This window comes from Pseudomonas sp. R2-7-07, from assembly GCF_003852355.1.
GTDB lineage: Bacteria > Pseudomonadota > Gammaproteobacteria > Pseudomonadales > Pseudomonadaceae > Aquipseudomonas.
In genome coordinates this window covers 1,331,951-1,389,621 of record NZ_CP027759.1, presented here as the reverse complement: position 1 = coordinate 1,389,621, position 57,671 = coordinate 1,331,951, and the positions used below count along the sequence as shown (strand labels likewise).

At 60.3% G+C, this 57,671-nt stretch carries 44 protein-coding genes (1 of these 44 cut by a window edge); 19 read left to right on the top strand and 25 right to left on the bottom strand.

Features of this window, described 5'->3' with window-relative positions:
• Positions 1 to 146: 146 nt before the first annotated feature.
• The 6 genes from C4J86_RS06125 (at position 147) to C4J86_RS06100 (ending at position 6,038) form a co-directional block, all read left to right on the top strand.
• Positions 147 to 893, top strand: coding sequence for an amino acid ABC transporter permease (locus C4J86_RS06125; protein ID WP_024073702.1), 747 nt, complete (start codon positions 147 to 149; stop codon positions 891 to 893).
• Positions 893 to 1,564, top strand: a complete 672-nt coding sequence (locus C4J86_RS06120; protein WP_046071144.1) for an amino acid ABC transporter permease — start codon at positions 893 to 895, stop codon at positions 1,562 to 1,564. The genes C4J86_RS06125 and C4J86_RS06120 overlap by 1 nt, the downstream gene beginning before the upstream one ends.
• Positions 1,561 to 2,295, top strand: coding sequence for an amino acid ABC transporter ATP-binding protein (locus tag C4J86_RS06115; protein ID WP_124361503.1), 735 nt, complete (start codon positions 1,561 to 1,563; stop codon positions 2,293 to 2,295). The genes C4J86_RS06120 and C4J86_RS06115 overlap by 4 nt, the downstream gene beginning before the upstream one ends.
• A 169-nt stretch (positions 2,296 to 2,464) precedes the next feature.
• Positions 2,465 to 4,366: a sensor histidine kinase gene (locus C4J86_RS06110; RefSeq protein ID WP_124369808.1), complete on the top strand. Its 1,902-nt coding sequence runs from the start codon at positions 2,465 to 2,467 to the stop codon at positions 4,364 to 4,366.
• Positions 4,363 to 5,700, top strand: a complete 1,338-nt coding sequence (locus C4J86_RS06105) for a sigma-54 dependent transcriptional regulator (RefSeq protein ID WP_124369807.1) — start codon at positions 4,363 to 4,365, stop codon at positions 5,698 to 5,700. The genes C4J86_RS06110 and C4J86_RS06105 overlap by 4 nt, the downstream gene beginning before the upstream one ends.
• The gene (locus tag C4J86_RS06100; RefSeq protein WP_124361500.1) at positions 5,700 to 6,038 is read left to right on the top strand and encodes a GlpM family protein; all 339 of its coding nucleotides are present in this window, start codon (positions 5,700 to 5,702) and stop codon (positions 6,036 to 6,038) included. The genes C4J86_RS06105 and C4J86_RS06100 overlap by 1 nt, the downstream gene beginning before the upstream one ends.
• A gap of 122 nt (positions 6,039 to 6,160) precedes the next feature.
• Here the strand turns inward: C4J86_RS06100 and C4J86_RS06095 are convergent, their stop codons facing one another.
• The 6 genes from C4J86_RS06095 to C4J86_RS06070 all read right to left on the bottom strand — a co-directional run bounded on the left by C4J86_RS06095 (position 6,161) and on the right by C4J86_RS06070 (position 13,523).
• The gene (locus C4J86_RS06095; protein ID WP_124369806.1) at positions 6,161 to 7,558 is read right to left on the bottom strand and encodes a sigma-54 dependent transcriptional regulator; all 1,398 of its coding nucleotides are present in this window, start codon (positions 7,556 to 7,558) and stop codon (positions 6,161 to 6,163) included.
• Entirely contained in the window at positions 7,548 to 9,326 is a 1,779-nt protein-coding gene (locus tag C4J86_RS06090; RefSeq protein WP_124361498.1) for a HAMP domain-containing sensor histidine kinase, read from the bottom strand. The genes C4J86_RS06095 and C4J86_RS06090 overlap by 11 nt, the downstream gene beginning before the upstream one ends.
• Positions 9,326 to 10,450: a GNAT family N-acetyltransferase gene (locus tag C4J86_RS06085; protein ID WP_124369805.1), complete on the bottom strand. Its 1,125-nt coding sequence runs from the start codon at positions 10,448 to 10,450 to the stop codon at positions 9,326 to 9,328. The genes C4J86_RS06090 and C4J86_RS06085 overlap by 1 nt, the downstream gene beginning before the upstream one ends.
• Positions 10,451 to 10,529: 79 nt before the next feature.
• Entirely contained in the window at positions 10,530 to 11,441 is a 912-nt protein-coding gene (locus C4J86_RS06080; RefSeq protein ID WP_124369804.1) for a carboxylesterase, read from the bottom strand.
• Positions 11,438 to 12,832: an aspartate aminotransferase family protein gene (locus C4J86_RS06075; RefSeq protein ID WP_124361495.1), complete on the bottom strand. Its 1,395-nt coding sequence runs from the start codon at positions 12,830 to 12,832 to the stop codon at positions 11,438 to 11,440. The genes C4J86_RS06080 and C4J86_RS06075 overlap by 4 nt, the downstream gene beginning before the upstream one ends.
• Positions 12,825 to 13,523, bottom strand: coding sequence for an MtnX-like HAD-IB family phosphatase (locus tag C4J86_RS06070; RefSeq protein ID WP_124369803.1), 699 nt, complete (start codon positions 13,521 to 13,523; stop codon positions 12,825 to 12,827). Before C4J86_RS06070 ends, C4J86_RS06075 begins: the two co-directional genes overlap by 8 nt.
• Positions 13,524 to 13,754: 231 nt before the next feature.
• Between C4J86_RS06070 and C4J86_RS06065 the strand changes: the two genes are divergently transcribed.
• Positions 13,755 to 14,510 carry a MipA/OmpV family protein gene (locus C4J86_RS06065; protein ID WP_124369802.1) on the top strand — a complete coding sequence of 252 codons (756 nt, stop codon included), beginning with the start codon at positions 13,755 to 13,757 and terminating at the stop codon, positions 14,508 to 14,510.
• A 131-nt stretch (positions 14,511 to 14,641) separates the two neighbouring features.
• Here the strand turns inward: C4J86_RS06065 and C4J86_RS06060 are convergent, their stop codons facing one another.
• The 5 genes from C4J86_RS06060 to C4J86_RS06040 form a co-directional block, all read right to left on the bottom strand.
• Positions 14,642 to 15,046 carry a transporter gene (locus tag C4J86_RS06060; protein WP_124369801.1) on the bottom strand — a complete coding sequence of 135 codons (405 nt, stop codon included), beginning with the start codon at positions 15,044 to 15,046 and terminating at the stop codon, positions 14,642 to 14,644.
• Complete coding sequence (locus C4J86_RS06055) at positions 15,043 to 15,423, bottom strand: EamA family transporter (protein WP_124369800.1); 381 nt, start codon at positions 15,421 to 15,423, stop codon at positions 15,043 to 15,045. Before C4J86_RS06055 ends, C4J86_RS06060 begins: the two co-directional genes overlap by 4 nt.
• Positions 15,420 to 16,340: an arginase gene (locus C4J86_RS06050; RefSeq protein WP_124369799.1), complete on the bottom strand. Its 921-nt coding sequence runs from the start codon at positions 16,338 to 16,340 to the stop codon at positions 15,420 to 15,422. The genes C4J86_RS06055 and C4J86_RS06050 overlap by 4 nt, the downstream gene beginning before the upstream one ends.
• Positions 16,341 to 16,542: 202 nt before the next feature.
• Positions 16,543 to 17,196, bottom strand: a complete 654-nt coding sequence (locus C4J86_RS06045) for a DsbA family oxidoreductase (RefSeq protein WP_124369798.1) — start codon at positions 17,194 to 17,196, stop codon at positions 16,543 to 16,545.
• A gap of 56 nt (positions 17,197 to 17,252) precedes the next feature.
• Positions 17,253 to 18,272 carry an alpha/beta fold hydrolase gene (locus tag C4J86_RS06040; RefSeq protein WP_124361488.1) on the bottom strand — a complete coding sequence of 340 codons (1,020 nt, stop codon included), beginning with the start codon at positions 18,270 to 18,272 and terminating at the stop codon, positions 17,253 to 17,255.
• 182 nt (positions 18,273 to 18,454) lie between these two features.
• On the opposite strand from C4J86_RS06040, the gene metR reads away from it, so the two are divergent.
• The 4 genes from metR (at position 18,455) to C4J86_RS06020 (ending at position 25,451) form a co-directional block, all read left to right on the top strand.
• The gene (metR, locus tag C4J86_RS06035; RefSeq protein ID WP_124365990.1) at positions 18,455 to 19,372 is read left to right on the top strand and encodes a transcriptional regulator MetR; all 918 of its coding nucleotides are present in this window, start codon (positions 18,455 to 18,457) and stop codon (positions 19,370 to 19,372) included.
• A gap of 315 nt (positions 19,373 to 19,687) precedes the next feature.
• Entirely contained in the window at positions 19,688 to 20,812 is a 1,125-nt protein-coding gene (locus tag C4J86_RS06030) for an IS481 family transposase (protein ID WP_124369797.1), read from the top strand.
• Positions 20,813 to 21,363: 551 nt separating this feature from the next.
• Positions 21,364 to 22,089: a hypothetical protein gene (locus tag C4J86_RS06025; protein ID WP_124369796.1), complete on the top strand. Its 726-nt coding sequence runs from the start codon at positions 21,364 to 21,366 to the stop codon at positions 22,087 to 22,089.
• Positions 22,089 to 25,451 carry a dermonecrotic toxin domain-containing protein gene (locus tag C4J86_RS06020; RefSeq protein WP_124369795.1) on the top strand — a complete coding sequence of 1,121 codons (3,363 nt, stop codon included), beginning with the start codon at positions 22,089 to 22,091 and terminating at the stop codon, positions 25,449 to 25,451. The genes C4J86_RS06025 and C4J86_RS06020 overlap by 1 nt, the downstream gene beginning before the upstream one ends.
• A gap of 7 nt (positions 25,452 to 25,458) precedes the next feature.
• On the opposite strand, the gene C4J86_RS06015 is transcribed toward C4J86_RS06020, so the two are convergent.
• Genes C4J86_RS06015 through C4J86_RS06005 form a run of 3 tightly spaced genes read right to left on the bottom strand, consistent with a single transcriptional unit; the run spans position 25,459 to position 27,688 of the window.
• Complete coding sequence (locus C4J86_RS06015) at positions 25,459 to 25,968, bottom strand: GNAT family N-acetyltransferase (protein ID WP_124369794.1); 510 nt, start codon at positions 25,966 to 25,968, stop codon at positions 25,459 to 25,461.
• Positions 25,965 to 26,378 (bottom strand): NUDIX domain-containing protein, encoded by a 414-nt coding sequence (locus C4J86_RS06010; RefSeq protein WP_124365987.1) that lies wholly within the window; start codon positions 26,376 to 26,378, stop codon positions 25,965 to 25,967. The genes C4J86_RS06015 and C4J86_RS06010 overlap by 4 nt, the downstream gene beginning before the upstream one ends.
• Complete coding sequence (locus C4J86_RS06005; RefSeq protein WP_124369793.1) at positions 26,375 to 27,688, bottom strand: HD domain-containing phosphohydrolase; 1,314 nt, start codon at positions 27,686 to 27,688, stop codon at positions 26,375 to 26,377. The genes C4J86_RS06010 and C4J86_RS06005 overlap by 4 nt, the downstream gene beginning before the upstream one ends.
• 221 nt (positions 27,689 to 27,909) lie before the next feature.
• Here C4J86_RS06005 and C4J86_RS06000 point away from each other — a divergent pair, with 221 nt between their 5' ends.
• From C4J86_RS06000 to C4J86_RS05985, 4 genes are read left to right on the top strand one after another with little or no spacing between them, the layout of a single operon-like run.
• A complete protein-coding gene (locus C4J86_RS06000) occupies positions 27,910 to 29,784 on the top strand; it encodes a bifunctional diguanylate cyclase/phosphodiesterase (protein WP_124369792.1) in 1,875 nt (624 codons plus the stop codon).
• Between the two features lie 24 nt (positions 29,785 to 29,808).
• Positions 29,809 to 30,777 carry a cytochrome-c peroxidase gene (locus C4J86_RS05995; protein WP_124369791.1) on the top strand — a complete coding sequence of 323 codons (969 nt, stop codon included), beginning with the start codon at positions 29,809 to 29,811 and terminating at the stop codon, positions 30,775 to 30,777.
• On the top strand, positions 30,774 to 32,600 hold the full coding sequence (locus tag C4J86_RS05990) for a DAHL domain-containing protein (RefSeq protein ID WP_124369790.1): 1,827 nt from the start codon (positions 30,774 to 30,776) through the stop codon (positions 32,598 to 32,600). Before C4J86_RS05995 ends, C4J86_RS05990 begins: the two co-directional genes overlap by 4 nt.
• Positions 32,597 to 33,976: an ATP-binding protein gene (locus C4J86_RS05985; RefSeq protein WP_124369789.1), complete on the top strand. Its 1,380-nt coding sequence runs from the start codon at positions 32,597 to 32,599 to the stop codon at positions 33,974 to 33,976. The genes C4J86_RS05990 and C4J86_RS05985 overlap by 4 nt, the downstream gene beginning before the upstream one ends.
• 30 nt (positions 33,977 to 34,006) lie before the next feature.
• Here the strand turns inward: C4J86_RS05985 and C4J86_RS05980 are convergent, their stop codons facing one another.
• Positions 34,007 to 34,522 (bottom strand): hypothetical protein, encoded by a 516-nt coding sequence (locus C4J86_RS05980; protein WP_124406387.1) that lies wholly within the window; start codon positions 34,520 to 34,522, stop codon positions 34,007 to 34,009.
• A gap of 141 nt (positions 34,523 to 34,663) precedes the next feature.
• Here C4J86_RS05980 and C4J86_RS05975 point away from each other — a divergent pair, with 141 nt between their 5' ends.
• Positions 34,664 to 36,283 carry an FMN-binding glutamate synthase family protein gene (locus tag C4J86_RS05975; RefSeq protein WP_124369787.1) on the top strand — a complete coding sequence of 540 codons (1,620 nt, stop codon included), beginning with the start codon at positions 34,664 to 34,666 and terminating at the stop codon, positions 36,281 to 36,283.
• A gap of 9 nt (positions 36,284 to 36,292) precedes the next feature.
• Here C4J86_RS05975 and C4J86_RS05970 read toward each other — a convergent pair whose 3' ends face one another.
• The 3 genes from C4J86_RS05970 to C4J86_RS05960 are packed head-to-tail and all read right to left on the bottom strand — an operon-like array spanning position 36,293 to position 39,184.
• Entirely contained in the window at positions 36,293 to 37,867 is a 1,575-nt protein-coding gene (locus C4J86_RS05970) for a glycosyltransferase family 39 protein (protein ID WP_124369786.1), read from the bottom strand.
• A 7-nt stretch (positions 37,868 to 37,874) separates the two neighbouring features.
• A complete protein-coding gene (locus tag C4J86_RS05965) occupies positions 37,875 to 38,813 on the bottom strand; it encodes a glycosyltransferase family 2 protein (RefSeq protein WP_124369785.1) in 939 nt (312 codons plus the stop codon).
• Positions 38,810 to 39,184, bottom strand: coding sequence for a GtrA family protein (locus C4J86_RS05960; RefSeq protein WP_124369784.1), 375 nt, complete (start codon positions 39,182 to 39,184; stop codon positions 38,810 to 38,812). The genes C4J86_RS05965 and C4J86_RS05960 overlap by 4 nt, the downstream gene beginning before the upstream one ends.
• A 223-nt stretch (positions 39,185 to 39,407) precedes the next feature.
• Here C4J86_RS05960 and C4J86_RS05955 point away from each other — a divergent pair, with 223 nt between their 5' ends.
• Positions 39,408 to 40,532, top strand: coding sequence for an OpgC family protein (locus C4J86_RS05955; RefSeq protein ID WP_124369783.1), 1,125 nt, complete (start codon positions 39,408 to 39,410; stop codon positions 40,530 to 40,532).
• Positions 40,533 to 41,033: 501 nt separating this feature from the next.
• Here C4J86_RS05955 and C4J86_RS05950 read toward each other — a convergent pair.
• Positions 41,034 to 42,446 carry an amino acid permease gene (locus C4J86_RS05950; protein ID WP_124369782.1) on the bottom strand — a complete coding sequence of 471 codons (1,413 nt, stop codon included), beginning with the start codon at positions 42,444 to 42,446 and terminating at the stop codon, positions 41,034 to 41,036.
• A 377-nt stretch (positions 42,447 to 42,823) separates the two neighbouring features.
• On the opposite strand from C4J86_RS05950, the gene C4J86_RS05945 reads away from it, so the two are divergent.
• Positions 42,824 to 45,994, top strand: a complete 3,171-nt coding sequence (locus tag C4J86_RS05945; protein WP_124369781.1) for a transglycosylase domain-containing protein — start codon at positions 42,824 to 42,826, stop codon at positions 45,992 to 45,994.
• A 62-nt stretch (positions 45,995 to 46,056) separates the two neighbouring features.
• Positions 46,057 to 51,150, top strand: a complete 5,094-nt coding sequence (locus C4J86_RS05940) for an NEL-type E3 ubiquitin ligase domain-containing protein (RefSeq protein ID WP_124369780.1) — start codon at positions 46,057 to 46,059, stop codon at positions 51,148 to 51,150.
• A gap of 48 nt (positions 51,151 to 51,198) precedes the next feature.
• Here the strand turns inward: C4J86_RS05940 and C4J86_RS05935 are convergent, their stop codons facing one another.
• From C4J86_RS05935 to C4J86_RS05910, 6 genes are all read right to left on the bottom strand, one after another.
• Positions 51,199 to 52,425 carry a hypothetical protein gene (locus C4J86_RS05935; RefSeq protein WP_372239266.1) on the bottom strand — a complete coding sequence of 409 codons (1,227 nt, stop codon included), beginning with the start codon at positions 52,423 to 52,425 and terminating at the stop codon, positions 51,199 to 51,201.
• A 65-nt stretch (positions 52,426 to 52,490) separates the two neighbouring features.
• Positions 52,491 to 53,216: a molecular chaperone gene (locus tag C4J86_RS05930; RefSeq protein WP_124369779.1), complete on the bottom strand. Its 726-nt coding sequence runs from the start codon at positions 53,214 to 53,216 to the stop codon at positions 52,491 to 52,493.
• A gap of 25 nt (positions 53,217 to 53,241) precedes the next feature.
• On the bottom strand, positions 53,242 to 53,751 hold the full coding sequence (locus C4J86_RS05925) for a CS1 type fimbrial major subunit (protein WP_256681727.1): 510 nt from the start codon (positions 53,749 to 53,751) through the stop codon (positions 53,242 to 53,244).
• Positions 53,751 to 54,488: a molecular chaperone gene (locus C4J86_RS05920; RefSeq protein WP_124369778.1), complete on the bottom strand. Its 738-nt coding sequence runs from the start codon at positions 54,486 to 54,488 to the stop codon at positions 53,751 to 53,753. The genes C4J86_RS05925 and C4J86_RS05920 overlap by 1 nt, the downstream gene beginning before the upstream one ends.
• A gap of 11 nt (positions 54,489 to 54,499) precedes the next feature.
• A complete protein-coding gene (locus C4J86_RS05915; RefSeq protein ID WP_256681726.1) occupies positions 54,500 to 55,726 on the bottom strand; it encodes a hypothetical protein in 1,227 nt (408 codons plus the stop codon).
• A 5-nt stretch (positions 55,727 to 55,731) separates the two neighbouring features.
• A protein-coding gene (locus C4J86_RS05910) for a CS1-pili formation C-terminal domain-containing protein (RefSeq protein WP_124369777.1) crosses the window boundary here: on the bottom strand, positions 55,732 to 57,671 show its 3' portion. 586 nt of this gene lie beyond the right edge of the window; 1,940 of the gene's 2,526 nt are visible here — the last part of the coding sequence; its start codon lies beyond the right edge, outside the window; it ends in the stop codon at positions 55,732 to 55,734.

The window sequence follows — 57,671 nt, the reverse complement described above, 5'->3', positions numbered from 1 at the left end:
TTTGTAATTACCTGCTGGCTTTAACTTGGAACACTCGACCTGGCGGTTTTCGAGCCGATTGCGTGTGCCTGACGTTCAACGTCAGGCGGGAACGGACTGTCCCAAGCGGGTGCTTGTACATCGATCGATCTCGAGGGGAGACCCTAATGAATTACAACTGGGACTGGGGCGTGTTCTTCAAGTCCACCGGCGTTGGCAGCGAGACTTATCTCGACTGGTACATCGCCGGCCTGGGCTGGACCATCGCCATCGCTGTCGTGGCATGGATCATCGCCTTGCTGCTGGGCTCCATTCTGGGGGTCATGCGCACCGTGCCAAACCGCCTCGTATCGGGCATCGCGACCTGCTACGTGGAACTGTTTCGTAACGTGCCGCTGCTGGTTCAGCTGTTCATCTGGTATTTCCTGATACCCGATCTGCTGCCGCAGAACCTGCAGGACTGGTACAAACAAGACTTGAACCCGACCACCTCGGCCTACCTGAGCGTCGTCGTGTGCCTGGGCCTGTTCACCGCCGCCCGTGTGTGTGAACAAGTGCGCACCGGCATCCAGGCGCTGCCCCGTGGCCAGGAAGCCGCCGCGCGCGCCATGGGCTTCAAGCTGCCGCAGATCTACTGGAACGTGCTGCTGCCCCAGGCCTATCGCATCATCATTCCGCCGCTTACCTCCGAATTCCTCAACGTGTTCAAGAACTCCTCCGTGGCGTCCTTGATCGGCCTGATGGAACTGCTGGCGCAAACCAAGCAGACCGCCGAGTTTTCGGCCAACCTGTTTGAAGCCTTCACCCTGGCCACGCTGATCTACTTCACCCTGAACATGAGCCTGATGCTGCTGATGCGCGTGGTCGAGAAGAAGGTCGCGGTGCCCGGCCTGATCTCCGTGGGGGGTAAATAATGGACTTCGATTTCAGCGGTATCATCCCCGCGATCCCGGGCCTGTGGAACGGCATGGTCATGACCCTGCAGTTGATGGTCATGGGCGTGGTCGGCGGCATCATCCTGGGTACGATCCTCGCGCTGATGCGCCTGTCGTCCAGCAAGCTGCTGTCCCGGGTAGCCGGCGCCTATGTGAACTACTTCCGTTCGATCCCGCTGCTGTTGGTGATCACCTGGTTCTACCTGGCGGTGCCGTTCGTGCTGCGCTGGATCACCGGTGAAGACACGCCGATCGGCGCGTTCACCTCCTGCGTCGTGGCCTTCATGATGTTCGAAGCCGCGTACTTCTGCGAAATCGTGCGGGCCGGCGTGCAGTCGATCCCCAAGGGCCAGATGGCCGCCGCGCAGGCGATGGGCATGACCTACGGCCAGACCATGCGCCTGATCATCCTGCCCCAGGCGTTTCGCAAGATGACCCCGCTGCTGCTGCAGCAGAGCATCATCCTGTTCCAGGACACGTCGCTGGTCTACACCGTGGGCCTGGTGGACTTCCTCAACTCTGCCCGTTCCAACGGCGACATCATCGGCCGCTCCAATGAGTTCCTGATCTTCGCCGGTGTCGTCTACTTCATCATCAGCTTTTCCGCCTCGCTGCTGGTCAAGCGTCTGCAAAAAAGGTTTGCCGTATGATCTCTATCAAGAACATCAACAAGTGGTATGGCGACTTCCAGGTGCTGACCGACTGCAGCACCGAGGTTAAAAAAGGCGAAGTGATCGTGGTGTGCGGGCCGTCCGGCTCGGGCAAGTCCACCCTGATCAAGTGTGTGAATGCGCTGGAGCCGTTCCAGAAGGGCGACGTGATCGTCGATGGCACTTCCATTGCCGACCCGAAGACCAACCTGCCGAAACTGCGCTCGCGCGTGGGCATGGTGTTCCAGCACTTCGAACTGTTCCCGCACCTGACCATCACCGAGAACCTGACCATCGCGCAGATCAAGGTGCTCGGCCGCAGCAAGGAAGAAGCCACCAAGAAGGGCCTGCAACTGCTGGAGCGCGTCGGCCTGTCGGCCCATGCCCACAAGCATCCAGGCCAACTGTCCGGTGGCCAGCAACAACGTGTGGCGATTGCCCGCGCCCTGGCCATGGACCCGATCGTCATGCTGTTCGACGAACCGACCTCGGCGCTGGACCCGGAAATGGTCAACGAAGTGCTCGACGTGATGGTGCAGTTGGCCCACGAAGGCATGACCATGATGTGCGTCACCCACGAAATGGGCTTCGCCCGCAAAGTGGCCGACCGCGTAATCTTCATGGACGCCGGCAAGATCATCGAAGACTGCCCGAAAGAAGAGTTCTTCGGCGACATCAGCGCCCGCTCCGAACGTGCGCAGCACTTCCTTGAGAAAATCCTGCAGCACTAAGTATTACAGCGCATCCACTGAAGAGACCGGACCAATGTGGGAGGGGGCTTGCCCCCGATAGCGGTAGATCAGCGACAGATATACCGACTGACACACTGCAATCGGGGGCAAGCCCCCTCCCACACTGACCGCACAGGCCGGCAGCGCTGGTTGACCCAAGGCATCTGTGATGAAATGCGACCCCACCCCCTATCGCGCTGCGCCGCCATCACTTGCCGTGAAGCCTCGCCTGATACGTCAACTGTTCCTGCCGCCGTTGATCATCGCCCTGATGATCGGCTTGGGTTATATCGGCCTCTGGGTCAGTGAGTACTATGGCATCCGCACCCTCAGCGACAATGGCGAACGCCAGTTGGAGTTGCACGCTCGCACCGTCGAAAGCGAACTGAGCAAATACACCTACCTGCCCAGCCTGCTTGAGCTGGAATCCAGCGTTTCCCTGCTCCTGGCTGACCCCAACCAGGAAACCCGCAAGACCGTCAACGATTACCTCGAAGGCTTGAACCGCCGCAGCCGCAGCCGCGCCATCTACGTGATGGATACCACCGGCCGAGTGCTGGCCACCAGTAACTGGCGCGACGCCGACAGTTACCAGGGTGAAGACCTGTCCTTTCGCGCCTATTTCCAGAACGCCGTGCGCGGCCAGCCCGGTCGTTTCTACGGCATCGGCAGCACCAACGGCGAACCCGGCTACTACCTGGCCCACGGCCTGGAAGAGCATGGCAAGATCATCGGCGTCGCCGTGGTCAAGGTCCGCCTGGAAGCGCTTGAAGAGCGCTGGCAACGCGCGCGCCTCGAAGCTTTTGTCAGCGACGAAAACGGCATCATCATCCTGTCCAGTGACCCGGCCCGCCGCCTCAAGGCCGTGCGTCCCCTGAGCGAAGACACCAGGGACCGGCTGGCTAACAGCCTGCAATATTACTGGTCGACACTGGACGCCCTGGAGCCCCTGGCCCGCGAGCGGCTGAACGAAGGCAGCGAAAAGCTGACCTTCCCGGCCAACAGCGAAGTGGTCAACGACAAGCAAGAAGTCAGTTACCTGGCGCAAACCCGGCCACTGAATGACACACCGTGGAACTTCACCCTGCTCACCCCGCTGAATGAACTACGCCGCGCCGCGATCAACCAGGGAATCCTGGTCGCCGTCGCGTTTGGCTTGGTCGCGTTTTTGCTGATTGCCTGGAACGAGCGGCGCAAGGTCATCGCCACCCGCCTCGCCGCGCGGGAGGCCTTGCAGGAAGCCAACAGCCAGCTGGAACGACGGATTGCCGAACGCACCGCCGACCTGCGCGCCAGCAATGAACGCCTCAAAGGCCAGATCCGCGAACGGCGCCAGGCCGAAGAGACTTTGCGCCGTGCCCAGGACGAACTGGTGCAGGCCGGCAAACTCGCAGCGATCGGCCAGATGTCCACCAGCATCGCCCACGAATTGAACCAACCCCTGGCCGCGCTGCGCACCCTGTCCGGCAACACCGTGCGCTTCCTCGAACGCGGGGCCCTGGACACCGCCAGCGCCAACCTCAAGACCATCAACGAACTGATCGATCGCATGGGTCGCATCACCGCCAGCCTGCGCTCGTTCGCCCGGCGCGGTGACGACCAGGGCGAAGCGAACCTGGCCAAGGCGGTGGACGCCGCGTTCCAAGTGCTCGGCGCGCGCCTGGACAACCTGTCCCTGGCCGTGCACCGTGACTTCACCCAAGCCCAGTTGCAGATCGATCAGACGCGCCTGGAGCAGATCCTGGTCAACCTGATCGGCAACGCCCTCGATGCGATGCAGGCGCAACCGGCGCCGCAGTTGTGGCTGGAAGGCCAGAGTGCCGAGGGCAAATATCGCCTGCGGGTGCGCGACAATGGCCACGGCATCGACCCCGAGGCACGCAAACACCTGTTCGAGCCCTTCTTCACCACCAAGCCCGGCGAGCAAGGGCTGGGCCTGGGCCTGACCCTCTCCGCAAGCCTTGCGGCGGCCACCGGCGGCAGCCTGGCCGTGGAACATCCGGCCGCTGGTGGTACCGCGTTTGTCCTGAACCTGCCGCTGGCGGGCGCTGAAAAAGTTGAGTCGACATGAATATTGAACCCCAAGACCTCACCGTCCTGATCGTCGAAGATGACCCCCACGTGCTGCTGGGTTGCCAGCAGGCATTGGCGCTGGAAGACATCCCCAGCGTTGGCGTGGGCAGTGCCGAAGAAGCGCTGACCCATATCGGCGAGAATTTTGCCGGCATTGTCATCAGCGATATTCGCCTGCCGGGTATCGATGGCCTGGCCTTGCTCACTCGCCTCAAGGCGCTGGATAAAAGCCTGCCGGTGGTGTTGATCACCGGGCATGGCGATATCTCCATGGCGGTCGGCGCGATGCGCAACGGCGCTTACGATTTCATGGAAAAACCCTTCTCCCCCGAGCGCCTGGTAGACGTCGCCCGTCGTGCCCTTGAACAGCGTGGGCTGGCGCGGGAAGTCTGGTCGCTGCGGCGCCAACTGGCCGAGCGCGATTCGTTGGAGGGCCGCATCATCGGGCGCTCGCCGGCGATGCAAAACTTGCGCGAACTGATCACCAACGTTGCCGACACGTCGGCCAACGTGCTGATCGAAGGCGAAACCGGCACCGGCAAGGAGCTGGTCGCGCGCTGCCTGCATGACTTCAGCCGGCGCCACGCCCACCAGTTCGTCGCCCTGAACTGCGGTGGGCTGCCGGAGAACCTGTTCGAAAGCGAGATTTTCGGCCACGAAGCCAACGCGTTTACCGGCGCCGGCAAGCGCCGCATCGGCAAGATCGAGCACGCCCATGAAGGCACGCTGTTTCTCGATGAAGTGGAGAGCATGCCGATCAACCTGCAGATCAAACTGCTGCGGGTCCTGCAGGAGCGCACCCTCGAACGCCTGGGTTCGAACCAGAGCGTGGCCGTGGATTGCCGGGTGATCGCCGCCACCAAGTCCGACCTTGATGAACTGAGCCGCGCCAGCCAGTTCCGCAGCGACCTGTACTACCGTCTCAATGTGGTCACCCTGGAACTGCCGCCACTGCGCGAGCGCCGTGAAGATATCCTGCAGTTGTTCGAACACTTCCTGCAGCAGTCCTCACTGCGCTTCGATCGCATCGCCCCGGAGCTGGACAACCAGACCCTGTCGAGCCTGATGAGCCACGACTGGCCGGGCAACGTACGCGAACTGCGCAACGTCGCCGAACGCTTCGCCCTGGGCCTGCCCGCGTTCAAGAAAAGCGGCACGGGCGGCAGCACCCACGGCCTGGCCTTTACCGAGGCGGTGGAAGCCTTTGAACGCAACCTGCTCGTTGACGCCCTGCAACGCAGCGGCGGCAACCTGACTCAGGCCAGCCAGGAACTGGGGATGGCCAAGACCACGCTGTTCGACAAGGTCAAAAAATACGGGTTGAGTCACTGATGGATCTATTCTTGAAAGCCGCCCTCGGCGCGGCGGTGGTGCTTATATTGGCCGCACTGGCCAAGACCAAAAACTATTACATCGCAGGCTTGGTGCCGCTGTTTCCGACCTTCGCGCTGATTGCCCACTACATCGTCGGCAAGGGCCGCTCGGTCGAGGATCTGAAGACCACCATTGTGTTTGGGATGTGGTCGATCATTCCGTACTTTGTGTACTTGGCGACGTTGTATGTGATGGTGGATCGGATGCGGTTGGAGGCGTCGCTCGCCGTGGCAGCGGTGGCCTGGTTGATGGCGGCAACCGTCCTGGTAAGCGTCTGGGTACGCCTACACACCTGACACACCACAGTCCAAATGTGGGAGGGGGCTTGCTCCCGATGGCGTTGGGTCAGTCAATAAATTCATGGCTGACATACCGCTATCGGGAGCAAGCCCCCTCCCACAGTTTTAACCACAGTGTGTCAGCGGACTATTTTGTCGACTTGGATGCCCAGCTTCTTCAGGCGATACCAGAAGCTGCGCTCCGAGATACCGATCTTCGCTGCCGCCGCGGCCTGCACGCCATTGCTCTCCTGCAACGCCGCCAGAATGTAGGCTTTCTCCACTTCCGCCAGCGCCGCATCCAGGTCCTGTGGCACACCCGGCCCGTCGCTGAGGATCGCCGTCACCCCGCCCTCGCTCGGTTTCGAAGCAAACAGATACCCCGGCAAATCGATATCCTCGATCACCGGCGAAGCCGCTACGATGGTCGCTCGTTCCACGCAGTTTTGCAGCTCACGGATATTGCCCGGCCAGTGGTACGCCGCCATGGCCTGCAAGGCTTCGGGGCTGAACCCGGTGATGCGTTTGCCGGCGGTCGCGCTGAGGGTGCGGGCGAAGTGCCGGGCCAGGGGTGCGATGTCTTCCACGCGCTCGCGCAGGGCCGGCAAAGGAATCGGGAAGACATTCAGCCGGTAATACAGGTCTTCGCGAAATTCCTTGTTGGCCACCGCGTCCAGCAGGTTCTTGTTGGTCGCGGCAATCACCCGCACGTCCACCTTGCGCTCGCGGGGATCACCCACCGGTTCGATGACCCGTTCCTGCAAGGCACGCAAAATCTTGGCCTGCAAGGCCAACGGCATATCACCGACTTCATCGAGGAACAGCGTGCCTTTGTCGGCCTGCATAAAGCGCCCTACCCGGTCGGCCACGGCGCCGGTGAAAGCGCCTTTGCGATGACCGAACATTTCGCTTTCCAGCAGCCCCTCAGGAATCGCCGCGCAATTGACCGCCACGAACGGTTGGTCGGCACGGCTGCCATGCTTGTGGATCGCGCGGGCGACCATTTCCTTGCCGGTGCCGCTTTCGCCGGTCAGCAGGATGGTTGCGCTGCTGTCGCGCACCGAGTCCACCGCTTGCAACACTTTACGAAACGCTGGGCTGTCACCGACCAGGCTGTCGAATTGTGCATGTTCATCCAGCTCGGCACGCAGGCGCGCGTTATCGCGCATGATGTCGCGAAACTGCAGGGCCTTGGCCACCGTAATGTCCAACTCGTCGATATCGAACGGCTTGGCAATGTAGTCGTAGGCCCCATTGCGCATCGACTGCACGGCATTTTTCACCGTGCTGTAGGCCGTCATCACGATTACCGGCAACTGCGGATAGCGCTGCTTGATTTCCGCCAGCAACGCCGGCCCGTCCATGCCCGGCATGCGCCAGTCGCTGATGACCAGGTCGATGTCCTCCTGCTCCAGCACCTTGAGCGCGTGCAGGCCATTACCGGCGGTAAACACCTGGATGCCGTTCTGGCTCAGGGCGGATGACAACAGGTCACAGAGCTTGGGCTCGTCGTCGACTACCAATACGTTATGCGTCATGCCCGTTCTCATCCTCGCCGTCGTCTTCACCGTTAGCCGGAATGTACAGGTTGAAGGTGGCGCCGGCATCTTTCTCACTGACGCACTCGATGCTGGCGTCGTGACTCTCCATGATCGAATAGACCTTGGCCAGGCCCAGCCCCGTGCCCGAGGCCTTGGTGGTGACGAACGGCGTGAAAATGCGCTCGACCATATCCGCCGGGATGCCCTGGCCGGTATCGGCGATGCTGATCACGGTAGTGTCACCCACGCTGCGGATACCCAGGGTGAGGCGCCCGCCTTCAGGCATCGCGTCGATGGCGTTGAGAATCAGGTTCAGGCAGGCCTGCTTGAGCTGCTTGGCATCCGCGTAGAGCGTGGCGTCGGGCGCCTGGTCGTCAATCTGTGCATCGATATTGTGAGTACTCAACTCCGGGCCACAGAAGCCGAGGATGTCTTCCACCAACGGGCGTGCCGGTTGCTGTACGCGGATCGGCGGATTGGGCTTGGCGAAGTCGAGGAATTCGGTGATCAGGTCGTTGATCCGGCTGACCTCGCTGATCACGTACTCCAAGTGGCGTTTGTCGGCGTCCGGAAGGTCGGCGCGCCGGTGCAACAGTTGAGTGGCCGTCTTGATGATCCCTAACGGGTTGCGGATTTCATGGGCCAGTCCCATGGCGACTTCACCCAGGGCGTGCAGACGATCACGCCGGCGCAGTTGGGCTTCCAGGTGATGCAATTCGCCCAGGCGCTCAGTCATGTGGTTGAAGGTGCTGCTCAGTTGCGCCAGCTCGTCGCCGCCGCTGACCTCTACCCGGTGCGCGTAGTTGCCGGAGATCACCGCATTCACGCCTTGGGACAAGTCCCGCAGGGGCTGGGTCAGGCGCCGCGACACCCACACCCCTGCCGCCAGTGACAGCGCCGAGCTGACCAGGAAAATCAGCACGAACAAGTTGCTCTGATTCACCAGCCCCACCAGGCTCGTGTGGCGCAGCAGGCCGCTGAAGATTACGCCTTGCAGCTCGCCGGCATCGTTGAATATCGGCCAGTACAAGCCGCTGTACTGGTTGGTGAACTGCTCGCTCGGCTGCCGGGTGCTGCGCAGCTCGGCTTCGACGTTCTTCGGGATGCGCGCCGGGTGGTTTTCGAAGCGCTGGGTGGAAAATATCTCGGAAAACCCCGTGGCATTGGCCAGGTACAAACGCAGGTCCAGGGAATGCACATCGGCCACGCTGGTGAGGAAGCTGCTGTCCAGGTAGGTGGCCACCAGCAACAGATAATCGACGCCATCGCGGTTGGTTTCGAAGGTCGATACCACCAGGCCCGTGCTGACACCGGCCACCTGTACGGTCTGCAACACCGTATTGCTGGTCAGGTTGATCTGCTTGACGATGTCGTCGGCGGCGGTGCTGAACACCACCTTGTGATCACTGCTACGAATCAGCGCCACCACATCGATGTCGGTGGCATCGGCGATGTCGGCGGTGAGCCGGTCATGCCGTTCGGCCTGCCGCGATGAGGGTGGGCTGGTGTAGCGCAGGAACAGCTTGGCCATGCGCGCGTTGTCGTGAAGGATGTCGCCGATCTCGTCCTTGACGATCTTGGTCGACTCCTGCAGCCAGATACGCACGTTGCTGTCGAAAATCTGCGACAACGTGGTGGCGGCCAATTCCGCCGCAATCATGGTCGGAATGACGCTGACCAGCCAGAAGGCCAGCACCAGCTTGCGCTGGACGCTCCAGCGCGAAATGGCAAAGGGGCGGGCTTTCTGGCGGGTCTTGGTGATCATCAGGTTTCGCTTATCGCAGCAGCCATGGCAGGGTCGGAACGATCCGGTCGGAACAACATTTTGACTAACTTGAGCACGCCGTTGACCCACCGATTGCGGTGGCGGAAGAACAGGCTGTTGCCCTGGAACTGACAGCCCAGGCGCAGTTTACTGGCATACCCGGCCTGGCCGCACTCGTACACCGCAATATTGTGTTGAATACAGTAGTCGACATTGGTCAGCCAGCTACGGAAGTACAGGTTGTACTCACGGCTGAACGCGATGTCATGCCCGAAAAACTTATCGATCAGCCGATGCTCATCGAGCAGGATCAGGTTGAACGCCACCAGGTGCTCGTCCACCCAGTAAAGAACACACACCGCACGCGCTTGCAGCTGTTCGAGAATCCCCGTGAAGTAACCGGCGGGCAGGCGTTCGAACTGCAAGTCCGCGCGCATCAGCGTGGCTTCATAGAGGCGCATGACCTCGGGCAGCACATCATTGATGTTGTGCCGCCACTCCACCCGCGGCCCCGGTGCGCGCAGTTTGCGGCGCAGGTCTTTGCGCGTGGATTTACCCAGCGAGCCAAGGTAAGCGTCCACTGAGCCGTAAGGCAGCGGCAACACGCCCGTGGGAAGGCTCGGCATGCTTTGAAAACCAGCCGCACGGCAACTTTCGGCCCAATGCGGGTCGTTGCTCGGTGCGTCCTTGACTGCCAGCAGGCCGACGCCAAAGTCATCCGCATCCCGGCGCGCGACCTCCAGCAAGTGCTTGAGCAACTGCGGGCGCCGCGCATCCGCCACGCCACTGGCAAAACCAACGTCGCAGCGCTCGGCCACCGGCGAACCGAGGGCATACAACCCCAGTTGCAACAGACCCGGCCACAGTCGCGCCACACGCTCGGTCAAGCGCTTGCCGGCGCCCGACAGTGTCGTGTCGAGACGATAATGGGTGATGAACGCGACAGCCACTGCCGCCAGCGTTCCCTCTTCGTAAACCGCCAGGTAACGCCACTGAAAGTCATCGATCGCGGCGTTTTCCACGGCGACGTAGTAATCCCAGTCTTCCAGCGCACCGGGAAAACACTCATTCCAGGCATCGCGCTGGATAGCCCGGATGGTGGGGAAGGCTTGGGTGGTTATCACATCTGATCCCTTTGTGGCGAGGGAGCTTGCTCCCGCTGGGCTGCGAAGCAGCCCCCTCAACAGCAGTGAGTTCTTCCAGCTAAAAAGAGGCCGCCGGCTTCAGGGCAGCTTCGCTGCCCAGCGGGAGCAAGCTCCCTCGCCACAACAGCTCAGGTTCGACGGACCGAATGTGCTGCTCGACAAACGCGGCGCTCAACTCGATCACCCGGCGGTATTGCAGGTCGACGGTGATCATGTGGTAGCAGTTATCCAGCAGGATCTTGGTCACCGGGCCACCGAGGTGGCGCTCCACGTAATCGGCGTTCCAGCGGCTGGTGATGTCGTCCTCGAGGGAGTGCAGCACCAGCGTCGGTACCTTGACCTCGGGCATGCGTTTCCTGACCACGGCGTTCAGGCGGTGCAACTCGCGCACGGTGATACCTTCCATGGTCAGCAACCCCGCCTCGCTGCTCTCTCCTTGCTTCATCTGCCGCTCGACGACGGCCCGCAGGCGTTCATTCTTGATGCCGTAGGGCGGCTTTTCTTCGAAGCTGCACAGGTGCACTCCGAACGGAATCTTCATCAGCAACGGCGTGAGAAACGCCAGTTTGTTGATGCTCCAGCCGTCGTACTTCAAGGTGGTGGAATACATCAGCAGCCCGGCAACCCGCCCAGGGTGTTCGGCAGCCACATACATCGACATCACCGCGCCCATGGACAAGCCGCCAACGAACACTTGCGCGTGACGCCGCTCGATCTGTGCGAAGGTCTTGCGCACCCCTTCGTACCAGTCCCGCCAGCCGGTGGCCTGCAAGTCGCTGTTATCACCGCAGTGCCCGGCCAGGGTGGGCACGTACACCGTGCAGTTGCCCGCCTTGACCAGCCCCCTGGCGACCTGGCGCAATTCCGTCGGGGTGCCGGTCAGGCCGTGAATCAACAGGATCCCGACCGGACCAGCACCGAGAACGAAGCCGGCATCACCTTCACCGAGGTCGATCTCGCCGACACTCACCGTGTGGTCGCTCGCACCAGCAGTTGCTCGAGCAGCTTCAGGCCCAGGTCGATTTCCGGGTAGCTGATTTCCAGGGACGGCGCCAGGGTGATCACGTTCTTGTAGTAGCCGCCCACATCGAGGATCAGGCCGAGCTTCTGGCCATCCACCAGCATGTCGCCTTTCATGCCTTCTTCGACCATGTAGTCCAGGGTTGCCTTGTCTGGGGTGAAACCGTCCGGGCCGCAGATTTCGCAGCGCAGCGCCAGGCCCAGGCCGTCGACGTCGCCGATGATCGGAAAACGTTTCTGCAAATCCTGCAGGCCTTCGAGGAAGTATTTGCCCTTGGCCATGACCATCGCGCCGTAGTCGACCTCGCTGGTCATCTTGAACATTTCCAGGCCGACCGCGGTGCCCAAAGGGTTGGAGGCGAAGGTGGAGTGGGTCGAACCTGGCGGGAAGATTTTCGGGTTGATCAACTCTTCACGGGCCCAGATGCCGCCCAGCGGGTTGAGGCCGTTGGTCAGCGCTTTGCCGAACACGATCACGTCCGGCTGCACGTCGAAGTGTTCGATCGACCACAGTTTGCCGGTGCGGTAGAAACCCATCTGGATTTCGTCGCTGACCATCAGGATGCCGTGCTGGTCCAGTACATGCTTGAGCTCGCGGTAGAAGTTCATCGGCGGGATCACGTAGCCGCCGGTGCCCTGGATCGGCTCGACGTAGAATGCCGCGTATTCGCACTGGTTGGTTTTCGGGTCCCAGACGCCGTTGTATTCAGTCTCGAACAACCGCGCAAATTGCTGTACACAATGGCTGCCGTACTCTTCCTTGGTCATGCCCTTCGGGCCGCGGAAGTGATAAGGGAACGGGATGAAGTTGGCGCGCTCGCCAAAGTGGCCATAGCGGCGACGATAGCGAAAGCTCGAGGTGATCGACGAGGCGCCGAGGGTGCGCCCGTGGTAGCCGCCTTCGAAGGCGAACATCAGGCTCTTGCCGTTGGACGCGTTACGCACCACTTTCAACGAGTCTTCAATCGACTGCGAACCACCGACGTTGAAGTGCACGCGACCGTCGAGGCCGAACTTGTTCTTGGCGTCCACCGCGATCATTTCCGACAGCTCGATCTTGCCCTTGTGCAGGTACTGGCTGGCAATCTGCGGCAGGGTGTCGATCTGTTGCTTCAATGCGTTGTTCAGGCGCGGGTTGGCGTAGCCGAAGTTGACAGCCGAGTACCACATCTGCAGGTCGAGGTAGGCCTGGTCTTCGGTGTCCCACACGTAGGAACCTTCGCAACGGCTGAAAATACGCGGCGGCTCGATGTAATGCACGGTGTCGCCGTAGGAGCAGTACTTGGCTTCTTTATCCAGAAGGATCTGGTCTTCAGTGGTAGCGATACGGATATCAGACATGATGGAAAATTTCCTGAGTGTCGGCAGTAAAGGATGTGGCGTTGGCGGCGATGCCTTGTGGCAGTTGCGCCAGCAATGCAGGCACTTCGGCAAAGCTGTCGAAGCGCGCATGGGGAATCTGGTGGGCGACGCAATACTCGGCGAGGCTGCCCTTGGCGAACACGAAGTCGGCGGTGGAGGCCACGCACATATCGGACTTGCCGTCGCCGATCACCAGCACGCGCTTGTTGCGCGGCGTGGATTTGCATTTGCAGTTGCCGGAAGCGGCGCGACAGGCATCGCTGGCATACGGGAAGTCAATGCGCCAGCTGTTCTGGTCGACCTGGCGCAGACGGTTGGCGAGGATCGGCAGCAAGGTCACATAGTTGCGCGACAGAATGCGCGCGATGCCTTGCTCGATGCCGTCGCTGACCACTTCGATGGTCGCGCCCAGGCCCATGACGTGGTCGACGAAATCCGGGAATTCCGGGTCGATCTCGACACTGTCGAAATAGGCCAGCAACTCGCTCGGGGTCGCCTTGATCAGCGCCAGTTGGCGGCTCAGGCATTCGCGGGAACCGATATGCCCGTCCAGCCATTCCTGTTCGATGGTTTCCCATTCGGGGCCGGCGAAGCGTTGGAGGACGTTGTCGATGACATCGGTGGGGGTGATGGTCCCGTCGAAGTCACACACGATATGCCATTGGATCATTGCGTCTACCTTTGGAAAGAGGCGCGCTGTATGCGCTTGCCTTACCGGTAGAGCAGGGAGCGTGCCAATTGGCCAAAGCCCAGCGGGGCTGGGGCTTTTCCGGATATTCCGGGCGATAAGTGCGCCGCAAGCTACAATTTTTGTAGCTTGCTACAAACAAGATGAGTGCTTGCGCAGGCGCCAGGGTTTGCGCGTTCATGCGCGCCTGTTCACTCATCAGGAACTGTGACCATGTTAAGGATCACATGCGCTGCGCTCGTCGGGCTGCTGAGCCTTAGCGCCCAGGCCGGTGGCATCACCGGAGACGTCGGCGCAGGCGTCAGCTACCAACCCCACGACCCGACCGGCAGCCGCCACGAAACCCGCCCCGTGCCCTACCTGGACCTGGACTGGGGCGACGTCAGCCTGAGCACCGATGACGGCTTGACCTGGAGCGCGCTGAACGCCCACGGCCTCACCGCCGGCCCGTACATCAATTATTTGTCGGGGCGTACCTCCAATGGTGCGCTGCGAGGCCTGCGCAATGTGTCGGACATGGCCGAGGTCGGCGGTTTCATCCAGTACGCGCCGGCCGATTTCTGGCGGGTCTACGCGCAGCTGGGCCAGGCCGTGGGCGGTGGGCATTCCCAGAGCGGGGTGCTGGGCAAGGTCGGCGGTGAACTCGGTTACCCGCTGGGCGGTGGGATTATCGGCAGCAGCGGCCTGGTGGCGCACTTTGCCGACGCGCGCCAGAACCAGACGTTTTTCGGGGTGGACGATAACGAGGCGGCCGCCACGGGGTTCAAGGCCTATAACGCCAGTGGCGGTTTCCAGAACGTCACCTTGAGCCAGAGCTTCCAGTTCCCCCTGGCGCGCAACTGGTCATTGCTGACCAGTGCGAGTTGGGTGCACCTGGTCGGCTCGGCGGCCAACAGCAGCATCGTCAGGCAAGCCGGCGAGGTGAATCAGGGCCAGGTGCAGACGGCGATCAGCTACACATTCGATTGATTCACCTCGGTCAAAATGTGGGAGGGGGCTTGCTCCCGATAGCGGTGGGTCAGTCGCAGATGCACTTGCTGACACTCCCTCATCGGGGCAAGTCGAATCGTCGCACCGCCCCTCCCACATGGGATCGTGTTTCAGTTTTCTTCGCCTTCGGCCAATAGGGCGATGCCTCCAATAATCACCGCAACTCCCACCCAGTGCAGCGGACTGATGTGCTCCCCCAACCCCAGCCAAGACCCCAGCAGTACCGCCACAAATACCAGCGAACTCAACGGAAAGGCCAACGACAGACTGCTGCGCCGCAGGATCAGCATCCATACGAAAAACGCGCTGATATAACTGGCAATCGCCGCCAGAATCCCAGGGTTGCGCGCTACATCCGCCAGCCATTGCCAGGTGAAATCCATCTGCCCCAATTGATCACCGGCCACCTTGGTAAACAACTGCCCGGCACTTTCAGTGGCGATCAACAGCGCCCACAGCACCAGCGTGCCAAGCCGCCCATGCAACCAGCCCGTGTCGACGGTTTGCGTACTCATGCCTGGCCCCCCGCAATCGCCACCAACATCACGCCGAAGGTAATCACCAGCGTGCCCAGCCAACGGCGTCGGCTGACGGTCTCCTTGAGCACCCAACGGCCCGCCAGCACCACCAGGCAATAGGCCAACGCTGCCAGCGGAAACAGCAGGCTCAACGGCGCACGGGACAAGGCTTCGAGCCAGACGAAAAACTCGATGACATAGGCCCCGATGCCGGCCCAGAGCAGCGGCGCATTGAACACCTGGCCCCAGAACGCGCGCAGACGGAAACCGCCATCGAGTTGCGGCAAACGGTCCACGCCCAGCTTGAAACACAACTGGCCGATCACATCGAGCACGATGGAAAGCGCCAGCAACATCACCACGGTCAGGCTCACGGGAACAACTCCTCGAACAGATCGATCAGCGCCGCATTGGTCGCGGCATTGCGCTGCAAATCCTGCGCGCTCCAACGCTCGGGCGGGGGCTGGTCGGACTTGGCTTCCCAGCGCTTGAACGCGTTGCTGAAGGCAGGCGCCGCGAACTCGCCGCACACGTCGATGCCAATGATGCGTTTATGCGCCGCCAACGCCCGCAGGGCCTGGAGCAAGTGGCTCAGGCGCATGCCGCCCTGGTCCCAATTGGTGGCCGCGTCTTCACTGGCGAGCACGTCTTTGTCGAGGGTGATCCAGACCGCGTCGGTGGGCAGGCTGGCGATCATCTCGTCCAGGAACGTGGCCCAGTCCAGCTCCGCCAGGTTGCGCCAGTGCAGGTGATTTTCCTGCTGTCGGTGTCCGGCGCCATCGCCGACCCGGCCCCAGACTTTCGAGGGCGGGTGCTGCCAGGGGAACAGCTGCAACTGCCCGCGCTTGAGGGCCCCGAGGTTACCGCCGCGCAGCTGCGGGTTATGCAGGTCGTCACTGCAGGGGCCCAGGGTGACGATGCGTTTGATCGCCGGCATCTTGAGCGCGCGGTTGACCCACGAACCACAGTGGCGCTTGGGCGCAAAGCGCACCCAGTCGGGGTGGTTGTCAAAGTGGATCAGGCTGATGGGTTCTTTCAGGTCGGCGAGAAACGCCGGCGTGAGGTGGTGATAGTCGCCGGAGCCGACGAACAGGATTTCCGGGCGCGCATCCCTGGGCCGTGGCCGCTGGGCCAGGCGCTCGACGAAACGTTTCCAGGTTTTTTCGGTGGACCAGAGGCGCAGTTTCGGGCCCAGGTCCAGCAGATCCAGGCGCGTGGCCCGGCCGCTGGCCAACCGCTGGGCAATCGGCGCCTGAGCGGTGAGGCTGTGGTCGAGGTCAAGAATATTCAAGGCAGTGCTTCATCCCTAATGGCAGCGCCCAACCGCAGGCCGGGTGGGCTTCAGGGGGTCAATGCAAGGGATGGGCCAGGGAGATATTCGGACCAGCGCAGATCAAAATGTGGGAGGGGGCTTGCCCCCGATAGCAGTGTGTCAGCCAACTATTGGTGACTGATCCACCGCCATCGGGAGCAAGCCCCCTCCCACATTGGGTTTACTGTTTGGCGTCTTCGATGATCTGGCGAATCGCCCCAACAAAGGCTTCTGCCGGCTGCCCACCGCTCACAGCGTACTGGTCGTTGAACACGATGGTCGGCACCGACGTCACGCCACGGGTGATCCACAGCTTCTCCTGCTCACGCACCTCTGCTGCGTATTCGTCGCTGGCGAGAATCTCGGCGGCGCGCTTGAGGTCCAGGCCGACGCTTTCGGCGATGATCGCCAGGGTCGCGTGGTCGGAAGGGTCCTGGCCGTCGGTGAAATAGGCCTTGAACAGCGCCTCTTTGAGGTTGTATTGCAAGCCTTCCAACCCGGCCCAATGCAACAGGCGGTGCGCATCGAAGGTGTTGTAGATACGGCTCTGGCCATCGGTGCGAAAGGCAAAGCCCAACGCGGCGCCCATGTCGCGAATGCGCTCGCGGTTGGCCTGAGACTCTTCGGCGCTGGAGCCGTATTTTTCGGCGATGTGCTCAACGATGTTTTGCCCGTCGGCGGGCATGTTCGGGTTCAATTCGAACGGCTGGAAATGAATCTCGGCCTGCACCTCGGCGCCAAGCTCATCAAGGGCTTCGGTCAAGCCGCGCAGGCCGATGATGCACCAGGGGCAAGACACGTCGCTGATGAAATCGATTTTCAGGGGAGTACTCATGGGCAGGCCACCTCGCTGGCATTAATGCGCCGCAAAAGCGACACGATACACTACCTTCACAGCAGCTTCGAAGGCTCGCCCAGGTCGATCTGTGCCCAGTGCGCGGTATCTTCGCGATGGGCTTGCAGGTAAGGCAGCACCGCCGCCAGCAACGGCGCCTTGAACGCCTCCTGGAAACGGTGGGCCAGGCCTGGAATCAATTTCAACTGGCTGCCCTGGATATGCGCGGCCAGATGAACGCCGTGCATCACCGGCAGCAACGGGTCGGCGGTGCCGTGGACTACCAGGGTCGGCACCCGCAGCTGGTTGAGCAACGGCACGCGGCTCGGCTCGGCGAGGATCGCCATGATCTGGCGCTTCACGCCTTCGGGGTTGAACGCACGGTCATAGGACAGCGCCGCCTGATGCAGCAATGCCTGGCGATCATCCTGCACATTCGGGCTGCCCAGTGCCGCAAGCAAATCCGCCTGCTGTTCCAACGCCACCTCACGATTAGGCGCGCTGCGCCGCGACAGCAACTGCACCAACGCCGCGTTCGGGGCCGGCAGGCCTTCGGCGCCGGAGCTGGTCATGATCAGGGTCAGGCTTTCCACCCGCTGCGGCGCCATCGCCGCCAGGTGCTGGGCGATCATGCCGCCCATGCTCGCCCCCAGCACATGAAATTGCCGGACCTGCAATGCATCCATCAAACCCAAGGCATCGTCGGCCATGTCGGTCAGCGTGTAGGGCGCCGCCACCGGCAGGCCGAGCTTGTAGCGCAGCACCTCGAAAGTCAGGTTGGCGCTGGCCGGTGCCTGGCGCCAGGTGGACAGGCCAACATCGCGGTTGTCGTAGCGGATTACCCGAAAACCTTGCTGGCACAGGGCGACAACCACTTCGTCAGGCCAGTGGATCAACTGCCCGCCCAGGCCCATCACCAACAGCAAGGCAGGGTCGGACGCACGCCCGATACTCTGGTAGGCGATGCTTACCTGAGCCAGGTCGACCGTTTGGGTCGGGACATTGACGTCACATCGAGAAGCCGCAAAAGACGGCAGGCCGAACAACAGAGCGGCCAGTAAAAGCAACACGCGCATGAAAAACACCGAAACGCAGAACCCCAGTAGAGCGCGAGTCTGATGAAGTTTGTTCAAGCGCGCTGCCACAGTTCGATGACAGTTTGATGAAGAGTGCCAGGCGGTCCTGGTCGACATGCGCGGCAACATGAGACAAACTCACGCCATCCCACTTCATCACAAATTGTCTTCATGGAGAGCCCGTGCTCGAGATCCGTCACCTCAAGACCCTGCACGCCCTGCGCGAAGCCGACAGCCTGGTGGAGGCGGCCGAGCGCCTGCACCTGACCCAGTCCGCGCTGTCTCACCAATTCAAGGAACTCGAAGAGCGCCTGGGCATGCCGCTGTTCGTGCGCAAGACCAAACCGGTGCGTTTCACCAGCGCCGGCCTGCGCCTGCTGCAATTGGCGGACGCCACCCTGCCCTTGCTGCGCGGCGCCGAGCGCGACATCGCACGCCTGGCCGGCGGCACCGCCGGGCGCCTGCACATGGCCATCGAATGCCACAGCTGCTTCCAGTGGCTGATGCCGACCATCGACCAGTTCCGCGATGCCTGGCCCGAAGTAGAGCTCGACCTGGCCTCGGGCTTTGCCTTCGCGCCGCTGCCGGCCCTGGCCCGTGGCGACCTCGACCTGGTGGTGACGTCCGACCCGCTGGAGCTGCCGGGCATCACCTATGTGCCGCTGTTCACCTACGAAGCCATGCTCGCCGTGGCCAACCAGCACCCGCTGGCGAATAAATCCTACATCGTGCCGCAAGACCTGCTGACGCAAACCCTGATCACCTACCCGGTGGAGCGTGATCGCCTGGACATCTTCACCCGCTTCCTGGAGCCGGCCGACGTGGAACCGGCCCAGGTGCGCACCTCGGAACTCACGGTGATGATGATGCAACTGGTGGCCAGCGGCCGTGGCGTGTGCGGCATGCCCCATTGGGCGCTGCACGAGTACAGCTCACGCGGTTATGTGAAGGCCAAGCGGCTGGGCGAGAAAGGTTTGTTCGCCACGCTGTATGCGGGGATTCGCGCGGACATGCTCGATGCGCCGTACATGCGTGACTTCTTGCTGACGGCCAAGGACACGTCATTTTCGACGCTCGATGGCGTGAGTGCGGTGCGCTGAGGCCCGCGATAGGCTTCCCGTTACCTGCCAACTTGGCACGACCCTGAACCTGTGGCGGCTCGGAAGCCGAAGCCTCTCTAACTGATGCCGCGTTCCAAATGTGGGAGGGGGCTTGCCCCCGATTGCGGCCTGACAGCCGACCGAGATGCTGGATCAGTACGAGTACATATCCGTTGCTGCGGTAACGGCTGCTATGGGTTCCGCCCTTACGGCGGCTCACTTTTGAAAAGCGTGTACGGACCGGACACATGGTTGACGGGTGTGCGGGGACATGGTGGACACTTTGCGGCGAGCCAACTTCGTCGGAAAGCCATCATGCCTTGGACTACGAGAGACGCCATGAGCCTGAAAGAAGAGTTCGTTGCCTTAGCACGGCAACCCGGCAGCAACAAACGTGAGTTGTGTCGACGATTCGGTATCAGCCCACAAACAGCGTACAAGTGGCTCAAACGCTACGAGGCGCTGGGTCAGCCTGGTCTGCAAGAGAAATCCCGCAGGCCAGCGACCAGCCCTAAACTGACTCAGACGGCTTTGGAAGCCCAAATCATCGCACTTAGACAGGCCCATCCAGCATGGGGTGGACGCACCATTAGTAGCCTGTTGGAAAAGCGCATTGCTCCCAGCACCGTCACCAATGTCTTGCACCGCCATGGTCTGATTCAACCGCCTCAGAAGGAACATACGGCGACGTTGCGATTTGAGCACGACGCGCCTAATGATCTGTGGCAGATGGATTTCAAAGGACATTTCGCACTGCAACAAGGTCGATGCCACCCCCTGACTCTGTTGGATGACCACTCCCGGTTCAGCCTAGCCATTGATGCCTGTGATAACGAACGGGGAGCCACGGTGAAGGAGAAGATGATCGAGGTTTTCCAGCGCTATGGCTTGCCAGTTCGGATCAACGTTGATAACGGCGCTCCCTGGGGCTCGCCACGCAATCCGGGTGAAGTTTCAGAACTGAGTATCTGGCTGATTCGCCTGGGAATTCGGATCAGCTTCAGCCGTCCTCGCCATCCTCAAACCAATGGGAAGATCGAACGTTTCCACCGCTCGCTCAAAGCAGAAGTGCTTGATGGACGTTATTTTTCCACACTGATGGAGGCTCAATCGGCTTTTGATCAATGGCGTGAGGTTTATAACCTGCAGCGCCCTCATCAGGCGCTGGGCTACAAGGTGCCTATGGACCGCTATCGGAGCAGTCCCTGGGCGTATCCACAGCAACTGTCGGAATTTGAATATGGCCCAGATGATGTGTTGGCTAAGGTTTATGACAGTCGATTTCGCTTTCAGAAACGCTACTTCAGCATCGCCAAAGGTCTGCGTGGACAACACATCGCAATACGTCCTAACGCTGAGAGAGATGGCTTATTTGACGTCTACTTCTGTCATCAATTTCTACGGACCTTCGACGTGAATAACCCTGACTACGGGGCATAATGTGTCCACTATGTCCCCGCACAGGTGTCAACCATGTGTCCGGTCCGTACAAAAAGCGCAAAAGTAAGCAAAACGCTCTTGCCCCACCACTCGGCACCTCGCTTAGGCTCGGTGTGCCCGTAATCCGACAGTGATTTGGGGGGCCGCCGCCACGCGCCATCCATGGCGCGGGGCGGCTAAACCGGCATCCCTGCCGGTTTACCCCCCAAATCACTGTCGAATTCCGGCCAGCGTGGTTTAACGGGGCGCCTGGATCAAAAGCAAGATCACAAGCAAGAGCGGCTCGCTTCGCATCGTGGATACCTATGCGTTACCTGAGACCAACCCGGCATAGTGCTCGGCTGTCCGAGACACATGCACCGCTGGGCCTCTTGGCGCCGCGCCTACACTCGACCCTCACATTCATCCGGGCGCACGGCACCCTCCCTCAACCTGCGCCCTTTAGTAAGGGTTCGCGCATGCACACTTCATTGCCTTCTTCCCCAGCCCGACAGGGTGACGATCCACAACCGATCCAGGCCAAAGACACGCCTCTCGTCACTTTTCAGCCCGTGACGTGGCCTGTGGTACCCCCGGCGTCTTCGACCGAGGACCAGCAGGAGCACCTCATCGGCGAGCTTGCCAAACTCAACGTCCAAACCAACGACCTGATACAGGCACAGCCAAGCCTGGGCAGGGTGTATCAGCATAAATTGACTGAAGCCTTTCCCCATTCGCCCCGGCCCATCAACCCCAAGCAGATCTTTTACAGCCGTTACCGGGAGGACCAGGAGGGGCAACGGCAACTCTTGTTCAGCGAGCCGCTGGGGTCGTTGCTCACCCGGTTGCGCGCGCCAGACGGCGGCACCTATTTGACCCAACAGAGCGGTGCCTTCTACCGGGAGCCCAACACACTGGACGCCGACAAGCGCCTGTCTTCAAACGGCACAACGGCGCAGCTGGCCGGCTCGACGGAAATCGCCATCATCCAAAGTCTGAACGCGTTCTGGGACACCGCCGAGGACGACCAACCCGACCCGGAGGAACAACTGATTGCCTTGCGTCGCCAGGTGCTGGCCCATCAACTGGCGCTGCGCACGGTGGATGGCACGTTATCGGCGGCCGGGCGGACACTGGCCGACAATGTGCTCAAGTACCCCACTGCGGCGGCGCGGGAAAAGGCCTTCGCCACCGACAACAGGCCCGCGGTATACCGACTGATGCTGGAGGACGGCAGCGAGTCGCCGCGGCATTCATCCTCAACGCCACGGGCAAGACTCCGCCTACGGGCAGCGTGATGCTGTACAGCCCGGGCGAGGCGTTTGAGGAATATGAAAACCTGGACCGTTTGAATCAGGCCGTGGCGGCGCGCATACGCGAAGACGGCCCGGCCGGCAAGCGCCTGCTCGCAAGCCTGTCGAATACGGCCCGCGCAGGGCTGCCCGGTTTGCCCGTGCTGGCCGCAAGCCCGCCAACGATAGAGGCCGATATCGTGGCGCACTGTGTTCGCTCAGTACGAATTCGACAATATTTTGCTGTGCGCGAAGCCCTGCGCAAGGAGGCATTGCCGGTGGCCGGCGAACTCGATCTGGCGGCGGACACCACCCAGTATCTGGACATCACCGATGCCTTTGCCACACGTAATCTGCGCCTGATAGAGGTGCGCGAACCCGAGTGGCTGAAAACTGCCGACGTGCACGACCAGGCCCGCTACAGGCAACTGGAACAGGCGATGAGTGACAGCAATGCGGCGCTCATGCCTTTTCTTGAAAAGGTTCAGACACTGGAAGCGTTTTCACTCGAACACACAGACAAGGTCCTGAAAAAACAGAAACCGGCCTATGCCGACGTGGATATTGCCCCGTATAAAAGCCTGGTTCGTCTGCGTATATCCGCCTCCCTGCCGGTCGAGTTGATGGGGTATCGCGACGAGAACACCTCGGTCGTTTACATCACCGCCGATGAAAAAATAAACATCCCACGGTTTCTGGAAGGCCAGACACTGACCCGTGGCACCTGGAAGAGCCGGGTCGTCATGGACCTGCGCACACTGGGCAGTTACGCCCAGCGCAATGTCGACCCATGGTCCGCCCATGACTTCCACAGAACCATCAGCGCCACCGCCACCCTTGTCGATACCGACGGCAACACCAAGGGCACGCTGGGCGATTCGGATTTACGCGCGCTCGCCCAAGAAGCCGACATTGGAGAAAAATACGCCGAGTACCTCAGGTCAACCTTTTCGCAGGGCAGCGAAGGCAACAGCTTCGCCACCGCCTGGCAGCGCGCCAACGCGGCGAAAATGCACAAGGACGCCCTGGAGAGCCGGTTGAATCCCGATGTTCACAAGCTGTTTATATTCAAGACGCCCGGGAGCGGGTTTGACTGGATAAAGGCGGTGGTCGAGTACCCCGATTCCACAGAACGCCCCCGGGTCAGCGCGTCCGAGATCGACGTGAACCTGTTGGTGATGGGCGGCGCACTGGATGAAGGCCGAGGGGGGCAAGTGATCAACGGCGTGTTGATCATTCAGCGAAAAGGCACCACGCCTGGCGGCGTCTGCGTGCTGTATACACCGGATGCCCCGGATGAAGCGCCGTTCAGGGAACTGGCCAACGGCCTGAGAGAGCTGGACGCGCTGAAGGCAAAACCGCAATGGCGAGCCTACTTCAGCGCGCGCATGGCCACTAACGATGCGCACGAGCGCTCACGGATCTTCAGCGACACACGCGGCGTGCACCGCTATGCCTTAACAACGATAACCGGCAATTTTCACGCGTATTTGTATCTGGTGCAGCTTGGGTTTCAACTCGCGCATGCCGCTTTCCGTTCACGCAGCAATGCGCAGATTTCCCGCGAGTCCACCGTAAACGCCTTTATGTTCGGCATTGAAGTGGCCGATCTTTTTATCGGCCTGGTGCCCGGCAAGGCCGCACAGACGTTTGTGCGCAGGGGCATAGAGAAAGGGCTAGGCCTGACCAGACAACTGGGCCGCCGTATGCCGGGGCTGGTCCGAAAAATCGGCACCCACCACAGGGCACACATCGCGGTCACAAAGGCTTCGATCCGGCCGTTGGAGCCGGCCTGGGTCGATGTTGCCGCGTATCGGTTGCCCCAACCGATCGACGCATTCTTTGATGTGGAAGAATTTGCCCAGGCGAACCACTACACGCTGTGGCGCACATCGGGCAACGCCCCGTGTTTTTTTGACAAACACAATAATCAACTGATCGCGATGAGGGATGAAGGCGGGCGTTATCACCTGTTTCAGTCCTTTGTCGAAGACGGTGCGCGCTATGTAAAAGACCCGGCAGGAAACAGCGCGAACTTTATGGTGGTGCCGGGCGACGCAAAAAGCTGGAAGCCACGTTTCGAACGCACGACAGCGGGCGGCGGCACGGTGATGGGCATGCTGCGTGGGCTCACGCCTGAACAGCAAGTCGATGCCGACCTGATCGCGGCGCTTGGTATTTACTCAACAGATGAGCAGTTAAGGTATTTCGAACCCCTCATTAAAGAAATGACAGAGCCACAGAAGCGAACACTGCTGGCGAACGCACGACAGCAGATGGGTAATATCGACGAAGCCACCTTTCGTCGCAGGGTCTCGGGGCAGCGGAATTTAAGCCCACGCGCCAAAAATGAATTACGTGACGCATTGTTGAGGCTGCATTCGGAGACGGACATCTATGTCCACATAAACAGATCAACCTCGAACCTGGTCCCTCCCCTGCTCCCGTTGGACAAAGATAAATTATTTAAAAAAATAAAAAGACTAATTGGCAAAAACGATAACTTTTCAAAAGAAATCCGAGCCTCCATTAGAATTCAGGACCCCGACACAAACGCACAGTTTGTAGGTTATGCGATCACACCCAAGCAGATGAAGAGCCTGGATAAATTTGATGAAAATTATAAACTTTCAACTTGGTCATCGGATTCGCTCAAGGCGTTTCTAAACGAAAAAGGACGCCAACAAACACTTACCCGAATAGCTACCGATAATAAAATTACGCGCGAAGAGGCGCTGGAATCGCTTTTATCGAACCCTGAGGTACAAAAATCCTTAACCCTGTTCAGAACAATAAAATTCAAGGAAAAGCTCAAGGAACTTGGCGTGGTGTCCTACGCCGAGGACTTTAAAAAATCCGGCATTCCCTATGTCGCCATGTCACGCGGTACATACAAGAGTGGTGAGTCTGACGTAAGAATGATCGACAGTGTCGCCGTCACGGATTTTGAAAATAACCTCCCTCGGTTTTCAGCGTCTTTAGAGTTTGACGCCCCCCGTGTACCCACCAAAAAAATTGAAAAACCATCCCCTGCACCGACACCTTCCCCGGCTCCCCCAACGGCCCGAGATCCCGCGGTCAACATCGTGAAGCAGGACGAGTTGTTAGAAGCGCAAAGCCCGCTGCTATCAGAGAGTGCGAGAAACAAACTCGAGCAGATCACTCAGGACATTCAGGCAGGTCGTGTGAGCCGCAAAAAAATCGGCAACTACACCTATACTGATTTACCCCAGGTAGAGGCAGGCGCGGGCCGTGGTCGATGGCGGGTGGCCATTGAGCGCACCGCAAAAGAGGATGGCAAAGATGTCTTCGTACTCCGAGGTATCTTTGATTATCACGATACCCGGTCGGTCGCCTGGGGAATGTAATGCTCCCTTAACCCTCGCCGCGCAGCTCACGCCACATGTGGATCTTGTCGAAGTAGTCCAGGCCCACCCGCACCGCCAACGGTTCCAGGCCGTACTGGATAAAGCCGCAGCGCCGGTACAACGCAAAAGCGGCGTCATTGCCGGCGGTGACGGTCAGTTGGACTACCTTGAGGTGCGGGTGCTCGCGTGCCTGGTCGAGTGCCGCCTGCACCAACCGGCGGCCCAGGCCGTTGCGTTGATGGGCTGGAGTCACGTACATGCCGAACAACGTCACCTTGTGCCGCGCTTTCTCCCGAGGCTCGAACGCCAGGCCGATGATGCCGACCAGTGCGTCGCCGGCATATGCGCCGAGCAAACGATCCAACGCACCGTCCAGGCGCTTTTGCCACCAACTCAACGGCATCGCTGCGCGCTCGGCGACGCTGGAGGTGAACGCCTGGGGATAAACCTCATAGGCCTCGAGCATCAATGCCCGATAGGTCTCGGCATCGCAGGCATTGAGTGGGCGAATCGTCATGCGCCGAGCAGCGACGCGCGGTACAGCGGCAGGATCTGGTCACGGCTCAGCGGCGCCAATGGCAGGCCGCCGTCGCCCATGGGGTCGATCCAGCGTATTTCTTCAATTTCAGCGGCCGGGGACACCGCCACGTCGATGTGCAGCTGGAACATGTCGGCCTGCACGGTGAAGCCCGGCTCGTTGGCCGCAGGCCCCGAGAACTGGCCGAGGTACACAGCTTGTGCCGGATCGATATGCAGGTTCAGTTCTTCCCGCAGCTCGCGGGCCAGCGCCTCGACCGGTTGTTCGCCAGCGTCAATCTTGCCGCCGGGCTGCATGAAGGCCAGGGTCCCGCGTTTGCGCACCAGCAAGGTCTGGCCGTGTTTGTCGATCAGGACCGCGGCAGCGATGCGGATAATTGAAGGGCTCATGTGGGAATCGTTATCTCGTCGGGTTGTTTGATAAATACGCTGTATTTTGCGCCCTCCATCGACTCGAACGCGATCAGCTTGTCCACCAGCGGCAGGTTCAGCACCTTGCCGGCGTTGAGCAGAAGCATGCCGTTGTCGGCGTTGAGGTTGCGCGCCAGGACCATGCCGTCTTCAAGTTCGCGGGTGGTGAGGACTTTGACCGTGGGGTCGCCCAGGGTCACGTCGCTGAGGAAGGTGGCGCAGGCCTGCACAAAATCCTCGACCAACTCCGGGTCGTAAAGGCGCCCGGCGTACTTGCGGATATACAGCAACGCTTCATCGCTGTTCAGGTGCCGCTCCAGGATCAGGCCTTTTTGCAGCTCGATGAAGTCCACGGCCAATTTCAGCAGCCGCGAACCCGCCGGGATCGCCTCGCCCTTGAGGTGGTCGGGAAACCCCGAGCCGTCCCAACGCTCCTGGTGATGACGAATGATCCGCGCCGCATCCTTCATCGGCTCCAGGGTCATCAACAGCGACTCGCTCTGGGTCGGGTATTCGCGATACAGCGCGCGGTCGGTGCTGTACAGCTTGTCGGACGGCGCAACCATCATGCTGTCGGTCCAGCTCAGTTTGCCGATGTTGTACAGCGCCGCAGCCATGGTCAGGTCGCGGGTGCTGGCTTCATCCATGACCTGGGCGGCGCAGTACACGCGGATCAGCTCGATCAACGCGCGGTTGGTCTGCTTGTCCTTGGGCAACCGCAGGTTGGCCAGCAACGAAAACACTTCGGTACCGGTCACGTAGCTGCGCTTGAGCTCGTCGTAGGCCAGGTCGAGCATGTCGGCGGTCTGTTGCAGTTCGGCGGTACGCGCCGTCACACGCTTTTCCAGCGTGGCGTTCAGCGTTTTGAGCTGGTCGTTCTGCTCCCGTGTGAGGCGTTCAAGCCGCTGATGTTCGAGGGTCTGCTGCAAGACCAACTGCAACTCTTCGTCGTTCCAGGGTTTGCTGATGTAGCGGTGAATCTGCCCGTCGTTGATCGCCTTGACGATGGTGGTCAGGTCGGCGTAACCGGTGAGCAGGATGCGGCCGGTGGCCGGGTACAGGCGGTGGACTTGCGCCAACAGCGTGGCCCCGTCCATACCGGGCATGCGCGCATCGCTCATCACCAGGTCGATGGGCCGGGTTGCCATGATCTCCAGCGCCTGGGCACCGCTGGTGGCCAACACCACCTCGTAAGGCTGGCTGCGCAACAGGCGGCGCAGGCTGTTGAGGATCGACTCTTCATCGTCGACCAGCAGCACAGCGGACTTCGTAGCGAGTTGTTCATCCATGGCGACTCTGCCTTCAAATTAAACGATGTGAAGCTCGATTGAACCGGTGCGCCATGCCGATCCAGGCCAGCAGCGCGAAAATGCTGTTGATTTGACGCCAACTGGCCGTCGATATCAAGGGAGCTCAGCTATGCTGTCACTGCATGTTCACACCCCTTTGATTGTAAAACCAGGGAAGGAATCGTTATGCCGTCGAGTCTTCTGCACAGGCGCAGGGCACCATGACCCCGGAATCAGGGCGGGCCAACCGTCGCATCCTGATCGTCGATGACGCGGCTTCGATCCACCAGGATTTTCGCAAGATCCTCTGCGCCGATGAGCACGGCGAGCCCTCGCTGGACACCTTGGAGTCGGCCCTTTTCGGCACCGCCGCGCCGGTACGCCAGGCATTCGAGCTGGATTCTGCCTACCAGGGCCAGGAAGCGCTGGCGCTGGTGAACAAGGCACTGCAGGCCCAGGCGCCCTATGCGCTGGTGTTTATCGACATGCGCATGCCCCCCGGTTGGGACGGGCTGCAAACCATCGAACAACTGTGGGACGTCGACCCCAACCTGCAAATTGCCCTGTGCACGGCCTATTCCGACTATTCCTTCGAGGCGATCGAAGCGCGCTTGAAGTACAACGACCAGTTGCTGATTCTGAAAAAGCCATTCGATCACCTGGAAATCCGCCAGATGGCCAGCGCCCTGACGTGGAAATGGCAACTGGCCCAGGACGCGGCGCTCAAAGTGATCAGCCTGGAGCGCACCATCGAAGAACGCGTGCAGGAACTGCTCAAGGTCTCGCACCTGTTGCAATACGACGCCCTCACCGGGCTGCCCAACAGTACGCTGCTGGGCGACCGGCTGACCCAGGCCATCGCCCTGGGCCGGCGACACGACACGCAACTGGCGGTGATGTTTATCGGGCTCGACCGCTTCAAGCGCATCAACAATGCCCTGGGCTACCCGGTAGGCGATGAAGTGCTCGAGCAGGTCAGCCAGAACCTGGTGGCAACGGTACGGGCCTCTGATTCGGTGTTTCGCTACGGCGCCGATGAGTTCGTGATCCTGCTCAACGATATCCAGCACCCCCAGCAAACCCAGCACATTGCGCAAAAAGTGCTGAATGCCATCAGCGCGACGCGGCACGTCGCCGGGCAGGACCTGAGCGTGACCGCCAGCCTTGGGATCAGCGTTTACCCCAACGACAGCGCCAACGCGGTGGGGTTGATCAAGCAAGCTGAAACCGCCATGCACACCAGCAAGGAGCGCGGCCCGAACGACTTCAGTTTTTATACCGAAGACATGAACCTGCGCGCCCGACACCAGCAAAACCTGGAGAGCGCGCTACGCCAGGCGCTGGAGCGCGATGAGTTGGTGCTGCACTACCAGCCCAAGCTGGAACTGGAATCCGGGCGGATCGTCGGCGCGGAGGCGCTGACACGCTGGTTTCATCCAAGGTCCGGCTGGGTCAGGCCGGCCGAGTTCATTCCGGTCGCCGAAGACAGCGGCCTGATCGTGCGCCTGACCCAGTGGGTACTGCGCCAGGCCTGCGCACAAGCCCAAGCCTGGCGGCACATGGGCCTGGCGCCGCTGCGCATGTCGGTGAATATTTCGGCGATCGACTTTCGCCAACGCAACTTCGTCGACAACCTGGCCGCCATCCTCGAACAAACCGGCCTGCCGCCCGCCCTGCTGGAGCTGGAAATTACCGAAAGCGTGCTGATGCAGAACGTCGACGAAACCGTGGCGATCCTGCAAAGGATCAAGGCGCTGGGGGTGCGCCTGGCCCTGGATGATTTCGGCACCGGTTACTCCAGCCTCAGCTACCTGCGGCGCTTTCCCATCGATGTGCTGAAGATCGACCAATCCTTCGTGCACGGCCTGAGTATTAATAGTCAGGACGAACAACTGATCAGCGCTATCATCGGCATGGGTAAAAGCCTGAAACTGGAAATAATTGCCGAAGGCGTGGAAACCCTCGACCAACTGAATTTCCTCAAAGCCCAGCGCTGTGAGGAGGGCCAGGGTTTTCTCTTCAGCAAAGCGTTGGCGCCGCAGGATTTCGTCCAGTTGCTGCAGGTGGGTAGCGCGACACTGATGCCCGATCAATAGCCCCAGGCCGCAAGGAGTGCTCGCTTGAGCCATGTTTCAACTGCCCGTACCGGCTTCATTCTCGCGTTGTGCCTGGGCAGCGGCGCACCGCTGGCAGCCGCACCGCTGAACGAGGCGCTCAAGCCCATGCCGGCAATACCGGCGCTGGACCCGGCCAAGGTTGAACTGGGCCGCCAGTTGTTCAACGAGCCGCGCTTGTCGGCGAATAACACGCTGTCCTGCGCCAGTTGCCACCGCCTGGAATCCGGCGGTGCCGACAACAAGCCGTTTTCGATCGGCTTTGACGGTAAACCTGTGGTGCTCAACACGCCTTCGGTGTTCAACGCCAGCCTGAACTTCAAGCAGTTCTGGAATGGTCGGGTAGACACGCTGGAAGCACAGGTTGATCAGGTGGTCACCAGCCCCGTGGAAATGGGCAGTGACTGGAACACCGTGGTGCAGAACCTGGCGGCCGTGCCCGTCTACCAACGCGCCTTCGCCCAGTCTTACCCCGATGGCCTCAGCGCCGCCAACGTGCAAAACGCACTGGCTACCTACGAGCGCACGCTGCTTACGCCCGACTCGCGGTTCGATCAGTATCTGCAGGGCAACACCGCGATACTGACCACCCAGGAAAAGTACGGCTACCAGCGCTTCAAGGAGTACGGCTGCATCGCCTGCCACCAAGGCGTGAACATCGGCGGCAATATGTTCCAGAAATTCGGGGTGATGGGCGACTACTTCCAGGCACGCGGCAACCCGCAGGAGTCAGACCTGGGGCGCTACCTGCTGACAAAGGACGAAGAGGACCGCTATGTGTTCAAGGTGCCCAGCCTGCGCAATGTCGCCGTCACCGCACCGTATTTTCACGACGCTTCGGCCAAGACCCTGGAAGAAGCGGTCGATGTGATGTTCAAGTACCAACTGGGGCGTAACCCGACCCAGGACGACAAGGACCTGATTATTCAATTTCTCAAGACCCTGACCGGTAACTGGGCGGGCAAGCCCCTATGAGACGCTTGTCACGCCTGTATCGCCGCCGCGCCAGCCAGGTGTTGCTTGGCCTGATGACTCTGTTCCTGGCCTCCACGCTGGTGTTTTTGTACCTCAAGTCTTCCCGCGACCAGACGGCCACTTATACCCAGTCGCGAGACCTGATCCGCCAGCTCCAGCAGCTCAATGCCCAGTGGGACAGCGAAGTGCTCAAGGCGCGGATCGCGCTGACCCACAACTACGACCCGCTGGTCATGCCCCTGACGGAAATGACCCGGATCGGCGCCGAACTTGCGAGCCGCGACGCCTACCACAGCGCTACCGACCTGCCGGGTTGGCAAGCCAGCCACGCGGCCTATCAGGCGGCCATCCAGGAAAAAGCCCGGCTGGTGGACCAGTTCAAATCCCACAACGCGGTATTGCGTAATTCATTGGCGTTTTTGCCGACCGCCGAAGATGACATCCAGGCCCTCTTCAACAGCATTGACGACGAAGGCCGCCTGCAACTGCAGAGCGTGGCCACCGACACCTACGACCTGCTGCTCAGCAGCCTGGAGTTCGCCCAGGTCACCAGCGACGAGCGCGCCGCCGATATCCTGGTGGGCCTGGGCAAACTGGCGATCAACAAACAGAGCCTGCCCGTCGAGTTCCAGGTACCGGTGGATATCCTCAGCAATCATATTTCGCTGATCCTGCGCGAACAGCCCGTGGTCAACAGCCTGCTCGAACGGATTGCCGCCGTACCCGTGGCCGAGTGCCTCGACGCGCTGACCACCCACCTCGATCAGGACCAGCAGGCCGCCGACCTCATCGAACATCAATACCACCGCTACCTGCTGGTGTTCTCGACGTTGCTGGTGGTGCTGCTGCTCTACCTGGCCGTGCGCCTGCTGCGCAGTTTCGCCGAGATCAACCGCGTCAACCGCGCCTTGCAGTCGGCCAACGAAACCCTGGAACAACGGGTGGAACGGCGCACGCAACAGCTCAGGGACGCCCAGAGCGAACTGCTCGACAGCGCCCGCCAGGCCGGCATGGCCGAGATCGCCACCAACGTGCTGCACAACGTCGGCAACGTGCTCAACAGCGTGAACATTTCCGCCGACCTGGTCAGCCGCAAACTGCGCAGCAGCAAGGCCCAGGGCCTGGGCAAGGCCATGCAACTGATCAACGCGCACCAGGGCGACCTGGGCAGCTTTCTCACCGAGGATGAAAAAGGCAAATTGCTGCCGGGCTACCTGAACCAACTGGTGGACGCGATTGCCATCGAGCAGCAAGGCATGAGCGATGAGCTGGCGCAACTGAGCAAAAGCGTCGACCACATCAAGGACATCGTCTCGACCCAGCAATCCTATGCCGGCGCTTCCAAGCTGCTGGAGCCTGTGGATATCGCTGCCCTGATGGACGATGCCTTGCGCATGAACGCCGGCGCGTTGACTCGTCACCACGTCACGGTGGTCAAGGAATACGCGCCGGTGCCGCAGATTCTGGGGGACAAACACCGGTTGCTGCTGATCATGGTCAACCTGATCAGCAACGCCAAGTACGCCATGACCGGTCTTTCCGAGCGGCCACGGCAAATCACCCTGAGGGTCGAACAGGTAGATGACCAGACCCTTAAAATCAGTGTGAAGGACGACGGCGAAGGCATACCGGTCGAGAACATGACGCGGATCTTCACCCACGGCTTTACCACCCGCAAGGAAGGCCACGGCTTCGGCCTGCACAGCTGCGCCCTGGCCGCCGTGGAAATGCACGGCCAACTCACGGCTCACAGCGACGGACCGGGCCTTGGCGCGGTGTTTACCTTGACGATTCCCCTGACCCTTGTCGGAAGTACCGCATGAACCAGCCTCCCAACCGGCGCATCCTGCTGATCGATGACACCCCGTCCATTCATGAGGATTTTCGCAAGATCCTGATGCCGAGCGCGCCATCCAACGAGGCGCTGGACGAGATGGAGTCGGCACTGTTTGGCGATACCGCCCAGCCGCAGGCCCAGGCGTTCGAGCTGCACTGCGCCTATGGCGGCGAAGAAGGCCTGGCCTTGCTGAGCACCGCCATGGCCGAGCAACGCCCTTACGCGCTGGCCTTCGTGGATATGCGCATGCCCCAAGGCTGGGACGGCGCGAAGACCATCGAGCAACTGTGGAAGGTCGCACCCGACCTGCAAGTGGTGGTATGCACCGCGTACTCGGATTATTCCTGGGATGACCTGCTGTCGCGCCTGAACGCCTATGACCGCTTGCTGATCCTGAAAAAGCCGTTCGACAACATCGAAGTCCAGCAAATGGCCAACACCCTGGCCAATAAATGGGACATGGCCCGGCGCGCGTCCCTGCAAACCCAGCATCTGGAACAGCTGGTGGAACAACGCACCCAGGCGTTGCAGTTGGAAATCAACGAACGCAAGCACCTGGAAAGCCAGTTGGTGCAGTCGGAGAAGCTGGCCTCACTGGGGCAACTCGCGGCCGGCGTCGCCCATGAGATCAACAACCCGGTGGGCTTCATCTCATCCAACCTCAGTACCCTCGACAGCTACTTCAACCAGCTGCAACAGATGCTGGAGGCTTATCAACACAGCGAAGCGCTGATCCCGGCGCAGGACCAGCGCGAGCGGCTCAAGGCGTTGCGCACAGAACTGGAACTGGAGTTTCTCAAGGAAGACATTCCGGTGCTGATCCGCGAGTCCAAGGACGGCATTGGCCGCGTGGTACAGATCGTCAAGGACCTGAAGAACTTCTCGCGGGTGGATAACGACCAGACCTGGCAGTTCGCCAACCTGCAACAGGGCATTGATTCGACGCTGAACATCGTCGCCAGCGAACTCAAGTACAAGGCCGATGTGATCAAGCACTACACGCCCCTGCCGGACATCGAATGCCTGGCCTCGCAGCTCAACCAGGTGGTGATGAACCTGGTGATCAACGCCGCCCAGGCCATGGGGCCGGAGCGCGGCACCATCACCATCAGCAACGGCGTGGACGGCGACACCATCTGGTTGGAAGTGGCGGACAACGGCTGCGGCATCGCGCCCGACACCGTGCAGAAGATTTTCGACCCGTTCTTCACCACCAAGCCGGTGGGCGAAGGCACCGGGTTGGGGCTGTCATTGTCCTACGGCATCGTCAAGAAACACCGGGGGCATATCTCGGTCAGCAGCGAGCTGGGCAAGGGCACGACGTTTCGGGTGGTGCTGCCGATTCGGCAGACGGCGGCGTAGGGCACGCCGCCGGGTACAGCCAGTGACCCATCAAGCCTGCAGCGCTATTTTTTGCTGGCGCAGCGTCGCGGCCAGGTCTAACAAGCCTGAACCTTCGCGCAGACCTTTTTTGACGGACTCAGGCGTGGCGTCGTTCCTTACCACCGCATTGAGGTAACCGTTGGCTATCGCATGGTAATCGCCGGTAACCGCACCGAGAAGCGCCTTGTCAAAACCGTCTTCGCGGGTTTTACGAAACCCGTCCAGCGCCCCGCTGATGGTGCCATCAAGGCCTGGCTTAGCCTTTGCAATTCCCTGCAACACGTTGCTCATGCCTGGGATAAACCACAGGCTCTTGGCCGCGTCAGCGGCAAACCGCTGGAATTTTCCCGGTGGGGTGCCGTCGCGGTACGCGTGGGAAGTGTGGTGGTGCTGAGCGGATTGCATTCGCTGCTCAGGGTCGATCGCGGCGGACGCGCCTTGATGAATGATGGAAGGGCCGAAAGCGGCAGATATGTTCGACATGAGCGATGACTCCAAGAGCATGAGAGAAAGGGCGTCCTGCACGATAGTGGCCGCCTTTCGCCGAACGGTTCCATGGCCCGCGCCTGGCAAATGCCGCCCCAGAGCCTCCGATCCTTGTCCCCTGTTTCAGTACAGGCGCAGAATGGCGGATCGACCTCAAGAGTCCGAACCTAGGAAAACCGTATGAGCCTGTCGTTACTAAGCCGTTACGCGTTCTTTGCCGTATGCATCCTGTTCACCCTTGCCAGCCTGCCCTTTATCGAACATGAATGGCTGTGGCCCATCACGATAGTCACCGGCCTGCTCAGTTTGATCGGCATATTCGACCTGCTGCAAAGCCCCCACGCCGTGCGCCGCAACTACCCGATCCTGGGCAATATCCGTTATCTGGTGGAAGCCATCCGCCCGGAAATCCGCCAGTACCTGCTCGAATCCGACAGCGATGCCCTGCCCTTCTCCCGGGCCCAACGTTCGCTGGTGTATTCGCGCGCCAAGAACCAAACCGCCGACAAGCCCTTCGGTACCTTGATCGACGTCTATCAGTCGGGCTTTGAATTCATCGGCCACTCCATGCGACCCGCGCCGTTGAGCGACCCCAGCGCGTTTCGCGTAATCGTTGGCGGCCCGCAGTGCACACAGCCGTACTCGGCGTCGGTGTTCAATATTTCGGCGATGAGTTTCGGCTCACTGAGCGCCAACGCCATTCGCGCGCTGAACCAGGGCGCCAAACTCGGCAACTTCGCCCATGACACCGGCGAAGGCAGCATCAGCCCCTACCACCGCGAAAACGGCGGCGACCTCACTTGGGAACTGGGTAGCGGGTACTTCGGCTGCCGCACCAGTGACGGCCGCTTTGACCCGGAACGCTTTGCCACCCAAGCGCAAGACCCGCAAGTGCGCATGATCGAAATCAAGATGAGCCAGGGCGCCAAACCCGGCCATGGCGGGATCCTGCCCAAACATAAAGTCACCCGGGAAATCGCCGACACCCGCGGCATCATGATGGGTGAGGACTGCATCTCGCCGTCACGCCACAGCGCATTTTCCACACCGATCGAACTGATGCAGTTCATCGCCCGGCTTCGCGAGTTGTCCGGCGGTAAACCGGTGGGGTTCAAGTTCTGCCTGGGCCACCCCTGGGAGTTCATGGGCATTGCCAAAGCCATGCTTGAAACTGGCATCCTTCCGGACTTTATCGTGGTCGACGGCAAGGAAGGCGGCACCGGCGCGGCACCGGTGGAATTCACCGACCACATCGGCGTGCCGCTGCGCGAGGGCCTGCTGTTCGTGCACAACACCCTGGTGGGCCTGAACCTGCGCGACAAGATCAAGCTCGGCGCCAGCGGAAAGATCGTCAGTGCCTTCGACATCGCCAGCGTGCTGGCCATCGGCGCCGACTGGGCCAACTCGGCGCGCGGCTTTATGTTCGCCATCGGCTGCATTCAGTCGCAGAGCTGTCACACCAATAAATGCCCGACTGGCGTCGCCACTCAGGACCCGCTGCGCCAACGTGCGCTGGTGGTACCGGACAAGGCCCAGCGCGTGTTCAACTTCCACCGCAATACCCTCCACGCCCTGGCGGAAATGCTCGCCGCCGCCGGGCTGGAGCATCCTTCGCAGTTGTCGGCCAAGCACTTGGTGCGACGCATGTCGGCGACCGAGATCAAGCTGTTCTCGCAACTGCATGTGTTCCTCAAACCGGGCGAGCTACTCACCGGCGAGGTGAATGGCGAGTTCTATTCGCGGATGTGGCAGATGGCGCGGGCGGATAGTTTTGAGGCGCATGAAATCGCTGCAGCCTGAAGGTCCACGCTAAGGAGTGCTGATAGTTCGGGGCTCCAGAGGCGTTTGCAGCGGCGCGTCCGCTGGGCGGATGTTAATGAGTTCGGCCTTGGCCTCGCCTACCGTGAAAGTTTGCAACAGTCGCCAGTTATCAGGGAGTTTATGAGTCAAGCTCCCTCCCCGAACATTGTCAATCAACCAGACTCTACCGGAAGCCGTTGTGAGCGCCCCCAGTTTCTCCACGTAAATCTGGTCCGCTTTTTCACTACTGAGCGTCGACGTTTGATAGCCATCAGGACGGCCCGATGTACCATCACTGTTCCTCGGCGCGTAATACATTGGCAATGTGTCGCTTTTGAAGTAGTAAACCATCGGCAAATATATAAAAAAATCCAATACCAGCACACCATCACCTGGCTGATAGGAAGAATTTACAGTATTCGCCAAGACATTAAATTGGTTGAACTCATACAAGTTGCTAGGCTCTTTGGCATACACGACACTCAGCCCACGCCCTTCGAGAAAAAACATCATTCCCAGCAATATCACGAACGCAACTTTACATCGTACCAGAAGCATATCAAGCAGTACCGCAACAGTCATTGGATAGGCCATAGCAGCAAACAGCAAATAACGATCGATTAATAGCGGCTTGAACAAGGAGACAACGGCAACCAGCGCTATCGGAACCCAGGCAAACGTCACCAGCAATAAAAGCTTATCTCGCTGTCCTTCCCCCTTGACCACGATAGCCACTGATATCATGAACAATATGACCGGCAACCCATAAAAAAACACACTAGAATACTCCGTTCCATCGCTATAACTTAAAAACCTCCAAAATACTCCGACGACGTCCTCCGTTTTCAGCGGTGGTATCCAGTTAAAATTAGAATAACGGAGCTGTTTTATAAAACTTGGCAGCCAAGGAATGAACATTATCGAGATGACTATATTGGCTACCCACCAAGCCGGTCTCATCAAATAGCGCCGCTCTTCCCGTTGGGTACGCAGCAACAACGCCAAGTAAAGCCAGTGCGCGAAGGCACACACGACGGTGAAGTAGTGTGTGTAGAGTCCGCCGACCATCAGCAGGCAATACAAAATCAACGGCCGTCTACTACGAGAATTCTCAAGCCAGTAAACCAAGGCGATCGTTGCGCTAAGCATTAACGTCGCTAGGAAGGCATACATACGTATTTCCTGGCTGTAGCGCACTGCGATAGGCAACAAGGCTATCAACAGGCCGCCCAGCAGCATCGCTCGTCGGCTGCTGAGCAGCCGTATTAGCCACATAGCCAACACTACACTCAAAACACCAAAAATTGCACTCAAGACACGAGCAGCATGAACGCTCTCCCCGAACAGATGTATCCATCCATGCAGCATCCAATAGTAAAGAGGCGGGTGAACGTCACGTGTCGTGTGAAAAAATATCTCGGCCGGCGATTTAGCACTCAACAACAAACTGAACGCTTCATCAATCCAAATACCCGACTTATCGATATCGTGAAAGCGAGTCCATACGCCGATAACCAATACTGCCACCCATAAAAAAAACAGCATTGTATTAGCGCTCGGCGATGCGCTATAGATTGTTTTCATCGCTACTTCACCTATTAAGTGCTTCCCCAAAAATCACTTCGCGCACCACATACCTCGGCCGATGCTTGGTCTCCATATAAATCCGCCCCACGTACTCGCCCAATATTCCAATCCCGATCAGTTGCACCCCACCCAAAAACAATATCGCCGTCATCAGCGACGGATACCCCGGCACGTCATTACCAAACAACACTTTGTCCACAGCTAGAAACCCGGCATATACCAACGCCAACAGCGAGATGAAGCCGCCGATATAACTCCATAACCGCAGCGGCACGGTGCTGAACGAGGTAATCCCATCCAATGCCAGGTTCCACAATTTCCAGGCATTGAACTTGCTTTGGCCGTTAACGCGGGGCGCACGGTCGTATTCGACGATGGCCACGTTGAACCCGGCCCAGGACAATACGCCTTTCATGAACAACTGCTGCTCGGGAAGGGTTTTGATCACGTCCACCACCTTGCGGTCCATCAAGCGGAAGTCGCCGACGTTTTCTTCGATGTGGGTGTAGGCGATGCGATTGAGCAGGTGGTAGAACAGCGATGCACTATGGCGCTTGAGGTAGCTGTCGCTGGAGCGGTCACGCCGTTTGGCCAATACCACATCCGCACTGTTTTGCCATTGGGCAACCAACAGGGCGACGACCTCGATCGGGTCTTGCAGGTCGACATCCATGGGCACCACGGCGTCGCCTGTGGCGTATTCCAGCCCGGCGAACAGTGCGGCTTCCTTGCCGAAATTACGCGAAAGGTTGATCAACACTACATCGCGGTCGGCCAAGGCGATCGTCTTCACAAGCTCGGCGGTGCGGTCGGAACTGCCATCGTTGATAAACACGATTTCGACCGTATGCGCACTCAACGAGGGCTCATGTCGAACCGCCTGATAGAACCCGCCCACCGCAAGCTCCTCGTTATACAGAGGCACCACCAGCGAGATTTTCATCGCGCACGCTCGCGAAACACCACCCACTTGGACAGCAAAAAGCCGCAGACCAGGCTGATCAATGAAAACACCACGACGGTGACAAGCCCCGGCACGTACCAACGATCCGCCAACCAGCCCACGCCCAGGCTCAGACCGCCCATGCAGGTCATGAAAAGCAGATACCGGCCAAAGGAGGCCGGCATGTCAAACGTAAAGAAGGCATTCACATAAAACGAGAAAGACGCCGCCACGCAGAATGCCAGGAAATTACTCAGCGCCTGGCTCCATTCAAACGCAACCCGGAACATGAAAAACAGCTGCCAATGGATCACCGTATTGGCGATACCAATCAATGTGTAGCAGGTAAAACCTTTCCATACTCGGGCCATATCGTCGTCCTTTGCAGTTACCCCCTAAGCAAGCCACGACCCGCCTGTAGCGTCTACTGTCAGAACTAACAGGTAGCCCTTACCCACGACTGAGACATTCGGTAATACCCAGCCTTTGCAATCGCTTACAAATACCGCCAACCTGCGCCCGCCCGACGTGCGGCGTACGACAACGCGCGCGCTCGCCACTCTTACTCAACAACTTGTTCAAGAGCCCGCTGCCATGCTGAACGGACGCGATCCACGCATCGATTTTTTTCGGGGCCTGGCGTTGATCTTCATATTCTGGGATCACGTGCCCCACAATCCCCTGGCCCATGTCACCGTGCAGAACATCGGGTTCAGTGACGCCGCCGAAATCTTCGTATTCCTGGCCGGCTACGCGGCGGTGCTGGCGTACGGCAAGATCCTGCAGCGTGAGGGTTATTTCATCGCCTGTTTAAGAATCCTGCGCCGGGTGTGGACGCTCTACGTGGTGCACATTTTCCTGCTGGCGCTATTGATGGGCATCGTGATATTCGCCAACAGCCATATCGAAACCCGCGACTTGGTGCAGGAGATGGGCCTGGAGTATTTCCTCAACAATACCCAGCAGGCCCTGGTCGATGAATTGCTGCTGCGGTTCAAGCCCAACCTGACCGACCCGTTGCCGCTGTATATCGTGCTGATTCTGAGCCTGCCCCTCACGCTGCCGTTGCTGTTGCGGGTGCCGAGGGTCGCGGTGGGCGTTTCTGTGGCGGTGTACCTGCTGGCGCCCTGGCAGGGCTGGAACCTGCCGGCCAGCAACGGCGGGGTCTGGTACTTCAACCCGGTGACCTGGCAGTGCTTGTTTATCCTCGGCGGCGCAGCGGCCTTGCGGTCGGCCCGCCCGGCTGACCAGCGGCCTGTGTTGCGTCAACCGTTGTTCCTGGCGGCTGCGGCGTATGTCCTGACGAGCTGCGTGATCACCCTGTCGTGGCGCTGGCCCGAGGTGCACGACGCCTGGATGCCACGCCTGATCGGGGAATGGCTGTACCCCATCAGCAAGACCGACCTGTCACCGGTGCGCTTGCTGCACTTTTTGGCCCTGGCCTATGTCACCGCCAAATTGCTCCCCGGTGTCGGCTGGACGCAACATGCACTGGCCCGGCAACTGGGGCGGATGGGGCGCTACTCGCTGGAAGTCTTTTGCCTGGGTGTGGTGCTGGCGCCGTTGGCGGACATGGCCAACGCCCTGACCGGTGACACCTTCGCCATGCAGATATTCACCGCGCTGGTGGGGGCCGCCGTGATGATGCTGTTTGCCGCATGGCTGGAATTCAACAAGCAATTGGACCAGCGCAGAGCCGCTGTGCCCGCGCCTGGTTAGTGCCGAGCTGATTGACATGTGGGAGGGGGCTTGCTCCCGATGGCGGTGTGCCAGCTGCACATTGGCTGGCTGACACACTGCCATCGGGAGCAAGCCCCCTCCCACATTGGTTTTGCGTTGTTTGTTCAATCAGGACAAGGCTGCAACCTCGCTCGCACAATCATGACCAGGGCAAATCGCGTTGTCGCTGCAGATCTAAATGTGGGAGGGGGCTTGCTCCCGATGGCGGGGTGTCAGCTGCACATTGGCTGGCTGACACACTGCTATCGGGAGCAAGCCCCCTCCCACATTGGTTTTGCGCTGCTTGTTTAATCAGGACAAGGCTGCAACCTCGCTCGCACAATCATGACCAGGGCAAATCGCGTTGTCGCTGCAGATCTAAATGTGGGAGGGGGCTTGCCCCCGATGGCGGGGTGTCAGCTGCACATTGGCTGGCTGACACACTGCTATCGGGAGCAAGCCCCCTCCCACATTGGTTTTGCGGCGCCATCGGGCAAGGCCTCAGGCTGCAGAACGCACCGCCCCATTGGTCGGCTGCAACTTGAACACGTAGAACAACACCGTCAACAACACCAGAAACGCAGGCCCTACATACAGCGCTACGCGGGTGTCCGGGAAGTAAGCCATCAGGCCCACCACCAGCACCAGGAACGCCAGCGCCAGGTAGGAGCTGACCGGGTACAGCCACATGCGGTACTTGAGGCCCGCCTGCTCGGCCGGGCTCAGGCCTTTGCGGAATTTGAGCTGGGCCAGCAGGATCATCAGCCAGGTCCAGATCGCGCCGAAGGTGGCGATGGAGGTGACCCACACGAACACCTGGTCCGGCACCAGGTAGTTGAGCAACACGCCCAGCAGCAAGGCAAAGATCGACAGCAACAGCGCTTTACGCGGCACGCCATTGCTCGAGGTGGTGCCGAACGTCGCGGGCGCCTGGCCGTTCTGCGCCAGGCTGTAGAGCATGCGCCCGGTGCTGAAGATGCCGCCGTTGCACGACGACAACGCGGCGGTGATCACCACGAAGTTGATGATGCCCGCTGCGGTCTTGATACCCAGGCGCTCGAACGTCATCACGAACGGGCTGCCCTGGGTGCCGATTTCATTCCATGGGTAGATCGACAGGATGACGAACAACGCGCCCACATAGAACAGCAGGATGCGCCAGAACACCGAGCCGATGGCGCTGGGGATGGTCTTCTGCGGGTTGCGCGCTTCACCGGCGGTGAGGCCGATCATCTCCACGCCCAGGTAGGCGAACATCACCATCTGCAACGACATCAATACGCCTTGCACGCCGTTGGGCATGAAGCCGCCATGGGTCCACAGGTTGGAAATGCCCAGCGCCACGCCGTCATTGCCGAAACCGAAAGCGATGATGCCGACGCCGCCGATCACCATGGCAATGATGGTGACGATCTTGATCAGGGCGAACCAGAATTCGAACTCACCGAAGGCCTTGACCGCGATCAGGTTGATGGTGCCCATGCTGATCAACGCCGCCAGGGCCCAGATCCAGCGCGGGGTGTCGGGGAACCAGACGCCCATGTACACCGCCACGGCGGTGATTTCCGCGATGCAGGTCACCAACCACAGGAACCAGTAGTTCCAGCCGGTCAGGAAACCGGCCAACGGGCCGAGGTAGTCCTGTGCATAACGGCTGAAGGAACCGGCGACCGGGTTGTGTACGGCCATCTCGCCGAGGGCACGCATGATCACCAGGATGGCCAGGCCACCGATGATGTAGGACAGCATGATGGCCGGGCCGGCCATTTCGATGGCCTTGGCCGAGCCGAGGAACAGGCCGACACCGATACAGGCACCGAGGGCCATCAGGCGAATATGCCGTTCACCCAATTCGCGTTTGAGCGGGCCGCCTGAAGCGGTCTCGCCATGGGGCAGTTGGTTGCCGACTGGCATAGGGATACAACCTCATCTTGTTATTGGATTGTCCGTCGAGTTTCCACGGTGCAAGCCGGTAAGCCTGCGCCCTTGTTGAAACCGGGGCCGCCACATGGACGGGCCCGTCTTGCCAGGCAAGATCAACGGGGCGTGCAGTATAAAAAGCCCGGAGTAGGGCCTTTCACTATAAAAACGAGGCAATTTAGGGGAAGCGTGGGTCAAAATGCAATTTTACAGGAGCATCTTACCTGCATCGGGCGACAAAACGTCGCGGAGGCGCCGCTGCAGATCCACCGGAAGATTCCTACACTCAAAACACAATTCCCTCACACCCAGCCATCAGCGACTAAACTTCAGGCAAGTCCGATCTATCTGCGTGAAGGGATCAATCGACTATGGGCGCACTGTGGCAAACCGAATCGAGCAAGGCTGCGAAAGTACATGGCAGTTCGGACCCAGCGCCTTTATCCAAAAATAAACCCAGGCCTCGTTACGCACGGCGCCTGTTCTGGTTGATTGTGTTGATGGCGCTGGCGGCCCTGGGGTTTGCCGTCGCCAAGGAGCTGCGCACCTCACGCCTGCAGGCCCAGGAACTCAGCCGCCTGGCCCGTGACCTGACCTATCGGTTGGAGCCCGGCCCCAGCCCGGCAATCGCCTATCCCGGCGCCGGCCCCTTCGACCGGCGTCTCGGTTACAGCGACCTCGGCACGTTCCTGCCACGCTTGCTCAAACGCGGTTATGTGATTGAAACCCAGGCGCGCTTTTCGGCCGAATTGATGGACTACAGCGCCAAGGGCCTGTTCGTGCCTTACGCGGAAAAAATCCAGGCCGGGCTGTCCATCACCGACTGCCGCGCCGTGCCGCTCTACCAATACAACTATCCGCAACAACTGTACGAAAACTTCGCAGCGATCCCGCCGGTGGTGGTCAACAGCCTGCTGTTCATCGAGGACCGCGACCTGCTCGACCCGGCTCAGCCCGAAGCCAACCCGGCGGTGGACTGGCCGCGCTTTACCAAAGCGGCCTGGTCACAAGTGGCCAGGCTCCTGCATTTGCCCGGGCAGACCGCCGGTGGCAGCACCCTCGCGACCCAGCTGGAAAAGTACCGTCACTCCCCCGACGGCCTGACCCTGTCGGGCGGCGAGAAACTGCGGCAGATGTTTTCCGCCAGCGTACGCGCCTACCAGGATGGTCCGCAGACCTTGCAGGCACGCCGCAATATCGTGCGCGACTACCTCAACAGCGTGCCGTTGTCCGCCGTGCCCGGTCACGGTGAAGTGCATGGCCTGGCCGAAGGGTTGCGGGTGTGGTACGGCGCCGACTTCAACCGCACCAACGCCCTGCTCGCCGACAGCAGCACGCAAAACCTCGGGCAAAAAGGCCTGGCCCTGCGTGAAGTGTTGTCATTGATGATCGCCCAGCGCCGGCCCTCGCACTACCTGTCCAAGGGCCACGCCGAACTGGCGAACCTGACCGACAGCCACATTCGCCTGCTCGCGCAGAACGCGGTCATCGACCCGGCCCTGGCACAGGCCGCCCTGGCCAGCAAGGTGAGCTATCGCGATTGGCTGCAACAGCCGACGATTCAACCGATTGAAACCAACAAAGGCATCAGTGTTGCCCGCAGCCGCCTGGCCGCCCTGCTCAATCGCCCGCTGTACGACCTCGACCGCCTGGACCTGTCCGCCACCAGCACCTTGCAGGATGACTTGCAAACCCAAGCCACCACCTACCTCAAGCACCTGGCCGACCCCGCCTTCGCCGGGCAAATCGGCTTGCTCGGCCCACGCCTGTTGACGCCCGCCAGCACCGCGCAAGTGCGCTACAGCTTCACGCTCTATGAGATGACCGCCGATGGCGCACGGGTGCGGGTACAGACCGACAACACCGACCAACCCTTCGATATCAACGAGAGCAGCAAGCTGGAACTGGGCTCCACCGCCAAGCTGCGGGTGCTGACTACCTACCTGCAAATCATCAGCGAACTGCATGATCGTTATGCCGACCAGCCCCCCGCCGAGCTGAAAAAGCTCAGCGTCGACGAGCAGGATCGCCTGACGCGCTGGGCCGTGGACTACCTGGCGCAAAACCGCGACCGGAGCCTGCCGAAGATGCTCGACGCAGCGCTCGAGCGGCAATATTCGGCCAGCCCTGGCGAACGCTTTTTCACCGGTGGCGGCCTGCACCACTTCAATAACTTTCGCAACGAAGACAACGGACGTAACCCCACGCTGCGCGAGGCCCTGCGTGAGTCGATCAACCTGCCGTTCATTCGCCTGATGCGCGACCTGGTGCGCTACAGCACCTATCAGGGCCCCAACAGCAGCGCCGAGTTGCTCAAGGACGACAGCGACCCACGCCGCCAGGAGTACCTGGCGCAATTCGCCGACCGCGAGGGCACCACCTTCCTGCTGCGCTTCTGGAAGCGCTACCGCAACAAAGACACCCAGGCCCGGCTCGACACCTTTCTCGACAGCATGCACCCCACCGCCATGCGCCTGGCCGCGGTGCACCGTTATCTGCTGCCCCAGGCCAACCAGGACAGCTTCAACCGTTTCGTGCGCGCGCACCTGCCCACCAAGGCCCCGGAAAAACTCACCGATGAGCGCCTGGCCAAGCTCTACAAGGATTACGGTCCCGGCGCCTACGACCTGCCGGACCAAGGCTATATCGCCAAGGTGCATCCACTGGATTTGTGGCTGCTCGGTTACCTGCTGAACCACCCCGACGCCACCTTCACCCAGGCCGTCGCCGCCAGTGAGCACGAACGCCAGGAAGTCTACGGCTGGCTGTTCAAGAGCCGCCACAAGAGCGCCCGCGACAGTCGCATCCGCACCATGCTGGAGATCGAAGCGTTCCTGGATATTCATCAACGCTGGCAGGCTGTGGGCTACCCGTTCGATCACCTGGTGCCGTCCCTGGCCACCGCTATTGGCAGCTCGGGAGATCGCCCGGCGGCCCTGGCGGAGCTGGTCGGGATCATTCTCAATGACGGCGTGCGCGAGCCGACCGTGCGTATCGACAGCCTGCACTTTGCCGCCGGCACCCCGTATGAAACCCGCCTGGTCAACAACCCGGACCGAGGCAAGCGGGTCATGCCCAGTGAAGTCGCCAACGCCTTGCGCGAGGCGTTGTCCCAGGTGGTGGATGCCGGTACCGCAAAACGTGTGGCCGGCAGCTTCAAACTGGCTGACGGCACACCCCTGGCCATGGGCGGCAAGACCGGCACCGGCGACAACCGCATCGAAGCAATCGGTGCCGGCGGGCGCCTACTCAGCTCCAAGGCGATCAACCGCACCGCCACCTTTGTGTTCTATATCGGCGACCGCCATTTCGGCACGCTGACCGCATTCGTCCCCGGCGCCTCGGCCCAAGGCTTCACCTTCACCTCGGCATTGCCGGTGCAAGTGCTCAAGGGCATGGCGCCGCTGCTCAGCCCTTATCTGCAACCCGGCAGCCGGACGCAGTGCCAGCCGGGGGAGCCCGGCACATTCAGTGCACAAATTCTGCATTCGCACACCGAACAACCCGCACATTTCAGTCCCAACTTAGCTGCAATATATTGAACGTTTGTTCTTGATTTCGACGGATAGGCTAAGCACTCGAGCCACTTAACGAGTTCAACTTGATGCCTATACGTTCACTGCCTTCCAGCACGCCTGCGCGCGCCTATAAAGGCCCTCACTATGACTTGATCAAACAAACAATTCCGGACTGGCTTGCCACGACCTCCCTGGCCCGGGCCCATCAGATGAGCGCCGCTGACCTTTCTCGACTGCCCGCTTACACCCGCGCCCTCCCCGCAGAGCATCAAGCCCTGCAGGCGGCCAATGCTGAAGGCTGGCGGACGCAAAACGCCGTGGACCGACAGCTGCGCGACATACAGGACGTGTATGCCTTTGCCGAACCCCTGCTCAAACAAGCCATTCTGGACAAGTACCACCTTGACCTGGACGTCAAAGCAACGTTTCTGCACCTGTATATCGCCAAGAAACTGCCTTGGTACGCCCACAGTTTTTTCAAGGGCGTGACCGGCCGCAAGGTGTCATTGCTCGACGCGGCCTTGCAGAACTTTGCCGTCGGGGAATCCTTCGAAAGCGACTCCAGCTATATCACCCGTCCCGACTACCGTGGCCACTTCCAGCCCCTGGCGTTGAGCGACACGATGTCCATCCCACAGTTCAAGGCCTTGTGCCGTGAACTGGACCTCGGCGCACGCTATCAACAACACCTGGACAACTACTTGCTGCCAACGGACCTCAGCGCTCGCACCACCTTGAAAAACCAGGTCATCGCCAGCCAGAAAGCCGCGCTCAAGGCGGCGGCACACCTGGCTTACCTGCCCACCGACGGCCAACAGGTCGCGGACCTGAGTGCCGCGACCTACCACGTGTTGATGCGCGCGTTGCGCGGTGAAAGGGGCGTGATGCGGTTCTATCAACTGCACATCCTCGATGCTTCACTGAGCGGTATCCTGCTGATCGCCGCTGACCTGGATCGGGTTTCCAGCGCCTCGAAACTGATCGCCTACATCCCCCATGACCCCGAGAGTCCCGTCAAGGAGTACACCTCCAGCCTCGCGTTCATGCTCGACCTGACCCGCAAGCTGCAAACCAATGCGTCGATACCGTCTCGCCAGGGGCAAACCTACCAACAGTTCTTCAGCCAGTTTGTCGACCATAATCAACGCGGGCATTTCTTTGCCGGACTCAATCAGCGGCTGTCCAACGTTCGGTGGCACCCGGCGCAGCCACTGGACCCGCGCCCTCAATGGCGGGAAGCGCCGCTGGACAATCCCAACCTGCACTTCTCCTCGCCCGCCATCGAGGGCGATCTATGGGAATACCGCTACCAGCAATCCTTCAACAAGATATTCAACGACGCAAGCAGCATCGCGGTGCCTACGGCCGACGCCGACAGAGCAGAGCGCTGGGCCTGGTGGGACAACTTCACAAAAATCCTCTCGGATATTTTCAATGTCGCGCTGCTGGTCATCACTCCGTTCGTGCCGTTCCTCGGCGAGCTGATGCTGGCATACACCGCCTACCAACTGGCCAGCGATGTGATCGAAGGCGTGGTAGACCTGGCCGAAGGGCAGTTTATAGAAGCCGCCGAACACCTCGTCACGGTCGCAACCGATACGATCCAACTGGGACTCTTCGCCGTCGGTGGAGAAGTCGCGAGCGCGTTCAAACGCTCGCTCTTCGTCGACAATTTGCGCGCGGTTGAAGTCGACGGGCAACAGCGTCTGTGGAACCCGGACCTGGCGCCTTACGCCCACGACAACCTGCAGCTGGCGAGCGATTCTCAGCCCGATGAACTGGGCCTGCATACGCACCAGAACCAGAAAGTCCTGCCGCTGGATAACCGGCACTACGTCATCGAACACGACACCACCCACCACACCCATCGCATCAAGCATCCCACCCGTCCCGACGCCTATTCACCCAGCATCGAGCATCACCCCAGTGGCGCGTGGGTCCATGAAGGCGAGGCCCCCAACACCTGGGACAGCGAGACGCTGCGTCGGCGCCTCGGGCCTTCGGTGGAGGACCTCAGCCCCGCCCAACTTGAACAGGCCTGCCAGACCAGCGGCACCCACGACGACGCCTTGCGCATGATGTACGCCCAACGCGACACCCCACCGCCGCTATTGGCCGACAGCCTCAAGCGGATAAAGCTGCGCCAGCAACTCGAAAGTGCCCCGCAGCAGGTTCGCGCCGGGGCCAGTGCGGACCTGCCGACCAACTGGACGGTGCAAACCACCACCGAACTCCAGGGTTGGCCGGCAAACAAAGCCATCCAGGTGTTCATCAACAGCGACTTGAGCGGCCACTCCATCGTCTACGGCGCCACTGACGCCAGCGCTGCCGACACTTTGCGCCTCAGCTATCAGGCTGTGGAAGCCGGCCAGTGGTTTGAACAGGTCATCGCGTTCCTGAGCGACACCGAGCGGATGGCCTTGCTTGCAGCGCCCGGCGCGCAAATCCTGCCCGAACCCGTCATGGCGCTGCGTGAGCGCCTGGCCAATGAGTTGGTGCAGCAGAACACCAGCGTGTTCAACCACCTTTACAGCACCCGTGAAGCGCTCAATACCCCCCAGGGCCGACTGATTCAACAACAGTTTGCGCTATTGCCCAAAGACCTGGTGACCACGTTGCTGCTGCGCACCTCGCCACAAGAGTCGAGCGTGATGAGCCGTGGACGGCGCATCCCCTTGCGCCTGAAAAACCTGGCCCGGGAACTGGCCAATGAAGTCCGCGCCAGCCATGCCAGTGAAGGCCTCTACCACGACGCCTTGCTGACCCCGGACACCGAGCGCATGGCCCTCAATATCGTGCGCCTGCACACCGATGCTCTGGGCGACTTGAACATTGCCATTCACGATCAGACGCCCAGCGGCAGCCTGCGTTGCCAGGTGGGGCCGGCCGACGCGGGCACGAAAAAAATACTCCTGTACAAGGGCCAGGGGCGTTACCAACTGCACGCTGCGTCGCCTTCCACTCCCCCGCCGCAGTACACCTTTTATGAAGCGTTGTTGCGCGTGGTCCCCACGGACACGCTTGACTACCGGCCAGGTCAAGGCGCGAACTTCAAGGAATGGCTCAAAGCGCAACTGGCGCCACCGGCCGAACGCCGCAGCGTGATAGCGGACAGCCCGCTATCCCCGGCTGAGCAGCGCACCACACAACATTTACTGCAAAAACCCATGTGGGGGGCTTTCCGCCGATGGGTCCTGAGGCAACCCCCACAGCCGCGAACCCCTCGGGAAACGCTGATGAAGCTGTGCCCGCGTTTGACTGAGGAACAGATCCAGAAAGTGCTGCCCCACCTGAGCACTCTGCAAGGCGAGCAACTGCTCGGCACACTTGAAGCTGACCATGCGACGCTGCGCGAAGACATGAACAGGTTCCGCAAAAAACCACTCGTAGATCCCATGGCAAGCACCGATCAAGCCCTGCTTGAAATACACACTCGAAACCAGGTCATCCATGAGTTGACTGCCTGCTGGGAAGACGGTGCCTACCTGCGCATGCAACCGATGGAAGCGAAAACCCGCGGTACCCTGCTGGACTTGAACGGGCTGGCCCTGGGTCTTCACCTGGAACGCCTGGGACCACTGCGAGCAGACTTCAGTCATGTCACCCGCTTGAAGCTCAGCGGCTCAGCGCTGGGCGATCGCGAATTACCCTTTCTCGATAATTTCCACAACCTGCGCAACCTGGACCTGTCGGCCAATCGTCTCGACAAAGTGCCGTCGCAGATATTGCCCATGAACGGCTTGACCGCCCTGAACCTGGGTGACAACCCTATTGCATGGTCGCCCTCCGACCACGCCACGCTTAAACAATGCCCACAGTTGCGCGCGTTGAATCTGGAAGGAAATACCCGCCTGGAAACCCCACCGGATGTCAGCCAAATGCCGGAGCTGCGCCTGCTGGTACTCAATAGAACCGGTATCACTCAGTGGCCGCAAGGGCTGGAAAGCCCGAGGCCCGCTCTGCTGGAACTGGACCTGAGAAACACGGCGATCAACACCGTCCCCGTGTTTGCGCCAGAAACTCCCGCCGCCAGGATTGTGGCCAACAGTTGGCTGGATATGACCAGGCTTGAATTCGAGGATGAACAACGCTTCGTCAGTTATCGCCGGGCCCAGGGGATCGACCCTTACCGCACCACGCCTCGCGGCGGTAAAACCGACAGCCAATTCTGGATGGTTGGCCTGACACCTGAACAGCGCAACACGGCACAGAAGGTGTGGGACGAGGTGGAAGCGGAACACGGCTCCCAGGGTTTGTTCGAGGTGTTCAGACTGTTGCAGCCGCCTGCAGGTTTTCAAACCGAAATCGATGCGCAGTTGTTTGAACAAGGTCGCGAGGACCTCTCCCAGCGAGTCTGGCAGGTGATGTTTCGTGCCTATGAGAACACCGGGTTTCGCGAGCGGATATTCAGTTTGGCCGGCGCACCGTCCCTGTGCGCAGATGCCGGGGCCCATACGTTCAACCGCATCGGCGTGGAAACCCTGCTGGAAATCATCCGCAATGACAACAGCCCTCACCTCGAACGTCACCTGGTGACACTGGCCAAACAGACCTGGCGCCTGGAGCAGATCAACCAAATCGCCCACAAGGAAATCCAGCATCGCATCGCGCCAGAAAGTGAGGGCGGATTGGGCCAGGCGTTTGGCAGCGGTGAAAACCAGGTCGATGACGTGCAGGTGTACCTCGCCTACCAAACCGGGCTCAAACGCCGTCTCGACCTGCCGTGGCTGTCCGAACACATGGTCTACCGCAACACGGCCGGGCTGACTCAAGAACATCTGGATACTGCGGTGCGCCAGGTTATCGAGCTGTCGCAGGGCGACGGCCTGGTCAATGGCATTCTTGAGCAACCGTTCTGGGCCGACTACCTGCATGACGCCCATCTGGAAGCGTTCAAGGCTCAAGCCGAGAAACGCACACACGCGGGCAGCCAACTGGAGGATCTACGGGATGCCCACGCGGAATGGATCGGCGCCGAGGTGACGCCTGAGCGCAAGGCACGTTTGCGCGAGCAGATCATCACACTGGCCAATGAACTGACGATCCCCCATACCGTGGTGCTGGCCGAAGAACCCTTCTCCGATGCCACCGTGCGACGGCTTTACAGCGACATCCAGGATGACTACAACGAATTGGCGCGCCGTTTGACGCGACAGGCACTGCTGGACGCGTACGAATAATCGAACGCGTCACAAGCCACTGCCGGTCACTGTTTCACCCGCAGAGCATCACACCTCGGAATCCCAGATCACCGTGACCATGCCCGAATAGGTACTGCCCGGCCGCTTGAGCATTTCGGCCACGTCATCCCTGGTCACCTCAAAGTGCAGGGTGCCTGGCCGATCATTGACGTAGTAGCGCGGATGGAACAGCTCGGTACCAACGCCGTCGAGGCGCAAGGGGCGACGGCTGACCGCCTGATCGTCCTGACCGGCCAAGCCATAGGGCAGGCTGACGGCAACCTGCACGGGTACCTCATCGCCATTGTTATTGCGCAAACCACAGGTATTGCCTGCAATAAGGGAGCATTCAAGTTGCATCTTGAAACGCGAACTGGCGGCGATCACAAAGGTTTGATCGCGGAACAGCCGCGACGGCGTACGTCCATGATTGAGCCAGTTTTGCCAGCCCCCCTGGGGGACCAACTCGATGCGGTTACCCCCCGCAGGGATATCGACCTTGAGGGCATGTACCACACTCAGGACAAAATTGAGCGTCACCGTGTCGAGATTGGGGCTCAGTTCATCCCCCATATCAAAGTCCATGCCCCTGCCAATGGCGTAAGTCAACGCGCCACGGTACTCACCGGCCTGCATGACCAACGGGTTGGGGGTACGCAGTTCATACGCATAGTCGAGCCCGCTCCAGCGGAAGTAAGGAATCGTCACCGACGGCGTCCTTGCACATGCCCCGGCGCCCTCGGGCGTCAGCCAGAAAAACTGGGCATAGGCGGCACCCGCCGCGAGAAAGTTGGTACTCGCGCAGGGAGCCGGGGCGGAATGCCACGCCGACTGCCAGGGCACCCCTGGGCGCGCCCAGGCACTCACCCCCGGCGGATAGGACATATTCCAGCTGCCACCGACACCGGCAATCCGCATCTGCACGATTTCTGTGTCGCCGGACCCGTGGACCACCTCCACATCCCGCCAACTGGAAGGCACTGTGAGCATGAAGCCTTGTCTCGGGTCTTCATGGTTCGCTTCAATCCCCCTTCCCGTAACGAACGCAAGCTGTGGAAGCCTGAGGCTGAAAATACCCAGTTGCTTGCAACGGGCCGCCATCCACTGAGCGCAGACGCCCGCCTGGGGCGTTTTATTCTCAAACTGGTTGACCATCGGGTTGGATGGATCGGGAACGAACGTCGCCCGGATCTCCTGATCCGCAGCCTGTGCAGGCCACGAAAATACACTGGCTGCCAGCATCAGCGCGACGGATAGTTTTTTGCGTATGGGCATCACGTTACCTACTTTGTTATTCACCTGACCGAGGCCTACACGTACAGGTACTGGGCCGAGACGATTCAGCCGTTTACTTCCACAATCCTGTCAGTCCCGCCTTCCACCACATGAAAGCGATACACGCGCCCGGCCTGTTTCTCGAAACTGAACACCCGCCCCGGGAAGATGTGGTTTTTGGTAGTGGGTGCACAATCGGTTCGATTGCTGGCCGAACAGTCCTTGAACTCATCCACCACCACCACCGTGTTGCCGGCGTTGCGCAAGGTGTAGTTGCGGCCACCGTTTTCGATCCGAGTGTCATAACGGCTGTCCTTGGGCCGCACGAAAAATACCGTGCCGTAGCCGGCCATCACCCGCACGCCGCCCGCGATCTTGTCCTCATACGCCTTGCGCTCCTCTTCCGTGGCCAGGAACTCGTCGTCTTTCTCCGGCGCCACGGGCAGGTAGCGCACCCGGAAGTAACGCTCGCGGTCACGTTCGCCCATAAACACAAAACGCGTGTTCTGCATGCCGGTGGCCGGCACGATCAGGCGCGCCGGGCTGGCGATCAGAGCGTCCGACTGGTTCTTGATCGGGACTTCGTCATACGTGCCGTCAGGCTTGTAGAGCATCTCGGTCACGCTGATCTTGACGAAGGCGGTACTGGTGCCGCCATTGAATATGCGCTTGAGGTAGTTGCTTTTATCACCACTCAAGTAGTCGTAAAAATCCCCGACATGAATGGCCGGCCCGGCCTGGACATTGACGGACCACAGGCAGAACACCAACACAGCAGATAAATATTTCATAAGCACCTCGCCAAATCGTTCGACATCACGGCCTCACCGCATCAAACAGCAGATGTACGCTGCCAAAGTATTCACCCGCCCTATAACCGCCCTCAGGCTCTACCGCGGCAATCTCCAGCAACACCCGTTTACCGGCACGGGCTTCGGCTTCCGGCACCACCAGGGTTTCGTCCAGGCTCAACACCTGGCCGTTGAAGGTGACGTTCAACGCAATCGAACGAGGACCGTTGGACAGGACGGGCGCCTGGTTCAGGCGCGCCGCAATGCCGCCGCCGCTGTTCTTCACATCGAAGTGTTCACGTAGCGGTTTAAGGGTGCCCGGCACCAGTTGCCAGGCCATTTCCTGCTCACGCTCCAGGAATCCGGGGTTGATCGGCAGTACATAAAAGTCGCGGGTGGGAATGGTCACCGACACGTCGAAGACCTGCACTTCGCGAATGGCCAAGGCCTGGGCACTGAGCAACACCCCGGTCACCAACAACATCCCCAGGACGACTTTGCGGAATTTGCCCGCATGGGCTCTCTCAATGACCATCAGCCTTTGACCTCATGTGTGTTTTTCTCGCCGCCCTCGATCAAGGTAAAGCGGTAGGTACGACCGGCCTGCTTGGTAAAGCTGAAATCGCGACCAGGCAGGATGTGGCTCTTGGTAGTGGGCTGGCAGTCCTGGGGTTCAGCGGTGGAGCAGTCCTTGAACTCATCGACCACCACCACGCTGTTGCCCGCGTTGCGCAACCCGTACTCGCCCTCACGCTCTTCGGTGCGTGTATCAAACAGCGTGTTTTTGGGGCGCACGAAAAACACCGTGCCGAATCCCGCCAACACCGTGACGCCTGCCGACAGGCTGTTTTTGTAGGCCTCGCGATCGTCGCTGGAGACGCCAAACTCATCGTCTTTTTCGGGCATTACCGGCACGAAGCGCAGGCGAAAATAACGCTCGCTTTCGCGCTCGCCCAGGTACAGCAAGCGTGTGCTCTGCATGCCATTGGCCGGTACGATCATGCGCGCCGGGGTGGCCATCAGACCATCCCGGGCGGTGTTGTCGGCGTTGCTCTTAAGCTCCACTTCCTCAGACGTGCCGTCAGCGTTGTAGACAATTTCCATCACCGCGACCTTGATAAACGCCGTGCTGTCGCCGCCATTGAAGACACGCTTGAGGTAGGTGGATTTATCGCCGTCGAGGTAGTCGTAGAACACCCCGACATTGATATTCGGCGCGGCCTGTGACAGCGGCAGCCAGCAGAGCGCGCACAGCGCGAATAGATGTTTCATGGACATATACCTCAAACCTCCGAATCCCAAACGACCGTCACCTGCCCCGAATAGGTGGTGCCTCCCTGCGCCACCATCGTGTCGGCATGTTCTTTCTTGACCTCAAAATGCAGCGTTCCCGGGCGGTGATTGACGTAGAACCCTGGCTGGAACTCCTCGGTACCAGCACCGCTCAAGAGCAAAGGTTGACGATCAACGCCGGAGCCATCGGGACGAGTCAGGCCGTGGGGAAGGCTTACGCTGATATCCAGGGGGACCTTGTGGCCGTCACCGTTTTTCAAGGCGCAGGTGTCGCCGATTACACGCTCGCACTCCAACTGCATCTTGAAACGCGACGACACGTAGATGTGGAAAGTCTGATCGCGGAACAACCGCGCGGGTTTGCGGCCCTGGTTCAACCAGGTTTGCCAGCCGCCCTGAGGGACCAACTCAATACGATTACCGCCCGCAGGAAGCTCGACCTTAAGGGCGTGCTCCACGTCCAGAACGAAGTTGAGCGTTAATACGTTGTCGTCGGGCAACATGACGTCACCCATGTCGAAGTCCTGGCCAGGGCCGATCAGAAAACTATGAGTCCCCTCATAAGTGCCCGATAACATACCCAGAGGGTTGGGTGTGATCAGTTCATAGGAAATACTCAAGTTCGAGTATTTGAAATCAGGGAGGATGTGCGTAGGGCGCTTGAAGCAAACACCAGCGCCTGGAGGTACCCGCCAGAAAAACCCGTAATAGTAAGCGTTGCCATACCCTACGCCGCCATATTGACACGGGGATGGAGCATTGACCCAGTTGCCCCCCTCCCATGTACCCTCATGCAGTGGCTGCGTCTGCTCATGGGCTCCGCCTATACCGCTGACCCGCAAGAGAACCTGCTCTGTATGCCCCTTTTCCCGGTGTCGGACAGTCACAGCCGTTAACGAAGAAGGGACCTGGAACATCGGCCCGTTACGTATCTGGTCCAAAGGCTGAATCGGAACGACGGCGTTGAAGTTGATCGGAAAATTGATGCTGAACACCCCATTTTGACAATACGTCGGGTGATCACGGCAATACCCTCCAGGCGGCGTGGTGTTCTCAAACTGGTTCACCATCGGGTTGCCGGGATCCGGACGGAACACTGCCGTGATCTCTTCAGTAGCGCCTGGCGCCGACGAGCTGAACAACAGGGCCGCTGCCACGGCCACAACCTGACTAAACAGTGCGCTCATGGTTTTCATGCGGATGAATGGTCTCGTCATGACATTCAACCGGCGGTCTGAGCGTTAAGGGTGGAATCGGCCAAGGTGTCCGGCGTGCAGCGCAGATCACCAATCATCAGCACATTGTTTTCACTGGGCGCTTTGGACGGATCAAGACGGAACTGGCACAGCAACTGATTGTTGTGGCGCACTTCCAGGGTCGGCGAGCTGGCGTTCATCTCCAGGGAGAAGAAACCATCCACCTCACTCACCCCACGGGTGGCGTGGTTGATGACGTGATGGCCCTTGAGCGGTTTACCCTGCGGGTCGACCAGGCGCCCGAGGACGGTCACGGTTTGCATCACGTTGACCTTGAGGTATTCCACCCCGCCCTTGTTCAGGTGGTAACTGACACGGTGCGGCTGGATCGAGGCCGAAGGCGCGTGGTTACCCTCGAAGTCAAACGTCACCGCGCCACCCTTGTAGGCCGTGATCGGGATAAAATTGCGCCCAATCCGCAACGGGGTGCTGCCGCCACTGAAGTCATCGGCGCGCAGGGCGATGTCGTCGATATCGGTCTCGACGTCGACAATCATTCCCGCGCCGGTACCGGAATACTGGCTGGTGAGGACCATCTTCTGGCGGCCGAGGGCGAGGGTGCTCTCCAGGTTCAAGCCACCGCTCAGCTCATTGTTGAACGACGATTGCTGCACAAACGCATCGCCCTGCAGGGCGTCGGTTTCAAAGCTGGCCATGCCCGACATGCCGATGCCGTAGGTGTCGGTAATTGCCGTGGCCGAGACGCTTTGCAGCAGGTGATCTTGCAGGTCTTTGCGATAGGTCACAGAGGCGTTGTTATCGCGTGAGCCGTCCCGGGCGGTGCGCGTCCCGAGGCTGGCGGACCACTGTTCACCCGGGCCGCCAAGGGCCAGGCTGACACTCAGATCGACGCCGCGATTACGCTTGTCGCCAGTGCTGGCACTGCCCGGCCGGTCATACAAGGACAAGCGCCAGTTGGCGTCGCTGCCAAACAGATGGGTGCGCTCGCTCCAGCCCAGGTCCAGGCCAACGCCTTCTACGTTACCTTCGGTGTGGGACAGTCTGGCACTCACCGAACGCAAGTTACTGAGCCGGTGATTCAGGGAAATCGAGGAGTTACTGGTCTGGCCGACAAACACATTCACCTGGCGAATGCGCGTGCCATCGGGCAGGTATTCGTAGGTGTTGCGGGTGTCCAGCCAGCTGCGGGTATGGTTAAACACCACCGTACCGGCGCCATAGTTATAGAGCCCGTTGAGGTCGACACCGGTGCCGTAGTTGTCGGTCTGGTAGACGTTGGCGTACACGCTGGCGGAGCTGGCCAGCGTCCAGTCGATGGAGGTGCCGTATTGCATGCGGTCTTTAACCTGGCGCCCCGAAACGCCCAACACCACGCGCGGGTGGGCCAGGTAGTTGAGGGAAACGCCAGCGGTCGTGTCGCCACTGGACTGTTCATCCCAGTTGCTGAGCAACTTGCTTTCCTGGCCGGCAAATACGTTATAGCGCCAGCGGTCATCGTTGTTACGCCAGTTGCTGGGCTTGTAGACCAATTCCTGGGTGGTGTTAGTGACCTGGCCGTCTTCTATCAGGCGCACTTCGACCTCATAGATCCCGCCGGGCAACGGACGTGTGTCCAGGTTCTGCAGGCCACTGGTGACGGGCTGGGTGTTGATCAACAGGCCATTGCGATAAATCTCCACCGAACCCTGGCGGTTGGCGGTAATGGCAATCGGATAGATGCTGGCCTTGGGGTTGTTGATCATCAAGGTGTCGGAGCTGCCGTACATCACGCCGATGGCGGTGTCGGGGCTGGCGCCGAAGGTGCGCAATTGCCGGGTGAGACCTTCGGCATTGGGCGTGAAATAGCCCAGGCGCAGGAACTGGCCTTCCAGTTCGCGCTGGGTGTAGAGCGAGTACACCGCATGGTTGAGGGCGTCGTTATCGGGGCCGCCGAGGCGCGAAAACT

What these genes read in the sequence shown, in the direction of transcription:
- C4J86_RS06125 (WP_024073702.1), top strand. Translation starts at nt 147, where the DNA reads ATGAATTACAACTGGGACTGGGGCGTGTTCTTCAAGTCCACCGGCGTT.
- C4J86_RS06120 (WP_046071144.1), top strand. Translation starts at nt 893, where the DNA reads ATGGACTTCGATTTCAGCGGTATCATCCCCGCGATCCCGGGCCTGTGG.
- C4J86_RS06115 (WP_124361503.1), top strand. Translation starts at nt 1,561, where the DNA reads ATGATCTCTATCAAGAACATCAACAAGTGGTATGGCGACTTCCAGGTG.
- C4J86_RS06110 (WP_124369808.1), top strand. Translation starts at nt 2,465, where the DNA reads ATGAAATGCGACCCCACCCCCTATCGCGCTGCGCCGCCATCACTTGCC.
- C4J86_RS06105 (WP_124369807.1), top strand. Translation starts at nt 4,363, where the DNA reads ATGAATATTGAACCCCAAGACCTCACCGTCCTGATCGTCGAAGATGAC.
- C4J86_RS06100 (WP_124361500.1), top strand. Translation starts at nt 5,700, where the DNA reads ATGGATCTATTCTTGAAAGCCGCCCTCGGCGCGGCGGTGGTGCTTATA.
- C4J86_RS06095 (WP_124369806.1), bottom strand. Translation starts at nt 7,558, where the DNA reads ATGACGCATAACGTATTGGTAGTCGACGACGAGCCCAAGCTCTGTGAC.
- C4J86_RS06090 (WP_124361498.1), bottom strand. Translation starts at nt 9,326, where the DNA reads ATGATCACCAAGACCCGCCAGAAAGCCCGCCCCTTTGCCATTTCGCGC.
- C4J86_RS06075 (WP_124361495.1), bottom strand. Translation starts at nt 12,832, where the DNA reads ATGTCTGATATCCGTATCGCTACCACTGAAGACCAGATCCTTCTGGAT.
- C4J86_RS06070 (WP_124369803.1), bottom strand. Translation starts at nt 13,523, where the DNA reads ATGATCCAATGGCATATCGTGTGTGACTTCGACGGGACCATCACCCCC.
- C4J86_RS06065 (WP_124369802.1), top strand. Translation starts at nt 13,755, where the DNA reads ATGTTAAGGATCACATGCGCTGCGCTCGTCGGGCTGCTGAGCCTTAGC.
- C4J86_RS06060 (WP_124369801.1), bottom strand. Translation starts at nt 15,046, where the DNA reads ATGAGTACGCAAACCGTCGACACGGGCTGGTTGCATGGGCGGCTTGGC.
- C4J86_RS06045 (WP_124369798.1), bottom strand. Translation starts at nt 17,196, where the DNA reads ATGAGTACTCCCCTGAAAATCGATTTCATCAGCGACGTGTCTTGCCCC.
- C4J86_RS06040 (WP_124361488.1), bottom strand. Translation starts at nt 18,272, where the DNA reads ATGCGCGTGTTGCTTTTACTGGCCGCTCTGTTGTTCGGCCTGCCGTCT.
- C4J86_RS06030 (WP_124369797.1), top strand. Translation starts at nt 19,688, where the DNA reads ATGCCTTGGACTACGAGAGACGCCATGAGCCTGAAAGAAGAGTTCGTT.
- C4J86_RS06020 (WP_124369795.1), top strand. Translation starts at nt 22,089, where the DNA reads ATGCTGTACAGCCCGGGCGAGGCGTTTGAGGAATATGAAAACCTGGAC.
- C4J86_RS06015 (WP_124369794.1), bottom strand. Translation starts at nt 25,968, where the DNA reads ATGACGATTCGCCCACTCAATGCCTGCGATGCCGAGACCTATCGGGCA.
- C4J86_RS06010 (WP_124365987.1), bottom strand. Translation starts at nt 26,378, where the DNA reads ATGAGCCCTTCAATTATCCGCATCGCTGCCGCGGTCCTGATCGACAAA.
- C4J86_RS06005 (WP_124369793.1), bottom strand. Translation starts at nt 27,688, where the DNA reads ATGGATGAACAACTCGCTACGAAGTCCGCTGTGCTGCTGGTCGACGAT.
- C4J86_RS06000 (WP_124369792.1), top strand. Translation starts at nt 27,910, where the DNA reads ATGACCCCGGAATCAGGGCGGGCCAACCGTCGCATCCTGATCGTCGAT.
- C4J86_RS05990 (WP_124369790.1), top strand. Translation starts at nt 30,774, where the DNA reads ATGAGACGCTTGTCACGCCTGTATCGCCGCCGCGCCAGCCAGGTGTTG.
- C4J86_RS05985 (WP_124369789.1), top strand. Translation starts at nt 32,597, where the DNA reads ATGAACCAGCCTCCCAACCGGCGCATCCTGCTGATCGATGACACCCCG.
- C4J86_RS05975 (WP_124369787.1), top strand. Translation starts at nt 34,664, where the DNA reads ATGAGCCTGTCGTTACTAAGCCGTTACGCGTTCTTTGCCGTATGCATC.
- C4J86_RS05970 (WP_124369786.1), bottom strand. Translation starts at nt 37,867, where the DNA reads ATGAAAACAATCTATAGCGCATCGCCGAGCGCTAATACAATGCTGTTT.
- C4J86_RS05965 (WP_124369785.1), bottom strand. Translation starts at nt 38,813, where the DNA reads ATGAAAATCTCGCTGGTGGTGCCTCTGTATAACGAGGAGCTTGCGGTG.
- C4J86_RS05960 (WP_124369784.1), bottom strand. Translation starts at nt 39,184, where the DNA reads ATGGCCCGAGTATGGAAAGGTTTTACCTGCTACACATTGATTGGTATC.
- C4J86_RS05955 (WP_124369783.1), top strand. Translation starts at nt 39,408, where the DNA reads ATGCTGAACGGACGCGATCCACGCATCGATTTTTTTCGGGGCCTGGCG.
- C4J86_RS05950 (WP_124369782.1), bottom strand. Translation starts at nt 42,446, where the DNA reads ATGCCAGTCGGCAACCAACTGCCCCATGGCGAGACCGCTTCAGGCGGC.
- C4J86_RS05945 (WP_124369781.1), top strand. Translation starts at nt 42,824, where the DNA reads ATGGGCGCACTGTGGCAAACCGAATCGAGCAAGGCTGCGAAAGTACAT.
- C4J86_RS05940 (WP_124369780.1), top strand. Translation starts at nt 46,057, where the DNA reads ATGCCTATACGTTCACTGCCTTCCAGCACGCCTGCGCGCGCCTATAAA.
- C4J86_RS05935 (WP_372239266.1), bottom strand. Translation starts at nt 52,425, where the DNA reads ATGCCCATACGCAAAAAACTATCCGTCGCGCTGATGCTGGCAGCCAGT.
- C4J86_RS05930 (WP_124369779.1), bottom strand. Translation starts at nt 53,216, where the DNA reads ATGAAATATTTATCTGCTGTGTTGGTGTTCTGCCTGTGGTCCGTCAAT.
- C4J86_RS05925 (WP_256681727.1), bottom strand. Translation starts at nt 53,751, where the DNA reads ATGGTCATTGAGAGAGCCCATGCGGGCAAATTCCGCAAAGTCGTCCTG.
- C4J86_RS05920 (WP_124369778.1), bottom strand. Translation starts at nt 54,488, where the DNA reads ATGAAACATCTATTCGCGCTGTGCGCGCTCTGCTGGCTGCCGCTGTCA.
- C4J86_RS05915 (WP_256681726.1), bottom strand. Translation starts at nt 55,726, where the DNA reads ATGACGAGACCATTCATCCGCATGAAAACCATGAGCGCACTGTTTAGT.